The 57,671-nt window shown below is 59.2% G+C and carries 50 protein-coding genes and 1 riboswitch (2 of these 51 running past the window's edge); of the genes, 28 read left to right on the forward strand and 22 right to left on the reverse strand.

The features are described 5' to 3' along the window. Both gbdR and HU754_RS27985 read right to left on the reverse strand, forming a co-directional pair. On the reverse strand, positions 1–143 hold the beginning of the coding sequence (gene gbdR, locus HU754_RS27980) for a choline metabolism transcriptional regulator GbdR (RefSeq protein WP_007949927.1). Its footprint begins 961 nt before the window's first position; 143 of the gene's 1,104 nt are visible here — the first part of the coding sequence; its start codon is at positions 141–143; its stop codon lies beyond the left edge, outside the window. Positions 144–658: 515 nt separating this feature from the next. Continuing rightward, positions 659–2,035 (reverse strand): L-serine ammonia-lyase, encoded by a 1,377-nt coding sequence (locus HU754_RS27985; RefSeq protein WP_034153599.1) that lies wholly within the window; start codon positions 2,033–2,035, stop codon positions 659–661. A 436-nt stretch (positions 2,036–2,471) separates the two neighbouring features. Between HU754_RS27985 and HU754_RS27990 the strand changes: the two genes are divergently transcribed. The 3 genes from HU754_RS27990 to choV all read left to right on the forward strand — a co-directional run bounded on the left by HU754_RS27990 (position 2,472) and on the right by choV (position 5,503). Then, the gene (locus tag HU754_RS27990; RefSeq protein WP_007918300.1) at positions 2,472–3,416 is read left to right on the forward strand and encodes a choline ABC transporter substrate-binding protein; all 945 of its coding nucleotides are present in this window, start codon (positions 2,472–2,474) and stop codon (positions 3,414–3,416) included. 66 nt (positions 3,417–3,482) lie between these two features. After that, entirely contained in the window at positions 3,483–4,328 is an 846-nt protein-coding gene (choW, locus tag HU754_RS27995; RefSeq protein WP_093429887.1) for a choline ABC transporter permease subunit, read from the forward strand. Next, positions 4,325–5,503 carry a choline ABC transporter ATP-binding protein gene (gene choV, locus HU754_RS28000; RefSeq protein WP_034153601.1) on the forward strand — a complete coding sequence of 393 codons (1,179 nt, stop codon included), beginning with the start codon at positions 4,325–4,327 and terminating at the stop codon, positions 5,501–5,503. The genes choW and choV overlap by 4 nt, the downstream gene beginning before the upstream one ends. A 297-nt stretch (positions 5,504–5,800) precedes the next feature. Here choV and betT read toward each other — a convergent pair whose 3' ends face one another. Beyond that, positions 5,801–7,798 carry a choline BCCT transporter BetT gene (gene betT / locus HU754_RS28005; RefSeq protein WP_038363124.1) on the reverse strand — a complete coding sequence of 666 codons (1,998 nt, stop codon included), beginning with the start codon at positions 7,796–7,798 and terminating at the stop codon, positions 5,801–5,803. A 429-nt stretch (positions 7,799–8,227) separates the two neighbouring features. On the opposite strand from betT, the gene betI reads away from it, so the two are divergent. From betI to yccS, 9 genes are all read left to right on the forward strand, one after another. After that, positions 8,228–8,821, forward strand: a complete 594-nt coding sequence (betI, locus tag HU754_RS28010) for a transcriptional regulator BetI (protein WP_042561476.1) — start codon at positions 8,228–8,230, stop codon at positions 8,819–8,821. 89 nt (positions 8,822–8,910) lie between these two features. After that, the gene (gene betB, locus HU754_RS28015) at positions 8,911–10,383 is read left to right on the forward strand and encodes a betaine-aldehyde dehydrogenase (RefSeq protein WP_007949771.1); all 1,473 of its coding nucleotides are present in this window, start codon (positions 8,911–8,913) and stop codon (positions 10,381–10,383) included. A gap of 153 nt (positions 10,384–10,536) precedes the next feature. After that, the gene (gene betA, locus HU754_RS28020) at positions 10,537–12,240 is read left to right on the forward strand and encodes a choline dehydrogenase (protein WP_186619998.1); all 1,704 of its coding nucleotides are present in this window, start codon (positions 10,537–10,539) and stop codon (positions 12,238–12,240) included. A gap of 262 nt (positions 12,241–12,502) precedes the next feature. Continuing rightward, on the forward strand, positions 12,503–13,945 hold the full coding sequence (locus HU754_RS28025; RefSeq protein WP_186620000.1) for a TldD/PmbA family protein: 1,443 nt from the start codon (positions 12,503–12,505) through the stop codon (positions 13,943–13,945). Next, the gene (locus tag HU754_RS28030) at positions 13,945–15,282 is read left to right on the forward strand and encodes a TldD/PmbA family protein (protein ID WP_186620001.1); all 1,338 of its coding nucleotides are present in this window, start codon (positions 13,945–13,947) and stop codon (positions 15,280–15,282) included. Before HU754_RS28025 ends, HU754_RS28030 begins: the two co-directional genes overlap by 1 nt. A 151-nt stretch (positions 15,283–15,433) precedes the next feature. Further along, on the forward strand, positions 15,434–16,861 hold the full coding sequence (gene mdtD, locus HU754_RS28035) for a multidrug transporter subunit MdtD (protein WP_186620002.1): 1,428 nt from the start codon (positions 15,434–15,436) through the stop codon (positions 16,859–16,861). 80 nt (positions 16,862–16,941) lie between these two features. Next, a complete protein-coding gene (gene dbpA / locus HU754_RS28040; RefSeq protein ID WP_093429879.1) occupies positions 16,942–18,327 on the forward strand; it encodes an ATP-dependent RNA helicase DbpA in 1,386 nt (461 codons plus the stop codon). A 142-nt stretch (positions 18,328–18,469) separates the two neighbouring features. Beyond that, positions 18,470–19,648 carry a BaiN/RdsA family NAD(P)/FAD-dependent oxidoreductase gene (locus HU754_RS28045; protein ID WP_186620003.1) on the forward strand — a complete coding sequence of 393 codons (1,179 nt, stop codon included), beginning with the start codon at positions 18,470–18,472 and terminating at the stop codon, positions 19,646–19,648. Positions 19,649–19,878: 230 nt separating this feature from the next. Continuing rightward, complete coding sequence (yccS, locus tag HU754_RS28050; protein ID WP_186620004.1) at positions 19,879–22,071, forward strand: YccS family putative transporter; 2,193 nt, start codon at positions 19,879–19,881, stop codon at positions 22,069–22,071. A 112-nt stretch (positions 22,072–22,183) separates the two neighbouring features. On the opposite strand, the gene HU754_RS28055 is transcribed toward yccS, so the two are convergent. Continuing rightward, positions 22,184–22,921: a substrate-binding periplasmic protein gene (locus HU754_RS28055; RefSeq protein WP_099757391.1), complete on the reverse strand. Its 738-nt coding sequence runs from the start codon at positions 22,919–22,921 to the stop codon at positions 22,184–22,186. A gap of 255 nt (positions 22,922–23,176) precedes the next feature. Between HU754_RS28055 and HU754_RS28060 the strand changes: the two genes are divergently transcribed. After that, positions 23,177–23,629: a GNAT family N-acetyltransferase gene (locus tag HU754_RS28060; protein WP_099757392.1), complete on the forward strand. Its 453-nt coding sequence runs from the start codon at positions 23,177–23,179 to the stop codon at positions 23,627–23,629. A 186-nt stretch (positions 23,630–23,815) separates the two neighbouring features. Here HU754_RS28060 and HU754_RS28065 read toward each other — a convergent pair whose 3' ends face one another. Genes HU754_RS28065 through HU754_RS28075 form a run of 3 tightly spaced genes read right to left on the reverse strand, consistent with a single transcriptional unit; the run spans position 23,816 to position 26,798 of the window. Continuing rightward, on the reverse strand, positions 23,816–24,112 hold the full coding sequence (locus HU754_RS28065) for a winged helix-turn-helix domain-containing protein (RefSeq protein WP_093429875.1): 297 nt from the start codon (positions 24,110–24,112) through the stop codon (positions 23,816–23,818). Between the two features lie 24 nt (positions 24,113–24,136). Continuing rightward, the gene (locus HU754_RS28070) at positions 24,137–24,631 is read right to left on the reverse strand and encodes a M48 metallopeptidase family protein (protein WP_099757394.1); all 495 of its coding nucleotides are present in this window, start codon (positions 24,629–24,631) and stop codon (positions 24,137–24,139) included. Positions 24,632–24,674: 43 nt separating this feature from the next. Further along, a complete protein-coding gene (locus HU754_RS28075; RefSeq protein ID WP_093429874.1) occupies positions 24,675–26,798 on the reverse strand; it encodes a putative bifunctional diguanylate cyclase/phosphodiesterase in 2,124 nt (707 codons plus the stop codon). A gap of 321 nt (positions 26,799–27,119) precedes the next feature. On the opposite strand from HU754_RS28075, the gene HU754_RS28080 reads away from it, so the two are divergent. Further along, positions 27,120–27,788: a polysaccharide lyase family 7 protein gene (locus HU754_RS28080; protein ID WP_093429873.1), complete on the forward strand. Its 669-nt coding sequence runs from the start codon at positions 27,120–27,122 to the stop codon at positions 27,786–27,788. Between the two features lie 103 nt (positions 27,789–27,891). Here HU754_RS28080 and HU754_RS28085 read toward each other — a convergent pair whose 3' ends face one another. Then, complete coding sequence (locus HU754_RS28085; RefSeq protein WP_186620005.1) at positions 27,892–28,293, reverse strand: hypothetical protein; 402 nt, start codon at positions 28,291–28,293, stop codon at positions 27,892–27,894. Between the two features lie 553 nt (positions 28,294–28,846). On the opposite strand from HU754_RS28085, the gene HU754_RS28090 reads away from it, so the two are divergent. The 3 genes from HU754_RS28090 (at position 28,847) to HU754_RS28100 (ending at position 30,758) form a co-directional block, all read left to right on the forward strand. Further along, positions 28,847–29,209, forward strand: a complete 363-nt coding sequence (locus HU754_RS28090) for a DUF6124 family protein (RefSeq protein ID WP_095050239.1) — start codon at positions 28,847–28,849, stop codon at positions 29,207–29,209. 101 nt (positions 29,210–29,310) lie between these two features. After that, the gene (locus tag HU754_RS28095; RefSeq protein WP_007913766.1) at positions 29,311–29,562 is read left to right on the forward strand and encodes a helix-turn-helix domain-containing protein; all 252 of its coding nucleotides are present in this window, start codon (positions 29,311–29,313) and stop codon (positions 29,560–29,562) included. After that, positions 29,559–30,758: a type II toxin-antitoxin system HipA family toxin gene (locus HU754_RS28100; protein ID WP_186620006.1), complete on the forward strand. Its 1,200-nt coding sequence runs from the start codon at positions 29,559–29,561 to the stop codon at positions 30,756–30,758. Before HU754_RS28095 ends, HU754_RS28100 begins: the two co-directional genes overlap by 4 nt. Positions 30,759–30,833: 75 nt before the next feature. Here the strand turns inward: HU754_RS28100 and fba are convergent, their stop codons facing one another. The 6 genes from fba to tkt form a co-directional block, all read right to left on the reverse strand. Then, on the reverse strand, positions 30,834–31,898 hold the full coding sequence (gene fba, locus HU754_RS28105) for a class II fructose-bisphosphate aldolase (RefSeq protein ID WP_008081027.1): 1,065 nt from the start codon (positions 31,896–31,898) through the stop codon (positions 30,834–30,836). 251 nt (positions 31,899–32,149) lie between these two features. Then, a complete protein-coding gene (locus HU754_RS28110) occupies positions 32,150–32,482 on the reverse strand; it encodes an MliC family protein (RefSeq protein WP_186620007.1) in 333 nt (110 codons plus the stop codon). A 57-nt stretch (positions 32,483–32,539) separates the two neighbouring features. Then, positions 32,540–32,761, reverse strand: coding sequence for a hypothetical protein (locus HU754_RS28115; protein ID WP_007913756.1), 222 nt, complete (start codon positions 32,759–32,761; stop codon positions 32,540–32,542). 34 nt (positions 32,762–32,795) lie between these two features. Continuing rightward, positions 32,796–33,959, reverse strand: a complete 1,164-nt coding sequence (locus HU754_RS28120; protein ID WP_007913753.1) for a phosphoglycerate kinase — start codon at positions 33,957–33,959, stop codon at positions 32,796–32,798. 12 nt (positions 33,960–33,971) lie between these two features. Continuing rightward, a complete protein-coding gene (gene epd / locus HU754_RS28125) occupies positions 33,972–35,024 on the reverse strand; it encodes an erythrose-4-phosphate dehydrogenase (protein WP_064388120.1) in 1,053 nt (350 codons plus the stop codon). 150 nt (positions 35,025–35,174) lie between these two features. Further along, positions 35,175–37,172, reverse strand: a complete 1,998-nt coding sequence (gene tkt / locus HU754_RS28130; RefSeq protein WP_093429867.1) for a transketolase — start codon at positions 37,170–37,172, stop codon at positions 35,175–35,177. 259 nt (positions 37,173–37,431) lie between these two features. Here tkt and HU754_RS28135 point away from each other — a divergent pair, with 259 nt between their 5' ends. The 4 genes from HU754_RS28135 to HU754_RS28150 all read left to right on the forward strand — a co-directional run bounded on the left by HU754_RS28135 (position 37,432) and on the right by HU754_RS28150 (position 42,022). Beyond that, positions 37,432–38,427, forward strand: a complete 996-nt coding sequence (locus HU754_RS28135; RefSeq protein WP_099757399.1) for an ArsR/SmtB family transcription factor — start codon at positions 37,432–37,434, stop codon at positions 38,425–38,427. Positions 38,428–38,445: 18 nt separating this feature from the next. Beyond that, positions 38,446–39,636, forward strand: coding sequence for a methionine adenosyltransferase (gene metK, locus HU754_RS28140; RefSeq protein WP_093429865.1), 1,191 nt, complete (start codon positions 38,446–38,448; stop codon positions 39,634–39,636). 216 nt (positions 39,637–39,852) lie between these two features. Next, positions 39,853–41,529 (forward strand): NAD-dependent DNA ligase LigB, encoded by a 1,677-nt coding sequence (gene ligB, locus HU754_RS28145; protein ID WP_099757400.1) that lies wholly within the window; start codon positions 39,853–39,855, stop codon positions 41,527–41,529. Positions 41,530–41,626: 97 nt separating this feature from the next. Next, positions 41,627–42,022 carry a DUF1090 domain-containing protein gene (locus HU754_RS28150; RefSeq protein ID WP_093429863.1) on the forward strand — a complete coding sequence of 132 codons (396 nt, stop codon included), beginning with the start codon at positions 41,627–41,629 and terminating at the stop codon, positions 42,020–42,022. Between the two features lie 78 nt (positions 42,023–42,100). Here HU754_RS28150 and HU754_RS28155 read toward each other — a convergent pair whose 3' ends face one another. After that, positions 42,101–42,550: a c-type cytochrome gene (locus HU754_RS28155; RefSeq protein WP_093429862.1), complete on the reverse strand. Its 450-nt coding sequence runs from the start codon at positions 42,548–42,550 to the stop codon at positions 42,101–42,103. A gap of 128 nt (positions 42,551–42,678) precedes the next feature. On the opposite strand from HU754_RS28155, the gene mltA reads away from it, so the two are divergent. Then, complete coding sequence (gene mltA / locus HU754_RS28160) at positions 42,679–43,857, forward strand: murein transglycosylase A (protein ID WP_186620008.1); 1,179 nt, start codon at positions 42,679–42,681, stop codon at positions 43,855–43,857. A gap of 120 nt (positions 43,858–43,977) precedes the next feature. On the opposite strand, the gene HU754_RS28165 is transcribed toward mltA, so the two are convergent. After that, positions 43,978–44,361, reverse strand: a complete 384-nt coding sequence (locus tag HU754_RS28165) for an MAPEG family protein (protein ID WP_008081053.1) — start codon at positions 44,359–44,361, stop codon at positions 43,978–43,980. A gap of 38 nt (positions 44,362–44,399) precedes the next feature. Next, complete coding sequence (locus tag HU754_RS28170; RefSeq protein ID WP_093429860.1) at positions 44,400–45,233, reverse strand: EamA family transporter; 834 nt, start codon at positions 45,231–45,233, stop codon at positions 44,400–44,402. A 212-nt stretch (positions 45,234–45,445) separates the two neighbouring features. Here HU754_RS28170 and HU754_RS28175 point away from each other — a divergent pair, with 212 nt between their 5' ends. Beyond that, positions 45,446–46,615 carry an MFS transporter gene (locus tag HU754_RS28175; RefSeq protein WP_093429859.1) on the forward strand — a complete coding sequence of 390 codons (1,170 nt, stop codon included), beginning with the start codon at positions 45,446–45,448 and terminating at the stop codon, positions 46,613–46,615. 267 nt (positions 46,616–46,882) lie between these two features. Next, the gene (locus HU754_RS28180; RefSeq protein ID WP_186620009.1) at positions 46,883–48,148 is read left to right on the forward strand and encodes a cation:proton antiporter; all 1,266 of its coding nucleotides are present in this window, start codon (positions 46,883–46,885) and stop codon (positions 48,146–48,148) included. Here HU754_RS28180 and HU754_RS28185 read toward each other — a convergent pair whose 3' ends face one another. After that, entirely contained in the window at positions 48,149–49,036 is an 888-nt protein-coding gene (locus HU754_RS28185; protein ID WP_099757402.1) for a formate/nitrite transporter family protein, read from the reverse strand. It lies immediately after the preceding gene. Positions 49,037–49,210: 174 nt separating this feature from the next. Then, positions 49,211–49,618, reverse strand: coding sequence for an acyl-CoA thioesterase (locus HU754_RS28190; RefSeq protein ID WP_016984776.1), 408 nt, complete (start codon positions 49,616–49,618; stop codon positions 49,211–49,213). A gap of 198 nt (positions 49,619–49,816) precedes the next feature. Beyond that, a riboswitch (S-adenosyl-L-homocysteine riboswitch) is annotated at positions 49,817–49,915 on the forward strand. Positions 49,916–49,938: 23 nt separating this feature from the next. Here HU754_RS28190 and ahcY point away from each other — a divergent pair. The 4 genes from ahcY to rhlE2 all read left to right on the forward strand — a co-directional run bounded on the left by ahcY (position 49,939) and on the right by rhlE2 (position 55,417). Next, the gene (ahcY, locus tag HU754_RS28195) at positions 49,939–51,348 is read left to right on the forward strand and encodes an adenosylhomocysteinase (RefSeq protein ID WP_064388105.1); all 1,410 of its coding nucleotides are present in this window, start codon (positions 49,939–49,941) and stop codon (positions 51,346–51,348) included. A gap of 156 nt (positions 51,349–51,504) precedes the next feature. Continuing rightward, the gene (gene metF / locus HU754_RS28200; RefSeq protein ID WP_093429977.1) at positions 51,505–52,350 is read left to right on the forward strand and encodes a methylenetetrahydrofolate reductase [NAD(P)H]; all 846 of its coding nucleotides are present in this window, start codon (positions 51,505–51,507) and stop codon (positions 52,348–52,350) included. A 145-nt stretch (positions 52,351–52,495) separates the two neighbouring features. After that, on the forward strand, positions 52,496–53,308 hold the full coding sequence (locus HU754_RS28205) for a substrate-binding periplasmic protein (RefSeq protein WP_186620010.1): 813 nt from the start codon (positions 52,496–52,498) through the stop codon (positions 53,306–53,308). A gap of 222 nt (positions 53,309–53,530) precedes the next feature. Beyond that, positions 53,531–55,417: an RNA helicase RhlE2 gene (gene rhlE2, locus HU754_RS28210; RefSeq protein WP_186620012.1), complete on the forward strand. Its 1,887-nt coding sequence runs from the start codon at positions 53,531–53,533 to the stop codon at positions 55,415–55,417. Between the two features lie 259 nt (positions 55,418–55,676). Here rhlE2 and HU754_RS28215 read toward each other — a convergent pair whose 3' ends face one another. From HU754_RS28215 to HU754_RS28225, 3 genes are all read right to left on the reverse strand, one after another. Continuing rightward, on the reverse strand, positions 55,677–56,255 hold the full coding sequence (locus HU754_RS28215) for a YceI family protein (protein ID WP_038358767.1): 579 nt from the start codon (positions 56,253–56,255) through the stop codon (positions 55,677–55,679). Positions 56,256–56,286: 31 nt separating this feature from the next. Further along, complete coding sequence (locus tag HU754_RS28220; protein ID WP_077574882.1) at positions 56,287–56,838, reverse strand: cytochrome b; 552 nt, start codon at positions 56,836–56,838, stop codon at positions 56,287–56,289. 610 nt (positions 56,839–57,448) lie between these two features. Further along, positions 57,449–57,671: the end of a flavin monoamine oxidase family protein gene (locus HU754_RS28225; RefSeq protein ID WP_186620013.1), read on the reverse strand. 1,547 nt of this gene lie beyond the right edge of the window; only the last 223 of its 1,770 coding nucleotides appear in the window; its start codon lies off the right edge, out of view; the stop codon is at positions 57,449–57,451.

A 57,671-nucleotide genomic window follows, 5' to 3' on the forward strand; every position in this document is an offset into this window, starting at 1 on the left:
TCGCGACCGGACAATTGGTTGGCCATGCGCAGGGGTTCTACTGCGGACGCCAGAGAAATCAGCGTGAAATTGTCCAGCAGCAGAAAGCCGATGGATTGAGGCGCACGGTTCTGGGGTTGGGCCCCGGAGTTGAACGACGTCATCGCGGTATCTCCTCACACAAAGCGGGTGATGGCCTCAGGCGGAGGCTCTTGTTATTGCCAGCGTTCTCGCGTGGGAGACGGGCTTTGTTATGACAGAGCAATTGCCATGCCTAAAATTGGATGGCCGTTCAATAACTCCTGAAAACGACGTCGCGACGTGTCTATACGAGCCGTCCGACGAAAGGTGTTTCGAAGTGCCATCAGCGTTGCTGAGCGCCCTGCCCCCAAGGGTGTGAGCAAATCGGTAGCACTTGTGGGAACTGGCCTGCGCGCAGTTTGAGGGGAGTGTCACCGCAAGCACGGGTGACGGACGGTAGGGGGTGCTGAATGCATGTAACAGCTGGGAAAGACTCTTATCTGTTTGCGACGCGCTAAAAGGTGGCGTGATTTATTGTCTGTGTTCACTTGATGAGCAATTTTGACTGGTCTGGCCCCTTCGCGAGCAGGCTCGCTCCCACAATTGAACGCATTCCAAATGTGGGAGCGAGCTTGCTCGCGAAGAATTCACCTCGGTATCAGCACTCCACAGCACTAACCGCCAATCCACCACGCGATGTCTCTTTATATTTGTCATGCATATCAGCGCCGGTATCACGCATGGTGCGGATCACCCGATCCAGCGAGATAAAGTGCTGACCATCGCCACGCAATGCCATTTGCGCCGCGTTGATCGCCTTGACCGCGGCAATCGCATTACGCTCGATGCACGGCACCTGCACCAGGCCACCGACCGGATCGCAAGTCAGCCCAAGGTTGTGTTCAAGACCAATCTCCGCTGCGTTGCACAACTGCTCCGGCGTGGCACCAAGAATCTCCGCCAGCCCCGCCGCCGCCATCGCACACGCCGAACCGACTTCGCCCTGGCAACCCACTTCGGCGCCCGAGATCGAAGCATTCTTCTTGCACAGAATCCCCACCGCCGCTGCACCGAGGAAGTAATCGACCACGTTGGCGTCAGTCACCGCTTCACTGAACTTCATAAAGTAGTGCAACACCGCCGGAATGATGCCCGCCGCGCCATTGGTCGGCGCCGTGACCATGCGCCCGCCCGCCGCGTTTTCTTCATTAACCGCCAGAGCGAACAGGTTGACCCACTCCATCGCGCTCAGCGTCGAGCCGATCACATTGGGCTTGCCCAGTTCCTGCAGACTGCGATGCAACTTCGCCGCGCGCCGACGCACATTCAGTCCGCCGGGCAGAATGCCTTCGTGTTTCAGGCCCTGCTCGACGCAATCCTGCATCGCCCGCCACAGTTTCATCAGCCCGGCGCGGATCTCTTCTTCACTGCGCCAGACCTTTTCGTTGGCCATCATCAATTCGGCAACGCGCAGGTTGTTTTTCTTGCACAACTCCAACAGCTCAACCGCGCTGGAAAAGTCGTAGGGCAACTCAGTGCGATCCAGATCGACCACGCCGCTGGACGCCTGCGCTTGATCCACGACAAAACCGCCGCCCACCGAATAGTAGGTGTCGCGATGCAGTTCGCCGTGATCACCCTCGGCAACGATAGTCATGGCATTGGGGTGGAATGGCAGGTTCTCGTCGATCAGGCGCATGTCCCGTGCCCAGACAAACGGCACCGACAAGCGACCATCCAATAGCAGGGTGTGCGTTTCGCGCAGCGCCTGGATACGTGGGCCGATCTGCGACGGGTCGATTGCGTCCGGCCACTCGCCCATCAACCCCATGATCACCGCGTTGTCGCTGCCGTGGCCAATGCCCGTGGCCGACAGCGATCCGAACAATTGCACTTCTATACGACGCACCTGTTCCAACTGGTGCTTGTCCCGAAGCGACTCGACGAACAACGCCGCGGCGCGCATGGGCCCGACGGTGTGGGAACTGGAAGGGCCGATGCCGATTTTGAACAGGTCGAAAACGCTGATAGCCATTGCTGCAGAGCTCCTGAGGATGCCGGTCCGGGGCGTGAAGCGCCCGCTGGCGGAGCTGCTACGCTCAAGCTGCGATCCGCCGGAATGCCCGCATCATCAGGCTTTTGTCGGAGCGCACGGCGTCTGACACCGACGCACTCATGTCCACCAGCGCCGCGCCGTTTTCGCCCCGGTTTTTCGCCGTTTTTGTGCGGTTCAGATGGCCATTCGGGGCTGAAAAAAGCTGTAAACGACGTCACTGACACTGGATGCGACCATCCCTGTACTGGATACGACCCCCCCTGTAGGCGTCAGATTTTCACTGGTACATGATCGTTATGACTCGATTGCAAGGCGCCGTGGTAGAGCTGTCTCCAGAACGCCATCCAACCGCAACCTATAAGTGCGGTGGTCCACAGTCGGAACACTGCCAAAAAAAACACCAAGGAGTCCATCCATGAAAGGTTCCCCGTCGTTGTTGTTGGCCGCCATGCTGAGTCTGCCGTTACTGGCGCAAGCTGCAGAACCGGCACAGTGCAGTACCGTTAACTTCTCCGATGTCGGCTGGACCGACATCACCGCTACCACCGCTACCACCTCCGTTGTCCTCAACGCCCTCGGCTACAAGACCAAGACCACCATGATCTCCGTGCCCGTGACCTACAAGTCGCTGGCCGACGGCAAGAACATGGACGTGTTCCTCGGTAACTGGATGCCGACCATGGAAAACGACATCAAGGCCTACCGCGACGCCGGCACCGTAGAAACCGTGCGCACCAACCTCAAGGGCGCCAAGTACACCCTCGCCGTGCCGCAAGCCCTGTATGACAAAGGTCTGCATGACTTCGCCGACATCGCCAAATTCAAGAAAGAACTCGACGGCAAGATCTACGGCATCGAGCCTGGCAATGACGGCAACCGTCTGATCCAGAGCATGATCGACAAGGACGCTTTCGGCCTGAAAACCGCCGGTTTCAAAGTCGTCGAATCGTCGGAAGCGGGCATGCTCTCGCAGGTGGATCGCGCGCAAAAACGCGACACCGCCGTGGTCTTCCTCGGCTGGGCGCCACACCCGATGAACAAGCGCTTCAAGATTCAATACCTGACCGGTGGCGATGATTTCTTCGGCCCCGATTTCGGTGCTGCGACCGTAGCGACCAACACCCGCAAGGGTTACGCCGAGGAATGCAGCAACGTCGGTCAGTTGCTGAAGAACCTGGAGTTCACCGTCGACATGGAAAGCGAACTGATGGGCAACATCCTCGACGACAAGATGAAGCCTGACGCGGCCGCGAAGGCCTGGCTGAAAAAGAATCCACAAGTGCTCGATACCTGGCTCGCTGGCGTGACCACCATTGACGGTAAACCTGGCCTGGAGGCCGTGAAAGCCAAGCTTCAGTAATCGCTTATGCCGGGTGGGTTCGCCCGCCCGGGCTGTTTATTTCCTTGCATGCGGACGTTCACTACCATGCTGATTGATCAGAAAATACCTTTAGGCCAGTACATCGCGGGCTTCGTTGAATGGTTGACGCAACACGGCGCCAACACCTTCGACGCAATCGCCGTGACACTGGAAACGATGATCCACGGCGTGACGTTTGCGCTGACCTGGTTCAACCCACTGGTCTTGATTGGCCTGATCGCACTACTCGCTCACTTCATTCAGCGTAAATGGGGCCTGACTGCGTTCGTCATTGCCTCCTTTCTGCTGATCCTCAATCTGGGGTACTGGCAGGAGACCATGGAAACCCTCGCCCAGGTCATGTTCGCAACCCTGGTCTGCGTGGTCATCGGCGTGCCGTTGGGCATCGTCGCCGCGCACAAACCGATGTTCTACACGGTCATGCGTCCGGTACTCGATCTGATGCAGACCGTACCGACCTTCGTTTACCTCATTCCTACCCTGACCCTCTTCGGGCTGGGTGTGGTGCCAGGCCTGATCTCCACAGTGGTGTTCGCCATCGCTGCGCCGATCCGCCTGACCTACCTGGGCATCCGCGATGTCCCGCAAGAACTGATGGACGCCGGCAAGGCCTTCGGCTGCTCGCGTCGCCAATTGCTCTCACGGATCGAACTGCCTCACGCCATGCCGAGCATCGCGGCCGGCATCACCCAGTGCATCATGCTGTCGTTGTCGATGGTGGTGATCGCGGCACTGGTAGGCGCCGATGGACTCGGCAAACCGGTGGTCAACGCACTGAACACTGCTGATATCGCCCTGGGCTTCGAAGCGGGCCTGGCGATCGTACTGCTGGCGATCATGCTCGACCGTATCTGCAAACAACCCGACGCTAAAGCAGGGGGTGACGCATGAGCATAATTCGCTTCGAAGACGTCGACGTAATCTTCTCCAAAGACCCGCGCGAGGCACTCAAACTGCTCGATCAGGGCATGACCCGCAACGAGATCCTGAAAAAGACCGGACAGATTGTCGGCGTGGAAAAAGCCACGCTGGACATCAACAAAGGCGAGATCTGCGTGCTGATGGGCTTGTCCGGTTCGGGCAAGTCGAGCCTGCTGCGCTGCATCAACGGCCTCAACACCGTGAGCCGCGGCAAGCTGTTCGTCGAGCATGAAAACCGCCAGATCGACATCGCTTCCTGCACCCCGGCCGAGCTGAAAATGATGCGCACCAAACGCATCGCCATGGTGTTCCAGAAGTTCGCCCTGATGCCGTGGCTGACGGTGCGCGAGAACATCAGTTTCGGCCTGGAAATGCAGGGTCGCCCGGAGAAGGAACGCAAGAAGCTCGTCGACGAGAAACTCGAACTGGTCGGCCTGACCCAGTGGCGCAACAAGAAGCCCGACGAACTCTCCGGCGGCATGCAGCAGCGTGTCGGTCTGGCGCGGGCACTGGCGATGGACGCCGACATTCTGCTGATGGACGAACCGTTCTCGGCCCTCGACCCGCTGATCCGCCAGGGCCTGCAGGATGAACTGCTGGAACTGCAACGCAAGCTGAGCAAGACCATTGTCTTCGTGAGCCACGACCTCGACGAGGCGCTCAAATTGGGTAGCCGCATCGCGATCATGAAAGACGGCCGGATCATCCAGTACAGCGTGCCGGAAGAGATCGTGCTGAACCCGGCGGACGACTACGTGCGCACTTTCGTTGCGCACACCAATCCGCTCAACGTGCTCTGCGGCCGCAGCCTGATGCGCACCCTGGACAAGTGCAAACGCATCAATGGTTCGGTGTGCCTCGATCCGGGCGGCGATTCGTGGCTGGACCTGGCCGAAGGCAACACCATCAAAGGTGCGCGGCAGAATGGTTCGGTGCTGAACCTGCAGAACTGGGCACCGGGGCAAGCGGTAGAGGGGCTGGAGCGCAAGCCGACGCTGGTGGACTCGAACATCGGTATGCGCGATGCACTGCAGATTCGTTATCAGACCGGCAACAAGCTGGTGCTGCACGATGACAATCATGTGGTGGGGATCTTGGGCGACAGCGAGTTGTATCACGCGTTGCTGGGCAAGAATCTCGGTTAAGGCGGGATAAAAAAAGGGATCGCGGTGAGCGATCCCTTTTTTATTGGGTCAGGAAAAAAGCCCCTCATCGGAACGCCGCCCGCCTAGCCCTCTCCCAGAGGGAGAGGGAACTGACCGAGTTGTATTTTCGAACTACGCCGACCTGAATGACCGAGTGGAACTCAGATTTGGAGAAGCTCGCAACCTGCTGCAGCCAATCCATAATCGACTCGTTCTTTCAAGTCGGCGTATAGCGCAAGACACTTCGGTCAGCTCCCTCTCCCTCCGGGAGAGGGTTGGGGTGAGGGGGCTTTTGACTTAGCTATACACCCGGCCAAGGAGCTGCCGATGGCTTTCAAACTGATCGAGCACATCCCGCGTGATCTGATCCTGCGTGAAGCCCATCAGGTCGTAATCCTGGCTGCCGTTGTGCAGGTACACCTCGGCGCGGTAGTAACGCTGGCGCGCTTCATCGGACTGCGCCGATTCGGTCGGGGTCGCCAGATAGCCGTCCAGGCTCACTTCGTAAACGAAAGGGTTGCCCTCTTCCATCTCCACGCGCACACCCATGCAGCGCTTGGATTTACCCAACAGCGTCTGCACTTCCAGACCCTGCGCACGCATCTGCGCGGTGGCGTCTTCCAACGCCGGGCTGACCTGCTTGTCCATGAAGCGCTGCACCACCGATTGGCTCGGTTGCAGATCCAGTTGCGTCAGACGCTCGCTGAAACCACGACGACCGCGCTCCGCCAGCTGCGCCTGCTCCTGTTCGATCTGCACGTCCTGACGCATGGCCTTGTGCAAGCCGAACATGAAGAACACCAGCACCACCGAGAACGGCAGACCGGCCAGCACCACCATGGTTTGCATGGCTTCGAAGTTACCGGCAAACAGCAGACCGATGGTCACCAGGGTGATCACCACCGACCAGAAGATCCGCAGCCAGTGCGGCGCATCTTCATCGACGTTACCGCCCTTGCAGGACAGATTCGCCATCATCACCGCGCCGGAGTCGGCCGGGGTCAGGAACAGCACGAAGCCAACAAAGATCGACACACCGATAACGACTTTCGACGCCGGGTAGTGCTCAAGCAATTGATAGATCGCCATCGACGGCTGTTCCAGCGCCGTCTTGCCGAGCTCCACCGCGCCATGGTTCATCACCAGGTCCAGTGCCGAGTTACCGAAGATCGACAGCCAGGCCAGGGTGAAGCCCAGCGGAATCAGCAGTACACCCGCCACCAGCTCACGCACGGTACGACCACGGGAAATACGCGCGATGAACATGCCTACGAATGGCGCCCAGGAAATCCACCACGCCCAGTAGAACAGGGTCCACAGGCCCATCCAGCGCTCGGACTTGGCGTTGTCGCCTTCGTACACATAAAGGTCGAAGGTTTTCAGCACGATGCCATTGAGGTAGTCACCGATGTTCTGCACGAAGCCGTTGAGCAGGTGCAGGGTCGGGCCGAACAGCAATACGAAAATCAGCAGACCACTGAACAGCACGATGTTCAGGTTGGACAGACGACGGATACCGTTTTCCACGCCGGACACGGCAGCGATGGTCGCCACGGTGCTCATCACGATGATCACGATCAAAAGGTTAGTGTTGCTGTGTTCCATGCCGAACAGGTTTTCCAGCCCCGACGACACTTGCAGCGAACCAATCCCCAGGTTGGTCACCAGACCCAGCAGGGTCACGAACATGCCGAAGCCGTCCACCGCGTGACCGGCCGCACCCTTGACCCAACGCTCGCCGACCAGCGGATACAGCGCCGAACGCAGGGCCAGCGGCTGGTTATGCCGGTAAGCAAAGTACGCCACGGCCAGACCGACCAGTGCGTAGATCGCCCAGCCGTGCAGACCCCAATGCAGGAACGTCAGCTGTACTGCCTGACGCGCGGCCAGGTTGCTGGCCGAAGCGCCTTCCGGCGGATTGAAATAGTGATCCAGCGGCTCGGACGCGCCGAAGTACAGCAGCGAAATACCGATACCCGACGAGAACAGCATCCCCGCCCAGGCGCCGTAACTGAAATCCGGGGTGTCGTCCTTGCTGCCCAGTTTGAGTTTGCCGTACGAAGAAAACGCCAGGCCCACCACAAACACCAGGTAGGCGGCGATGACCACCATGTAGTACCAGCCGAAGCTGCGCGACAACCAGGCCTGAGCGATACCCAACAGTCTGCCGGCCTCTTGCGGGGCGATAATCAGAATGGCGGTCAACAACAGAATCAGCGCGGTAGAGGTGTAAAACACCCAACCGTTGACCGTCACCTTCTCGGGCGGGGTCTTTATAAGCGAGGCAGAACTCATGGCACAAATGCTCCAGGCAGTGCGAGAGAAGAACACAAGGCAACACGGAACCCGACCAATCGGTTAGTTGGCAGCCGACCGGCGGGTGATATAAAGACACCCCGAAAAAAGCCCGAACCTGCCGAAATGGCGCTGCGAATCGCTTTCGTGGCCGAAGGTGGACGGACGGTCATCCGAAACCTGGCCCTGAGCGTCTTGCCCTTTCAACACGTCCATCGAATCGCGAACCGCGCCATGCCCCACGCAGGTTTCGAGCATTTTTGGATGTCGGTTTTATCGCCACTTACACGTAGGAAAAAGCTGTAGGCAGCGACGATTTGTCGCAGATCTTATTCTTTGTTGATTGAACGTTCAATCAAAACAAAATAGACTGGCCCTCAATCCGATCGGCGTGATTCGCCGCTCGGAAGGCCTAAGGAGATGTGCAAGATGCCCAAGGTCGGTATGCAACCCATCCGCCGCCAACAACTGATCGAAGCCACATTGCAGGCGGTCGATCAGGTCGGAATGGGGGACGCCAGCATTGCGCTGATCGCCCGTTTGGCCGGTGTCTCGAATGGCATCATCAGTCATTACTTTCAGGACAAGAACGGCCTGATTGCCGCCACGATGCGGTATCTGATGACCGCCCTCAGCGAGAGCGTCACCGCGCGCCGTCAGGCGCTGGCAGATGACAGCCCACGGGCACATCTGCAGGTGATCATCGAAGGCAACTTCGACGCCAGCCAGGTCAATGGCCCGGCAATGAAAACCTGGCTGGCCTTTTGGGCCACCAGCATGCACCAGCCGTCTTTGCACAGGTTGCAGCGGATCAACGATCACCGTCTGTATTCCAACCTGTGCTGTCAGTTCCGCCGTGTGCTGCCGCTCGAAGATGCGCGCAGCGCAGCGCGGGGGCTGGCAGCGTTGATTGACGGCTTGTGGTTGCGCGGCGCGCTGTCGGGAGACGCTTTCGACACGGCGCAGGCGCAACAGATCGCTTACGAATACATGGATTTCCAATTGGCCAAGCAGGTGAGCTAGAGCACACAGAAAACGCTCGGCCCCTGAACCGCCACCGCAGCCTCACCGCGGTGGTCAACGCCAACCACCAATGCACTTGCGAGGACACTATGGCCCGTTTCGAACTGCAAAAACTTTACATCGATGGCGCGTACTCCGACGCCGGCAGCGATGCCACCTTCGAAGCCATCAACCCGGCTAACGGTGAAGTCCTCGCACTGGTGCAACGTGCGACCAAGGAAGACGTCGAGCGCGCCGTGGTCAGCGCTGAAAAGGGCCAGAAAATCTGGGCCGCGATGACCGCCATGGAGCGTTCGCGCATCCTGCGTCGCGCCGTCGACATCCTGCGCGAGCGCAACGATGAACTGGCCGCGCTGGAAACCCTGGACACCGGTAAAGCCTTCTCCGAAACCAAATACGTCGACATCGTTACCGGTGCTGACGTGCTGGAATACTACGCAGGCCTGGTGCCAGCGATCGAAGGCGAGCAGATCCCGCTGCGTGACACTTCTTTCGTCTACACCCGTCGCGAGCCGCTGGGCGTTGTCGCCGGTATCGGCGCGTGGAACTACCCGATCCAGATCGCGCTGTGGAAATCCGCGCCAGCCTTGGCTGCCGGTAACGCGATGATCTTCAAGCCAAGCGAAGTCACCTCGCTGACCACCCTGAAACTGGCCGAGATCTACACCGAAGCCGGCGTTCCAAATGGCGTTTTCAACGTACTGACCGGCAGCGGCCGTGAAGTCGGCACCTGGCTGACCGAGCACCCGCGCATCGAAAAAATCTCCTTCACCGGCGGCACCGACACCGGCAAGAAGGTGATGGCCAGCGCTTCGGCTTCGTCGCTGAAAGACGTGACCATGGAACTGGGCGGCAAGTCTCCGCTGATCATCTGCGACGACGCCGATCTCGATCGTGCTGCCGACACCGCGATGATGGCCAACTTCTACAGCTCCGGCCAGGTCTGCACCAACGGCACTCGCGTGTTCGTTCCGGCGCACCTGAAAGCCGCTTTCGAAGCCAAGATCGTTGAGCGCGTTGCACGCATCCGCGTCGGCAACCCGGAAGACGAAAACACCAACTTCGGCCCGCTGGTCAGCTTCGCGCACATGGAAAGCGTGCTGGGCTACATCGCCAAAGGTAAAGAACAAGGCGCCCGCGTCCTGTGCGGCGGCGACCGTCTGACCGACGGCGAATTCGCCAAAGGCGCATTCGTCGCGCCGACCGTGTTCACCGACTGCACCGACGACATGACCATCGTTCGTGAAGAAATCTTTGGCCCAGTGATGGCGATCCTCTCCTACGAGACCGAAGAAGAAGTGATCCGCCGCGCCAACGACACCGACTTCGGTTTGGCCGCCGGTATCGTCACCAAAGACCTGAACCGCGCACACCGCGTGATTCATCAACTGGAAGCCGGTATCTGCTGGATCAACGCCTGGGGCGAGTCCGACGCAAAAATGCCGGTCGGCGGTTACAAGCAGTCGGGTGTTGGCCGTGAGAACGGCATCAGCTCGCTGAACAACTTCACCCGCATCAAATCGGTACAGGTCGAGCTGGGCGATTACGTCTCGGTGTTCTAAGACCCGAGTCTTGTATTGCTCGTGAGGCCGTCTTCGCGAGCAGGCTCGCTCCCACATTGGAACAGTGTCTCCTATGGGAGTGAGCCCGCTCGCGATTCGAGTGCAAAGCACTCGTCAGGCCCGACCTGACCACATCTAAAGAGGGTGCATTCAATGTCCCAAGAATTCGATTACATCATCATCGGTGCCGGCTCGGCCGGTAACACCCTGGCGACCCGTCTGACTGAAGACGAAGGCGTCACCGTTCTGCTGCTCGAAGCTGGCGGTCCGGACTACCGTTTCGACTTCCGCACGCAAATGCCCGCTGCCCTGGCATTCCCGCTGCAAGGTCGTCGCTACAACTGGGCCTACGAAACCGATCCAGAGCCACACATGGACGGTCGCCGCATGGAATGCGGTCGCGGCAAAGGCCTCGGCGGTTCCTCGCTGATCAACGGCATGTGCTACATCCGTGGCAACGCGATGGACTACGACGGCTGGGCGAAACTGCCGGGCCTGGAAAACTGGTCGTACCTCGACTGCCTGCCGTACTTCCGCAAAGCGGAAACCCGCGACATCGGCCCGAACGACTACCACGGTGGCGAAGGCCCGGTCAGCGTGACCACGCCGAAGGCGGGCAACAACCCGTTGTTCCACGCCATGGTCGAAGCCGGTGTGCAGGCCGGTTACCCGCGCACCGAAGACCTCAACGGTTACCAGCAGGAAGGCTTCGGCCCGATGGACCGCACCGTGACGCCGAACGGCCGTCGTGCATCCACCGCCCGTGGCTACCTCGACGTCGCCAAGAAGCGTTCGACCCTGACCATCGTCACCCACGCCCTGACCGACAAGATTCTGTTTGAAGGCAAGCGTGCCGTCGGTGTGCGTTACCTGGTCGGCGATGCGGAAGAACGCGTTGAAGCCAAAGCGCGCAAAGAAGTGCTGCTGTGCTCCGGCGCCATCGCTTCGCCGCAGATTCTGCAGCGCTCCGGTGTCGGCCCTGCCGAACTGCTGAAATCCCTCGACATCCCGGTCGTTCACGACCTGCCGGGCGTCGGTGAAAACCTGCAGGATCACCTTGAGCTGTACCTGCAATACGCTTGCACTCAGCCGGTTTCGCTGTACCCGTCGCTGCTCTGGTACAACCAGCCAGCCATCGGTGCCGAGTGGCTGTTCAACGGCACCGGCATCGGCGCCAGCAACCAGTTCGAAGCCGGCGGTTTCATCCGTTCGCGTCCGGAATTCGAATGGCCGAACATCCAGTACCACTTCCTGCCGGTGGCGATTAACTACAACGGCAGCAACGGTGTGAAAGAGCACGGCTTCCAGGCACACATGGGTTCCATGCGTTCGCCAAGCCGTGGTCGCATCCAGGCCAAGTCGAAAGACCCGCGCCAGCACCCGAGCATCTTGTTCAACTACATGGCCACTGAGCAGGACTGGCAGGAATTCCGCGACGGCATCCGCCTGACCCGTGAAATCATGCAACAGCCGGCGCTGGACGCTTTCCGTGGCCGCGAAATCAGCCCGGGCATCGAAGTGCAAACCGATGAGCAACTGGACAAGTTCATCCGCGAGCACGCCGAAACTGCGTTCCACCCGTCCTGCTCGTGCAAGATGGGCACCGACGAGATGGCTGTAGTGGATGGCGAAGGTCGCGTGCACGGCATGCAGAGCCTGCGTGTGGTCGATGCCTCGATCATGCCGATCATCACCACTGGCAACCTCAACGCGCCAACGATCATGATCGCCGAGAAAATCGCCGACAAGATCCGTGGCCGCCAGCCGCTGCCACGCAGCACCGCGCCGTACTACGTGGCGGGCGATGCGCCGGTCAAAGGCAAGCCAATGCGTGATATCACCCCGGTTGCTCAGTAAGACGTAATACCGAGGCGCGGCCTTCGCGAGCAGGCTCGCTCCCACACTGGATCTGTGTCGTTCACAAATCAAATGTGGGAGCGAGCCTGCTCGCGAAGGGGCCCTCACAGTCAGCACAAATTCCTCTGCTTCAAGTAAATCCCCCTACACCCCCTCTTCACTTGATCCTACCCCCACGCAGGCCTACTCTAGACCTCGCGCAACCGTTTCACCCCCTCCCCGCCGCTGCTCTACCGCTTCCCCCTGACAAGGAGGTTCCCGAATGTTCGATTTCCACCCCCAGCTCAAGCAGCGCTTCGCTGCCTTGCGCACGGGCGCTGAGTTTTTTTCCCTGCGGTATGTACGCGAGTCCGGGCAATATCTGTCGGTGCGCAAGAATGTCGCCGAGCCGCCGAGCCTGAGACGCGACGAAGGCGCGATGCTCACCGTGCGCGTCAATGGCGTTGAGGCCTACGCGGCGACCAACGACCTGTCGCAACAAGGTCTGCAAGCCGCCCTCGAACGCGCCGAGCAGCAAGCCCGCCGCCTCAAGCCGCACGCCTTGCTCGACCTGCGCGATCAGCCGGTGTCCAGCGATCGTGCTGATTACTTTTCACCCAATCTCGACCAAGCCTTCCCGTCCCTGAGCGAATGTTTTGAGCTGCTCGGCGCGGAATCCGCCTCAGTGCCAAAGGATGAGCGCCTGGTGAATTGGGAAGTGAGCATTGGCATTACCCACGTCGAACAGATCTACCTGAGCAGCGCCGGGGCAGAATTGCGCCAAGCGCAGCGCTTCGTCTATCCGGGCCTCGACGTCACCGCTTACGATGGCAACGACAGCCAGACCCGTAGCCTCGGCCGCGAGAATTTCGGCCAACAGGGCGGCGCTGATGTGATCAGCCGCTGCGGTCTGATCGGCGCCGGCCCGCAAGTCGCCGATCAGGCACTGCAACTGCTACTCGCGCCGAACACCCCGCAAGGCCCGCGCGATCTGCTGCTGATGCCCGATCAAATGATGCTGCAGATCCACGAATCCATCGGCCACCCGCTGGAACTCGACCGCATCCTCGGTGATGAACGCAATTACGCCGGCACCAGTTTCGTCAAAGCCAGCGACTTCGGCAGCCTGCAATACGGCTCGAAACTGCTCAACGTGACGTTCGATCCGGGCATTCCCGAAGAACTCGCCAGCTATGGCCACGATGACGATGGCAGCAAGGCCAGCAAACAATTCCTGATTCGCGATGGTTTGCTGCTGCGCCCACTGGGTGGTGCGCTGTCGCAGTTCCGCGCCGGTCTCGATGGCGTTGCCAACAGCCGCGCCTGCGGCTGGAACCGCCCGCCGATCGACCGCATGGCCAACCTCAATATCGAACCTGGCGATCAGCCTCTGAACAAACTGATCGAAGGCATCGAGAACGGCATTTTGATGAGCACCAACCGTTCCTGGTCGATTGACGATGCGCGCAACAAATTCCAGTTCGGCTGTGAATGGGGCCAGTTGATCGAAAACGGCGAACTCAAAGGCGTGGTAAAAAACCCGAACTACCGGGCGATTTCCGCGCACTTCTGGAAAAGCCTGCGCGCCGTCGGCGACGCCAACACCGTCAAGGTGCTGGGCACGCCGAACTGCGGCAAGGGCGAACCGAACCAGGTGATCCGCGTCGGCCACGCTTCGCCGGCCTGCGTATTCAGCAACGTTGATGTGTTTGGGGGAGACGCCTGATGAGCATTTCGAAGAGTCAGTCCGACGCCTTCAAGGTCATGGTCGAGTGGCTGCGTGACAGCGTGCGCGAGCCAGAACAGTTCACCCTCAGCTTTGCCGCCGAATCCTCGGCGTTCGTGCGTTTCAATCACGCCAAGGTGCGTCAGGCCGGACAAGTGCAGCAGGCCAATATCGTCCTGAAACTGATCAACGACGGTCGCCACGCCGACCTGCAAGTCACCCTGTCCGGTGATCAGGAAGGCGATCTGCAACGCCTCGCCGAAGGCCTGCAACAACTGCGCGAAACCCTGCCGCTGCTGCCGCAGGATCCGTACCTGTTGCTCAACCACAACGGCTGGCAGAGCAAAAATGTGCAGGAGCATCCGCTGCCGGACACCGAACAGGTTGTCGATGAAATCTGCGCTGCCGCTGAAGGTCTGGATCTGGTGGGTTTCTATGCCGCCGGCCCGATCAGCCGTGGTTTCGCCAGTTCTTCAGGCGCATTTGGCTGGCATCAGGCCAACAGCTTCAACTTCGATTTCAGCCTGTTCCACCAGAACGGTGAAGCAGTGAAAGCCAGCTACGCCGGGCATGACTGGAGCAGCGAAGGCTTCGCCAAGCGCTTCGGCCAGGCCCGCGAGCAACTGGAATTTCTCGGCCGACCGCTGCGCACCTTGGCGCCGGGGCAGTACCGCGCGTATCTGGCACCGGCGGCGCTGGAAGAAATCATGGGCATGCTGAGCTGGGGCGGTTTCTCGGCGCAGTCGATCGCCAGTAAGAGCAGCCCGTTGCAAAAGCTGTATGTCGGCGATCAGGCGTTCAGTCCACTGCTGTCGCTGGATGAGAAAGTCAGCGAATCGCTGAGCCCGGCGTTTTCCGGCGAGGGTTATCCGCGCAGTGATTTGCGCCTGATCGTCGAAGGCAAGGCTGGCGATCAACTGGTCGGCTCGCGCAGTGCAGCGGAATATGGCCTGACCGCCAACGGCGCCGGCGGCGGGGAAATGCCGAGTGCGTTGAACATGGCGGCGGGAGATCTGGCGCAAGCAGAGATCCTCAAACAGTTGGGCACCGGGCTGTACATCAGCAACCTGTGGTACCTGAACTTCTCGGATCAACCGGCGGCGCGCATGACCGGCATGACTCGGTTTGCGACCTTCTGGGTCGAGAACGGCGAGATCCAGGCGCCGGTCAGCACCATGCGCTTCGACGACAGCGCTTACAGCCTGCTGGGTTCACAGCTGGAAGCGTTGACCGCCGAGCGTGAGTTGTTGCTGTCGGCGAGTACGTACAGCCAGCGCAATACCTCGTCGGCATTGCTGCCGGGAGCGCTGGTCAGCCGGCTGACCTTGACCCTGTAAACGCAAAACCTGTGGGAGCGAGCCTGCTCGCGAAAGCGGTAGATCAATCGACATCGATGTTGAATGAAATGGCCTCTTCGCGAGCAAGCTCGCTCCCACACTGACCGCGCTCGACAATGGATATGCATTAACTTCAACGACAAGAGGTTCCATGCCCAACCGCCCGCCTCTCGACGCCATCACCGCACGCTGGTTGCCGTGGGTCGTCGCCATTGCGTTCTTCATGCAGTCCCTCGACGGGACCATCCTCAACACCGCCCTGCCGGCCATGGCTCGGGATCTGGCCGAAGACCCGTTGCGCATGCAAGGCGTGATCATCGCCTACATGCTCACCGTGGCCTTGCTGATACCGGCCTCAGGCTGGATCGCCGACCGTTTCGGCACCAAGAAAATCTTCTTCGGCGCGATCTTGTTGTTCAGCTTCGGCTCGCTGCTCTGCGCCTTGTCGAGCAGTCTGAGCATGCTGGTCGGCGCCCGGGTGATTCAGGGCCTGGGCGGTGCGCTGATGCTACCGGTCGGGCGACTCGTCGTACTGCGCGCCTATCCGCGATCCGAACTGGTGCGGATCATGGGCTTCATCACCATCCCCGGCCTGCTCGGTCCGCTGATCGGCCCGACCATGGGCGGCTGGATGGTCGAGTACCTGACGTGGCACTGGATCTTCCTGATCAACCTGCCGGTCGGCGTGATCGGTTGCTACGCCGTGTGGAAATTCATTCCCGACCTGCGCGGCACCGAGCGCACGCGTTTCGATAGCCTGGGTTTCCTGCTGTTCGGCGCGGCGATGATCCTGATCACCATCGCCATGGAAGGCCTTGGCGAACTGCACTTGCCGCATCTGCGGGTGATGTTGCTGCTGTTCGCCGGTCTGGCGTGTCTGGCGGCGTACTGGTTGCGCGCCGGGCACATCGAAAACCCGCTGTTCGCGCCATCGCTGTTCAAGACCCGCACGTTTGCCGTCGGCATTCTCGGCAACCTGTTCGCCCGCCTGGGCAGCGGCGCATTGCCATTTCTGGTGCCGTTGCTACTGCAAGTGGCGCTGGGCTATTCACCGTCGCAAGCGGGGATGAGCATGCTGCCACTGGCGGCGGCGGCGATGTTTGCCAAGTGGATGGCACGGCCGCTGATTGAGCGGCTCGGTTATCGCATCGTGCTCACCGGCAACACCCTGGCATTGGGGATCATGCTGGCGAGCATGGGTCTGGTCAGCGAGCAGACGCCGTACTGGCTGCTGCTGTGCCTGCTGGCGATTCTCGGCGCGATCAACTCGCTGCAATTCACCGCGATGAACACGGTGACGCTGATCGACCTCGACGACGCCAGCGCCAGCAGCGGCAACAGCTTGCTCTCGGTGGTGGCGCAGTTGTCATTGAGTCTGGGCGTTGCCTGCGCCGGTGCATTGCTCGGTGGGTTTACAGCGGAGGTCGGTAACGATGGCGTGGAAACCGTACTCGGCGCGTTCCAGCTGACCTTCGTCACCGTCGGCATCATGGCGATGCTCGCCGCGACGATCTTCTCGCAACTGTCGAAGGAAGACGGCCGCCGCGCCAAACGTCCGGAAGAACACATCGAACATTAACCACTGTTCGTCCAGAACTTTCGAAGAAAGTGGCACGGGGCTGCTACACTGCGCGACATTTTGTTTTGCAGGCCAGTCCCGTGACCACCATCGCCACCGCTTTTAATACTCTGCCGCTGTCCGCCGCCATGCTGGCTAACCTCGAATCCCTCGGTTATGCCCAGATGACGCCGATCCAGGCGCAGAGCTTGCCGGTGATCCTCAAGGGGATGGACCTGATCGCTCAGGCCAAGACCGGCAGCGGCAAGACCGCCGCGTTCGGCATCGGCCTGCTCAACCCGATCAACCCGCGCTACTTCGGTTGCCAGGCACTGGTGATCTGCCCGACGCGCGAGCTGGCCGACCAGGTTGCCAAGGAAGTCCGTCGTCTGGCCCGTGCCGAAGACAACATCAAAGTCCTGACCCTGTGCGGCGGCGTGTCGTTCGGCCCGCAGATCGCTTCGCTGGAACACGGCGCGCACATCATCGTCGGCACCCCGGGGCGTATTCAGCAGCACCTGCGCAAGGGTTCGCTGGTCCTCGACGGCCTGAACACTTTGATCCTCGACGAAGCCGACCGCATGCTCGACATGGGTTTCTACGACGCCATCGAAGACATCATCGTCAAGACCCCGGAGCGCCGTCAGACCCTGTTGTTCTCTGCGACTTACCCGGTGGGCATCAAGCAACTGGCGTCGAAGTTCATGCGTGATCCGCAAACGGTGAAAGCCGAAGCGTTCCACGATGACACGCAGATCGAGCAGCGTTTCTACGAGATTTCCCCGGAAGATCGTATGAGCGTGGTGACCAAAGTCCTGCACCACTTCCGCCCGGCGTCCTGCGTGGCGTTCTGCTTCACCAAGCAGCAAGTGCAGGAAACCGTCGATCACCTGACCGCCAAAGGCATTTCCGCCGTCGGCCTGCATGGCGATCTGGAACAGCGTGACCGCGATCAGGTGCTGGCGATGTTCGCCAACCGCAGTACCTCGGTACTGGTTGCCACCGACGTCGCCGCCCGTGGCCTGGACATCGATGCGCTGGACATGGTGATCAACGTCGAACTGGCGCGCGATTCGGAAATCCACATTCACCGCGTTGGCCGTACCGGTCGTGCTGGCGAGAAAGGCATCGCGATCAGTCTGGTTGCACCGGGTGAAGCGCACCGCGCGCAAGCCATCGAACAACTGCAGAAATCACCGCTGAACTGGGATCAGGTCGATAACCTCAAGTCCCAGGGCCTCGCCCCGCTGCAACCGCCGATGACCACCCTGTGCATCGGTGCTGGCCGTAAAGACAAGGTTCGTCCGGGCGACATTCTGGGTGCACTGACTGGCGATGCCGGCATTCCCGGTGCACAGGTTGGCAAGATCGCGATTTTCGACTTCCAGGCTTATGTAGCCGTGGACCGCACCGTGGCCATGCAGGCCTTGCAGCGTTTGAACGACGGCAAGATCAAAGGCCGTTCGCTGCGCGTACGTATCCTGTAAGAACAACGTAACTCCCCTGTAGGAGTGAGCCTGCTCGCGATAGCTATCTGTCAGCCAACCTCTATGTTGAATGACACACCGCCATCGCGAGCAGGCTCACTCCTACAGTTCGTTTTGTGGTGATATTTCAGAGGACACCGTTTTGCGCTCTACCGAAGTCGTGATCATTGGCGCAGGCGCCGCTGGGTTGATGTGTGCACTGACCGCCGCCGGGCGTGGGCGTCAGGTGTTGCTGCTCGACCACGCGAACAAGGCCGGCAAGAAAATCCTGATGTCGGGCGGTGGCCGCTGCAATTTCACCAACATGTACACCGAGCCGAGCAATTTCCTCTCGCAGAACCCACACTTCTGCAAATCCGCGCTGGCGCGCTATACCCAGTGGGATTTCATCGGCATGGTCGGCAAACACGCCGTGCCGTACCACGAGAAGAAACTCGGCCAGTTGTTCTGCGATAACAAATCCAGCGACATCCTCGAAATGCTCCTGACCGAGTGCGATCAGGTCGGTGTCGAGCTGCATCTGGACACCTCGATCCAGACCATCGAGAAGATCGAAAGCGGTTACCTGCTCGACACCACACTGGGCCAGATCCAGTGCCAGTCGCTGGTGATCGCCACCGGCGGTCTGTCGATCCCGACGCTGGGCGCCACCGGTTTCGGTTATCAAGTGGCCAAACAGTTCGGCCATGAACTGCTGCCGACCCGCGCCGGTCTGGTGCCGTTCACCATCACCGATCAACTCAAGGAACTGTGCACCGAGCTGTCCGGCACTTCGGTGGATTGTCTGGTCAGCTGCAACGATCAGAGCTTTCGCGAGAACATCCTCTTCACTCACCGTGGCCTCAGCGGCCCGGCGATTTTGCAGATTTCCTCGTTCTGGGAATCCGGCGACACGGTTGAGATCAACCTGCTGCCGGATTACGACGCGGCGAGCTGGTTGCAGCAGCAAGTGGCCGAGCGTCCGAACAGTGAATTGAAAACCCTGCTCGGTGAAATCTTCACCAAGAAGATGGCCAATCTGTTGGCGGATAACTGGTTCGTGTCCAAACCGATGAAGCAGTACACCCACGCCGAACTGGCGGAAATCGCCGACAAGCTCGGCAGCTGGAAAGTCGTGCCAGCGGGGACTGAGGGTTATCGCACGGCCGAAGTGACCCTCGGCGGTGTCGACACTCGCGAAGTCTCCTCCAAGACCATGGAATCGCTGAAAAGCCCCGGCCTGTACTTCATCGGCGAAGTGCTCGACGTCACCGGGCATCTGGGCGGTTTCAACTTCCAATGGGCCTGGGCCTCCGGTTACGCCGCCGCGCAGTACGCTTAACTCAAGGCCAAATACAAAACCCTGTAGGAGTGAGCCTGCTCGCGATAGCGGTGAATCAGTCGATGAATGCATTGGCTGACACACCGCTATCGCGAGCAGGCTCACTCCTACAGTTGTTATGTGTGATGCAGTAAGGAACACTTTTTGCTGTCGGATGTGATCGGCGCCATTGCGTCGGCGTCATTACTGGCTCAATTTAGCGGCATCGCCTCGGAAGGCCCTCGCACTTCATGTCCTCGACCTCGTTTCGTCAGTCTTTGCGGCGCCTATGGGCGCTGGATAAATTCAGCTACAGCGTGCGGGTGTTCATCGCCCTGACCGGCAGCATGGCGCTGTGTTGGTATCAGGATGAAATGGGCCTGCTGATCCCGTTATTCCTGGGGATTATCGCCAGCGCCCTGGCCGAAACCGACGACAGTTGGCAGGGCCGCCTCAACGCCCTCGCCGTGACGCTGGTGTGTTTCAGCATCGCCGCGCTGTCGGTCGAATTACTCTTCCCCTACCCCATCGTGTTTGCCATTGCTTTGGCGCTGGCCAGTTTCGGCCTGACCATGCTCGGTGCGCTCGGCGAGCGCTATGGCGCGATTGCTTCGGCGACGCTGATTCTGTCGGTATACACGATGATCGGCGTTGATCAGCGCGGCGGTGCGGTCACCGATTTCTGGCACGAGCCGATGCTGCTGGTCGCCGGCGCCGCGTGGTACGGCTTGCTCTCGGTGTTGTGGCAGGCGCTGTTTTCCAACCAGCCGGTGCAGCAGAGTCTGGCGCGCTTGTTCCGTGAGCTGGGCTTTTACCTGAAGCTGAAATCGTCGCTGTTCGAGCCGATCCGGCAGATGGACGTCGAAGCCCGGCGGCTGGAACTGGCCCAGCAAAACGGTCGCGTGGTGGCGGCGCTGAACAGTGCCAAGGAAATCATCCTGCACCGCGTCGGCAACGGCCGCCCCGGCTCGAAAGTCAGCCGTTACCTGAAGCTGTACTTCCTCGCTCAGGACATCCACGAACGCGCGAGTTCTTCGCACTATCCGTACAACGCACTGGCCGAAGCGTTCTTCCACAGCGACGTGCTGTTCCGCTGCCAACGCCTGTTGCGCCAGCAAGGCAAGGCCTGCCGCGCTCTGGCCGAATCGATCCAGATGCGCCAGCCATTTATTTATGACGCGAGTTTCGCCGAAGCGCTGGGCGACCTCGACGCCTCCCTTGAACACCTGCGCATCCAGAGCAATCCGGCCTGGCGCGGATTGCTGCGCTCACTGCGCGCCCTGGCGGCCAACCTCGGCACCCTCGACCGTTTGCTCAGCGACGCGAGCAACCCCGACGCCTTGGCCGATGCAACTGACAGCAGCCTGCTCGACCGCTCGCCGCGCAACCTCAAAGACGTCTGGGTGCGCCTGCGCACGCAACTGACGCCGACGTCTCTGCTGTTCCGGCATGCCCTGCGCCTGCCATTGGCGCTGAGTATCGGTTACGGCATGGTGCATTTGATTCACCCGTCGCAAGGTTATTGGATCATCCTCACCACGCTGTTCGTCTGCCAGCCGAACTACGGCGCGACGCGGCGCAAACTCGGTCAGCGGATTTTCGGTACCGCCATCGGCCTGACCGTGGCGTGGGCGCTGTTCGATCTGTTCCCGAGTCCGTTGGTGCAGTCGTGTTTCGCCATCGCTGCCGGCGTGGTGTTCTTTACCAACCGCACCACCCGCTACACCCTGGCGACAGCGGCGATCACCATCATGGTGCTGTTCTGCTTCAATCAGGTCGGTGACGGTTACGGACTGTTCCTGCCACGGTTGTTCGATACCTTGCTTGGCAGCCTGATTGCCGGTCTGACGGTGTTCCTGTTCCTGCCGGACTGGCAGGGCCGACGCCTGAACAAAGTGCTGGCCAACACCCTGACCTGTAACAGCATCTACCTGCGCCAGATCATGCAGCAATACGCCGCCGGCAAGAGTGATGACCTCGCCTATCGGCTGGCCCGCCGCAACGCCCACAACGCCGATGCGGCGCTGTCGACAACGCTGGCGAACATGCTCATGGAGCCGGGGCATTTCCGTAAGGAAGCCGATGTCGGTTTCCGCTTTCTGGTGCTGTCGCACACGTTGTTGAGTTATCTGTCAGGTCTGGGTGCACACCGCGAGACGCAGTTGCCGGCGGATGTGCGCGAGCATTTGATCGATGGCGCCGGAGTGAAACTGGCGACGAGCATTGATGAAATCGCCCAAGGGCTGGCCAACAAGCAGCCGGTGGCGATTCAGAGTGATGAAGAAGAAGCGCTGGCCAATGAGCTGGAGCAGATGGCCGATGAGATCGATGAGGGGCAGCGGTTGGTGCAGACGCAACTGGCGTTGATCTGTCGGCAGTTGGGGCCGTTGCGGACGTTGGCGGCGCATTTGATCAAGGACACCTCAGAAATCAGCGGCGGTTGACAGGGCGTCATCGCGAGCAGGCTCACTCCTACAGGGGAACGCATTCCAAATTGTAGGAGTGAGCCCGCTCGCGATAGCGACATCTGCCACACAGAGGATTCTGGATCGACCCTCACATCCCATGCTGTCTCAACAACTTGTCATAACTCCCATCCGCCTTCATTGCCGCAATCGCCTTATCAAACCCCGCGACAATCTGCTCATGCTGCGGATTCTTCAGGCTCACCAATATATGCAGGCTGTTCTCACTCAACGGCTTGGGTAAAAACTCCACCGAATTGCGCACCTTGGCGGATTCCCGCGCCAGGTAATACTTCGCCACATACTCATCTTCCAGCGTCAGCTTGACCCGATCCGCCGCGAGCATGCGCACGGCCATGGCGAAGTTATGCACAGGGACTTTCTGCAACGCCGTGTCGGCATCGAACGGCGCCGAATAGGCGTAGCCGCGCACCACCGCAATCGGATAGGTGTGCAGTTGCTGCAGATTGGAATAGTCGAGTGGCGTGTCTTTGCGCTTGAGAAAGCGGATGCGGTTGAGCAGGTATTCCCCGGAAAATTGCCCGAGCTTGGTCCGCTCGTCGTTGTACCAGGCGTTGACCAGCACATCGTAACGGCCCTCCCCCACGCCAAGCAGCGCCCGTGCCCACGGCACCTGCTCGTAACCGCTGGCGTAACCGGCTCTGGACAGCGCGGTGCTGACAATGTCGGTGGCCAGGCCGCCGTTGACCAGCGTGTCGTCGGTAAAGGGTGGCCAGATATCAAACACCAGCCGCAGCTTATCCGCTGCAGCGGTCTGAGCCAGCAAGAGCAATCCGATCAAAGCAAAGGCTCGATGCAAACGCGGCATGCTTGAAAATCCTTAGCGGGCAAGTTGCCCAGCATGTTTTCAGCCAAAACCCCAAGGCCCCTTACCGGCAAAACCCAGGCCCTAACATTAGCTCATTGCAGCCAATGCACAGGGCTCTCCAGCAGATTACACAAAGTCACCGAGGCTGCGAGAAAGGAATGATGGCATTTTGACCTTTGTCACAGACTCTTACGCCATACAGACATCTTTGCCACAGGCGCTTAGTATCGGGCGACACGTTCAAGGAATCGGCAAATGACAATCGAATGGGTCTGCAAACATCACAGTGATCTGGGCAAGGAACAACTGTACGCGCTGTTGAAGCTGCGCTCGGACGTGTTCGTCGTCGAGCAGAAATGCGCCTATCCGGACCTCGATGGCCAGGATCTGGAAGGCGACACCTACCATCTGATGGGGTGGGAGGATGACCAGTTAATGGCGTACCTGCGCCTGCTGGATCCGGAATCCCAGGGGGGTGACGTGGTGATCGGCCGCGTGATTACCGCACCGCAGGGGCGCGGCAAAGGGCTGGGGCACGAAATGATGGAGCAAGCACTGAAACAGGCCGAGAAGCATTGGCCGCAGGTGCCGATCTATCTGTCGGCGCAGGCGCATTTGCAGGGGTATTACGGCAAGTACGGGTTTGTTGTGGCGGGTGAGGAATATCTGGAGGATGACATTCCGCATATCGGGATGCGTCGTTCCTGAAGAGCCCCTCACCCTAGCCCTCTCCCGGAGGGAGAGGGGACTGACCTTATTGTCTTGCGGCAGACATCGACCTGAAAAACCGAGTCGATTATGGATTCAGAGAAATTCGCTCAAGTCGGCGTACTTCTCCAATATCCCCCAATCGGCTCCCTCTCCCTCTGGGAGAGGGCTGGGGTGAGGGGCTTTTCAGGGATATCCCAGAACTGCCTTGATCTGCCGCAAATTACGCTCGATCCACCCACGATCAATCGCTCCCCACTCGCGAATCCGATAGCGCCCGGCGTGATTACGCGCGCCCTCTTCCTGCTCGAACTCACAAACGATATCCAGATCGGCCAACGCGGCAATCGTGTCCTGCGCCGTGCGCCGGGGCATACCGGTCACTTCGGTCAGCGTCGGCACGCTCGGCGCCAGACCGCTGTCGATCAGGTACGCCACATACAAGCGGCGGTAGAAACTGCTTTTGGTCTTGCTGACGTCCATCCCCACCTTCCTGGTTGCGTACGGTTAAGCCTGCATATCGCGCCACGTCAGGTACACACGCAGATCAAACTCGACCTGGTGATACCCCGGCAGCATGTGCTCGCACAATTTATAGAACGCCTTGTTGTGATCCGACTCTTTGAAGTGCGCCAGTTCATGCACCACGATCATTTTCAGAAAGTCCGGCGCGGCGTCTTTGAACAACGAGGCGATACGAATCTCTTTCTTGGCCTTGAGCTTGCCGCCCTGCACCCGTGAAACCGTGGTGTGCAGACCCAGAGCGCGGTGGGTCAGGTCGAGGCGGTTGTCGAACAGCACCTTGTCGATGGCCGGGGCGTTGCGCAGGTACTCCTGCTTCAGGTCCAGCGCGTAGCTGTACAAAGCCTTGTCGCTCTGCACGTCGTGTCGCCCTGAATAGCGTTGATTCAGGTAATCACCCAGACGCCCTTCGGCAATCAGTTGGCGCACCTGATCCTGTAATTGCGCGGGATAGGCCTGGAGGTACTTCAACACAGTCATGGACGAGCGACACGGTTCGAAAAGGTGCGCCAGTGTAGCGAATTCAACCGGGCAGCGCGCTCCAGTCAAACGGCTCGGCGAAGCTGACCGCGTCCTCGGCCATCAGCGGCCGCGCGACGAGGAAACCCTGCACGTATTCGCAGCCATGGGCTTGCAGCCATTGGTATTGCTCGATGGTTTCCACCCCCTCGGCAATCACCAGCAAACCGTATTGTTTGCACAGACTGATCACCGTACTGACCAGCGAGGCGTCGCGTTTGGAGTCCGGCAACCGCGCAATAAGATGGCGATCAAGCTTGAGGGTATCCAGCTCCAGATCACGCAAATGCGCCAGCGAACACGGCCCGGAACCGAAGTCATCCAGCGCCACCCGCACGCCCAGATTGCGCAGCAACCGCAGTTGTTTGCGGGTTTCGTCGGGATTCTGCATCAGCGCTTCTTCGGTGACCTCGACCTCCAGTTGCCGAGGCTGCAAGGCATGTCGTTCCATCACCTGACGCAACTCGGTGACCAGATTCGGCAGGCTGAACTGGGTGTTGCTCAAACTCACACCGAGCACCAGATCTTCGGCAAACAGGGTTTCCCAGGCTTTGCGCTGACCGGCACCACGATGATAAATCCAGCTGCCGAGGCGGCTGATCAGCCGCGCCTCTTCCAGCAACGGCAAGAACAACCCCGGCGGCACATCGCCAACGCTCGGGTGCTGCCAGCGCAACAAGGCTTCGAAGCCACGAATCTGGCCCGTGTCGATGGCCACCTGCGGCTGATACACCAAGTTGAAATCGCGGTTCTCGATGGCGGCACGCACACTTTCTTCAAGCATCAATCGCGAACGCGCCCGGCCGTTCATTTCATGATCGTAGAAACGATATTGTTGGCGCCCGGCGCGCTTGGCTTCGTACATGGCGATGTCGGAGGCACGCAGCAACCCGTCAAGGTCCGAGCCGCAGTCCGGGTAAGTGGCGATGCCGATGCTGGCGCCTAGAGCGATGTCCAACCCTTCAATCTGCTGACAGATCGACACCCGTTCGATGAGTTTTTCGGCAATCTTCGCCGCTTGCTCGGGAAACTCCAGATCCAGCAGCGCGGTAAATTCATCGCCGCCCATGCGCGCAAGAATGTCGAACGGCCGCAGACATGCCTTCAATTGCTCGGAAACCCAGCGCAACACCCGATCGCCGGCATCGTGGCCTAGCGAATCGTTGACCCGTTTGAAGCCATCGAGGTCCAGATACAGCAACACCCAACTGCTGTCGCTGCGCTCGCCACGCAGCAGCAGGTTTTCAACGGTCTGGTAAAACCCGCGTCGGTTGAGCAACCCGGTCAGTGGATCGGTCACCGCTTGAAATTCCAGTTGCTGGTGCAAGTGCCGGACCACCGACATATCGAGCACGGTCACCACCATCGCGTGTTGCTCGCTGGGCAGCGCGGCGCAGGACAGCGCCACCGGCACTTGCTGGCCGGGCGCGGTGCGCAGCAAGGCGTCGTGAAGTCTTAGCGTCTCGCCACGCCTGTAGCTGGCATAAAACTCGGAATCGGCCCACAGCGGAATGTGCGGTTTCTGCAGGTAGTCGAGAAATTCCTTACCTTCCAGTTCCTTCACCGGGGCATTGAGCAGTCGTGAAATCGCCGGGTTGGCGAAGCGGATCAAACCGTCCTCGCCCACCACCAATATCCCTTCGGCAGCGTTATCCAGCACCGAAGCATTGAAGGCGCGCGCCAACTCCAGATCATGACTCAAGCGCTGCAACGCGCGGCGATTGCGCTGATGTTCCAGCAACGCCTGAACTTTGGGCTTGAGGATCTGCGGGTCGAACGGCTTGAACAGGTAATCCACCGCGCCACTGGCATAGCCTTTGATCACGGCGTCCTGGGATTGCTCGTTGGCAGTCAGAAAGATAATCGGGGTCAGGCGCGTGCGCTGGCTGCCACGCATCAATCGCGCAACTTCAAAGCCATCCATGCCCGGCATCTGCACATCCAGCAGCACCAGATCGACGTCGTGGGAGAGCAGAATATTGAGCGCTTCGAAACCGGAGGCTGCGGTGAGGACGTGCCAATCCTGGCGCTGCAGCAACGCACGCATGCTGATCAGATTTTCAGGGTAATCATCAACGATCAAAAGGACAGAGCTGCCTTCACCTGGCGGGGGTTGCGCGCATTCCATGCTGCTTCTCTTGTCGGGACTTTCGGTCGGTTTCCGATAAAAACCGCACACATACTGAGCCTTCACTCTAGTACTGGATCCAGGAAAGCAGAAGCTGTCATCAGGCCATCATTTAACCAAAGCGTGAGTTTGCCGACTAACGGTCACCGCTGAAGCCCCCGGAAACCGGCAGAGATGGCATTTCGACAGGATGTTGACGTCAATCATCTGCCAAACGGGCATTAACAAAAAATCCCTCTACGCTTATAAAGGCCGCCCGAAAAGGCGCGGGCTAGAGCTTCTGGCACCCGCGTTCAGGATGAACTGAGTGGAAGAACCGACATGATCGACCTCGCAACCTGGAACCTCAGCGTTCCCGTTGGCAGCCCGCCATACACCGTCGAAACCTCCAAACTGGTGAACGGCTTCAAAGATCAGTACTTCCATTCCGACACCGGCACCTTGTTCTTCTGGTCACCGGTTACCGGGTCAAAAACCGAAAACGCCATCTACCCGCGCACCGAACTGCGTGAAACCTACAGCAACGGCACCCTGCGCAACTGGTATTACCCGGATGCCGACAATTCATTGCGCGCGACCGTCACGGTGAACAAAGTGCCGAGCTCCGGCAAGATCGTCATCGGCCAGATTCATGCTTATGAAAGCCAGAAGCCGATGGTCAAACTTGAATATCAGTACAAGACAAAAACCGAGACCGGCAACCTGGTGATCAAGGTGCGCATGCATCCGGACGAGGATGAGAGTCGCGTCATCACGCTGGCGACCGGGATCAAACTGGATCGCGAATTCAACTACCTCATTCACTTGAGTCCTGGCGGTGCGTTGGGTGTGAGTGCGGCGGGGTATCAGTGGGATTCACAGATCAGTGCGACGTGGCGGAATAAGCCGCTGTATTTCAAGGCCGGGGTTTATGTGCAGGACAACACCGGGTATACGAGTGAGGGTGGACAGGTGACTTTCAGCAAGCTTGATATTGATCATGACAAATAACAGGGCACTTAACTGAGCATCAATGATCGATGATCATAGAATAAAAATCGGCAGACTTTTGGAAGTCTGCCGCATGACACTGATATCGCATCAAAGACTAAGATCAACCACTTTTAAAATCAAACATCGCAATCAAAGAGAAAGCTTTTTCTTCAGCACAATAGATCACACCCTTCGGATAATCTCCGCCTCGCTCCAAACAAACAAAGCCTTTGGCACTCCTTGAATTATCAATCCCGTCCAACTCCAGCTGCACGTGGGCAACTGTGCCGGGGCCACCCAGACTGTGCGGCACGTTAAGCGAAAGTTTTTTGTCGAAGCCGGAACCAATATAGAACTCATTCCTGCCTAAATACTGAAAAAATTTAAATCTAAAATATTCTCCACTGTGTTCCAAAAACTCTCTACCACGAATTGAGACGGTAAAGCTTTCCCCCCCGGGAATTGCCAGAAACATTTGTACGTCACCAACACCAACACTGGTAACTCTTTTGTCCTTTTGCATTTTTTCCATCCTGAAAGATAACTGAGCGCCCACGATAGATCGCCAATGAACTTTCCACACCTGTAAGATCTGACAGGTTTTTATACCTAAAAAATATAGTCAGAGTCTTTTTTAGGAACTTATTCAACAAACCTGACCAGTTATCCAGCCAAAAGCTGGATACTTGGACGAACGCTCTCAAATTCGGATTACACCCAGGCAGACGCTTTATTTAAACGACACGTTTAATTTCCTCGACCGTTACTTCCGGATGCCTACAACACCTTGCGTCGTTGCCTACCACTACGCCAGAATCCGCCGGCTTGTGCGCCTGGCGGGCCATCGGTAACTTGATTCGCGTCACTGATTTCCAGTGATCGGGTTTAGTAGCCCGTGGTTACGCGATGCGCATTGGCACCATTCAGTCGGGCATAACCCGCGCTTGATGGTAGCTGTACGCAGGGCGCCTTCGGGTGCGCCGGTCGCGTCTCCCCGGTCTACTAACCTGCGTTCAGCTGCCACCCTCTTCGTTTAGTAGCGATCCGGTGTCGGCTCCATTTACCGGAGACGAAACATGATCAGATCAACGCCACACCCGCCAGAAACAGATCTCGCATCCCCTTACGAATCCCTCGATTCCAAAAAACTCAACGACGCCGCCGAGCGCGCCCTCGACCATTACCTCAAACCGTCCGCCTTCATCATGGCCAGCACGCACAAACCCGAGCCCATGTACCTCGCCAACCCGAAGTACAACACCGAATCCCTGCTGGCCAACGCCAGCGAAACCCTGGGTTCAGCCAGCGAAATGCTCAACAACTTCGCCGCCATGCTCGACACCTCACACCGCAAGACCGCGCTGGGCATCGCGCAAGTGGTCATGCTCGGTGAACTGGCGGTGAATCAGGCACTGGATCACGTTGAACTGAAGGAATAGTCGTCCACAAAAAAGCCCGTCTCACGACGGGCTTCTTGAGCCAAATGGATTAAATGTTCCGCATACGCTACATTGACATAAAAATGTGACGGTAGCGCAACATGGATTACTCTCTTTTGATTACCCGTCTCGGCATTCAATTACGTGAAAAACGTATAAATCGTGGCCTGACGCAGGCGCAGCTCGCCGATCTAGCGGGACTGACGCGATACAAAGTCATCGCGGTGGAGAAAGGCACCCTTTCTGTCGGCATGATCGCTTACGCGCGGGTTTTGGCTGCGTTGGACTGCGAGCTCTCGGTGGTTCCAGCAACGATGCCAACCCTTGAAGAGCTTGGAGATTTATTCGAATGAAAATGTCCTCTCTTCAAGTCAGTACCCCTGAAGGTAATAGCGGCAGACTGTTCAGCGATGCCGAGGATTTCACTTTCCGTTATCACGAAGATGCATCGCCACAAATGGCGATCAGCCTCTCGATGCCTGTGCGACATGACGAATTTCGTCGGCGCGAGCTGCACCCTGTTTTTCAGATGAACCTGCCAGAAGGCTATGTACTGGAGCAGTTGCGCAACCGCTTGGCCAAGACTGTGAACGTCGACCCGATGCTGCTACTGGCGCTTTCCGGCAGTACATCGCCGATTGGCAGGGTTCATGTACGCTCTGAAACCGTTGATGCATTGTTGCAGGCGCAAGAATTTCCGGGAGAAAAACTCGAAGAGATTCTCACATGGGACGGTACGGAAGATATCTTCGCCGACATGCTTGATCGCTACATCCTGCGGGCAGGCATTTCAGGTGTTCAACCCAAATTGCTGGTGCCGGAGCGGCAAGAAATAGAGTTGCCGAGAGTGACATCCAAAACCTCGGATCTGATCATCAAGAGTGGAAGAGACGAATTCCCGGGCTTGGCGATCAACGAATTCCTTTGCATGTCCATGGCGAAAGACGCGGGGATTCCCGTTCCACAGTTTTACCTTTCCGATAATGCCAAGCTGTTTGTCATGCGTCGATTTGATCGCGACGACCAGCTCAACCCCATTGGGTTTGAAGACATGGCCGTGCTGATGGGGCTGTCGGCTAATCAGAAGTACAGCAAAAGTTATGCGGCAATCGCCAAGGCTGTCCGAGTGTTTTGCCCGGTGAGACACTGGCGTACGTCGCTTGATCAACTCTTCGATAGCGTCGCCCTGAGCTGCATCGTTGGAAATGGCGACGCTCACTTGAAAAATTTCGGTTTGCTCTATTCCGAACCGACACAACGCGATGCGCATCTGGCGCCGGCTTACGACATCGTCAACACCACGGCTTATATTCCGGAAGACGTTTTGGCTCTGGAGCTGGCAGGCAACAAATCAATGTTTGCCTCGCGACAAGGGCTTCTGGAATTTGCGCAGACCTTTGAGATTGAGCAACCGAAGGAGCGTATTCAGCGATTGCTTGCTTCGGTTGAGACAATACTCGAACGTTTTTCTCACATTCGGGAACAGGCGCCTCATGTGGTCAAAGCCATTGAGCAATCGGCAGCGCCGTTTGCCATGACCTTTAGATAACTTGGTCACGCGAAAAAATCGTCAAAAAAACCCGCCTCACGGCGGGTTTCTTTTAAAGCAGTCTAACGCTCAGGCTTAGTTAACCTTGGCGTTCAACTCACCCTTCAGATAACGCTGATACATCGCTTCCAGCGAGATCGGTTTGATCTTCGAAGCATTACCGGCAGTACCAAACGCTTCATAGCGAGCGATACACACGTCACGCATTGCGGTCACGGTGGCGCCGAAGAATTTACGCGGGTCGAATTCGCTCGGGTTGGTGGCCATCAGGCGACGCATCGCACCGGTGGATGCCAGACGCAGGTCGGTGTCGATGTTGACCTTGCGCACGCCGTGTTTGATGCCTTCGACGATTTCTTCAACCGGTACGCCGTAGGTTTCTTTGATGTCGCCGCCGTACTGGTTGATGATCGCCAGCCATTCTTGTGGCACCGACGAGGAACCGTGCATCACCAGGTGGGTGTTCGGGATGCGTTTGTGGATTTCCTTGATGCGGTCGATCGCCAACACGTCACCGGTAGGTGGCTTGGTGAACTTGTAGGCGCCGTGGCTGGTGCCGATGGCGATGGCCAGAGCATCGACCTGGGTGCGTTTTACGAAGTCAGCGGCTTCTTCCGGGTCGGTCAGCATTTGGCTGTGATCCAGAACGCCTTCGGCGCCGATGCCGTCTTCTTCACCGGCCATGCCGGTTTCCAGCGAACCCAGGCAGCCCAGCTCGCCTTCTACCGAAACGCCGCAGGCGTGCGCCATGGCCACGGTTTGTTGGGTAACGCGGACGTTGTAGTCGTAGTCGGTCGGGGTCTTGCCGTCTTCGCCCAGCGAGCCGTCCATCATCACCGAGCTGAAGCCCAGTTGAATCGAACGCTGGCAGACGTCAGGGCTGGTGCCGTGGTCCTGGTGCATGCACACCGGGATGTGCGGGAATTCTTCGATCGCGGCCAGGATCAGGTGACGCAGGAATGGCGCGCCGGCGTATTTGCGAGCGCCGGCCGAAGCCTGAACGATCACCGGGGAGTCAGTCTTGTCAGCGGCTTCCATGATGGCGCGCATCTGCTCAAGGTTGTTGACGTTGAAGGCTGGAACGCCGTAGCCGAATTCGGCTGCGTGGTCCAACATCTGGCGCATGCTGATAAGTGCCATTGTGTGTGTCTCTCCCGGTTGAGGGTCGTTAATCGTGCCAGCCTGCCGGAGCGGCGGCGGCTATTCAAGTGATTGCAGATCGGGGGTTGAGGCCCGGTCTGGTGATTCGATAAAGCAAAATCCTGAGAACTACACAGAACCCTGTGGGAGCGAGCCTGCTCGCGAAAGCAATCTTGCAGTCGCTGATGCAGTGCCTGTCAGACCGCTTTCGCGAGCAGGCTCGCTCCCACATTAGAACTGTGGTGTTTCAATTACTGCGCTTTGCAGCCGCGGCCGATCAGATCATTGGTGGCGACCCAGTACACCAGGCCTTCCTCACCCTTGACGTGAAACGCCAGCATGCCGTCGCTGTACAGCGTGCCCGAGGCGCCCGGTTCTTCTTTCAGGCGATAGACCTGATCACCGCCACCCAGTCGCACGTCGACTTCCTTCTGGCCGGCATCGGCGTAGCGCCACAGCACTTTGGCCTGGCTGTCGCAGGTCCAGGTGGTCCAGTTGTCCGCCGGGGCAGAAGTCTGAAACAGGTTCAGCTGCGCGCAACCGCCCAACAATGCCAACGCCGCAATGGCGATCAAGCCTTTCATCCGTGTTCCTCGACTGACGGCGCACGCCGCCAGCCCTGAGTTAAAGAGTCAGACCCGTCAAGGACAACCATGTTCCTTGGCCGGGGTTTGCGTCTCGTATTTGTCCAGGCCGTCCGGTCCCGAGCGCTTGTTCAGCACCGGGTTGGTTTCGGCCTGCCAGTCGGCCTGATAACAGCCCTTCTGCGACTCGCTCGGCGCCGGCGTGGCTTCGGCCTTCGGGTTACTCCCGCAGGCCGCCAGCGTACCGGTCAGCAGCAACAGTGCTAACGACTTGACCATGTAAACACTCCTTTGCCTGGCCAAACGGGCGGCCTCAGGCCTTGGCCCGGCTTTCCAGGACTTCTACGGCTGGCAGCACCTTGCCCTCGACGAATTCGAGGAACGCGCCACCACCGGTGGAAATGTAGGAGATTTGCTCAGCCACGCCATATTTATCGATCGCGGCCAGGGTGTCGCCGCCGCCGGCGATGGAGAACGCCGAGCTTTCAGCGATGGCCTGAGCCAGCACTTTGGTGCCGTTGCCGAACTGGTCGAATTCAAACACGCCGACCGGACCGTTCCACAGAATGGTTTTCGACGATTTCAGCAGTTCGGCGAAGTTGGCTGCGGTTTGCGGGCCGATGTCCAGAATCATGTCGTCTGCCGCGACGTCAGCAATCAGCTTGACGGTGGCTTCTGCGGTTTCGGCGAATTCCTTGGCAACCACTACGTCAACCGGCAGTGGCACGCTGACTTTGGCAGCGATGGCGCGTGCGGTGTCGAGCAGATCCGGTTCGTACAGCGACTTGCCAACCGGGTGACCGGCCGCCGCGAGGAAGGTGTTGGCGATGCCGCCGCCGACGATCAGTTGATCGCAGATCTGGCTCAGGCTGTTCAGCACGTCGAGTTTGGTCGAGACCTTGGAGCCGGCAACGATGGCCGCCATTGGCTGAGCCGGTGCGCCAAGGGCTTTGCCCAGTGCATCCAGTTCAGCGGCCAACAGCGGACCTGCGGCAGCGACTTTGGCGAACTTGGCCACACCGTGGGTCGAACCCTCGGCACGGTGAGCGGTGCCGAAAGCGTCCATCACAAACACGTCGCACAGGGCGGCGTATTGCTGGGCCAGTTCGTCAGCGTTCTTTTTCTCGCCCTTGTTGAAGCGCACGTTTTCGAACAGCACGATGTCGCCGGCCTTGACGTCAACACCGCCCAGGTAATCGGCCACCAGCGGCACTTCGCGGCCCAGGGCCTTGCTCAGGTAGTCAGCGACAGGCTTGAGGCTGTTCTCGGCGGAGAACTCGCCTTCGGTCGGACGGCCAAGGTGCGAGCAGACCATCACGGCCGCGCCTTTTTCCAGGGCCAGCTTGATGGTCGGCAGCGAAGCCAGGATTCGCGCATCGCTGGTGACAACACCGTCCTTGACTGGGACGTTGAGGTCTTCGCGGATCAATACGCGCTTACCTTGCAGATCGAGGTCGGACATCTTCAACACGGTCATGGGTCGCACTTCCTACGGTTTTTTTGAAGTTGCTGTTTGCAGATAGTGTTCTGCTACGTCCAGCATTCGGTTGGCAAAACCCCATTCGTTGTCGAACCAGGCCAGGATGTTCACCAGCTTAGGGCCGGAAACACGGGTCTGACTGGCATCGACGATGGCCGAATGTGGGTCATGGTTGAAATCACAACTGGCGTGCGGCAGCTCGGTATAGGCGAGCAGACCTTTGAGCGGGCCACTGGTGGCGGCTTCGCGCAGGATCCGGTTGACCTCATTGGCGTCGGTCGCGGTGGCGGTCTGCATCGTGATGTCGAGGCAGGACACGTTGACCGTCGGCACGCGTACGGCTTTGGCCTGAATTCGCCCGGCAAGTTCCGGCAGCAGGCGCTCGATGCCACGCGCCAGACCGGTGGACACCGGGATCACCGACTGGAATGCCGAACGGGTGCGGCGCAGGTCTTCGTGGTGATAGGCGTCGATCACCGGCTGGTCGTTCATTGCCGAGTGAATCGTGGTGATCGACACGTAATCGAGGCCGATCGCCTTGTCGAGCAAGCGCAACAGTGGCACGCCGCAATTGGTCGTACAGGAGGCGTTGGACACCAGCAGTTCGTCGCCGGTCAGGCAATCCTGATTGACGCCGTAAACGATGGTGGCGTCGACATCCGCCTCGCTGGCCATCGGCTGCGAGAACAACACACGCGGCGCGCCAGCGTCGAGAAAACGCTGGCCGTCTTCACGGGTGTTGTAGGCACCGGAACACTCAAGCACCAGATCGACGCCCAGTGACGCCCAATCGATGCCTTCGGGGGTGGCACTGCGCAGAACCTTCACGCAGTCGCCATTAATATGCAGACAATCGCCTTCTACTCGCACTTCGCCCGGAAAGCGGCCGTGAGTGGAGTCGAAGCGTGTCAGGTATTCGATGCTGGCCATGTCCGCCAGATCGTTGATCGCGACAATTTCAAACCCGGCTTTCTCGCCTCGCTCAAACAACGCACGCAAGACGCAACGACCAATGCGGCCGTAGCCGTTGAGTGCAACTTTGAAGGGACGCGGTTGAGGCATGGGGTTCTCGATTACCGTGGTGAATCGGGTAGTGCGATATTGCCCGAACCAACGCTTTCGCGAGCAGGCTCGCTCCCACAGGGAAACGCGTTCCAATGTGGGAGCGAGCCTGCTCGCGAAGGCGTCAGCTCAGACGACATCTTTTCTGGATCAGTCTTCCAGCAGCTCTTCAGCCTGACCCAGGATGTTTTCCAGGGTGAAGCCGAACTCTTCGAACAGTGCCGAAGCCGGAGCCGATTCGCCGTAAGTAGTCATGCCAATCACGCGACCTTCCAGACCCACGTACTTGAACCAGAAGTCGGCGTGTGCCGCTTCGATCGCGATACGCGCGCTGACCTGCAACGGCAGCACGGCTTGTTTGTAGCCGGCGTCCTGAGCATCGAAAACGCTGGTGCACGGCATGGAAACCACACGCACCTTGCGACCTTGTTCGGTCAGCTTGTCGAACGCCTGAACAGCCAGACCGACTTCCGAACCGGTGGCGATCAGGATCAGCTCAGGCTCGCCTGCGCAGTCCTTCAGCACGTAACCGCCACGGCTGATGTCGGCAATCTGGCCGGCATCGCGTTCCTGGTGCTGCAGGTTCTGACGCGAGAAGATCAGCGCCGATGGGCCGTCCTTGCGCTCCAGCGCATTTTTCCAGGCCACTGCCGATTCAACGGCATCGGCTGGACGCCAGGTGTCGAGGTTCGGTGTGGTACGCAGGCTGGTCAGTTGCTCGATCGGCTGGTGCGTCGGGCCGTCTTCGCCCAGACCGATGGAGTCGTGGGTGTAGACGTGGATGACTTGTTTCTTCATCAGCGCGGACATGCGCACGGCGTTGCGGGCGTATTCCATGAACATCAGGAAGGTCGCGCCGTAAGGCACCAGGCCGCCGTGCAGGGTGACGCCGTTCATGATCGCGGTCATGCCGAACTCGCGCACGCCGTAGTACATGTAGTTGCCGCTGGCATCTTCAGCGCTGACGCCCTTGCAGCCTTTCCACAGGGTCAGGTTGGAACCGGCCAGGTCAGCGGAGCCGCCGAGCAGTTCCGGGAGCAATGGGCCGAACGCGTTCAGGGTGTTCTGGCTGGCTTTACGGCTGGCGATGGTTTCGCCTTTGGCCGCCACTTCAGCAATGTAAGCCGAAGCTTTTTCCGAGAAGTCAGCTGGCAGCTCACCGCTCAGACGACGTACCAACTCGTTGGCTTCGGTCGGGAATGCAGCGGAGTAGGCAGCGAAACGCTGATCCCACTCGGCTTCGGCCGCGCGACCTTTTTCCTTGGCATCCCACTCGGCATAGATGTCGGCCGGGATTTCGAACGGGCCGTGGTTCCAGTTCAGCGCCTGACGGGTCAGCGCGATTTCCGCATCACCCAGTGGAGCGCCGTGGCAGTCTTCTTTGCCTTGCTTGTTCGGCGAACCGAAACCGATGGTGGTCTTGCAGCAGATCAGGGTCGGCAGCGGGCTCTTGCGCGCGGTTTCGATGGCGGTCTTGATCTCTTCAGGATCATGACCGTCAACGTTGCGGATCACCTGCCAGTTGTAGGCTTCGAAACGCTTAGGGGTGTCATCGGTGAACCAGCCTTCGACTTCGCCGTCGATGGAGATGCCGTTGTCATCATAGAAAGCGATCAGCTTGCCCAGACCCAGCGTACCGGCCAGGGAAGCGACTTCGTGGGAAATGCCTTCCATCATGCAGCCATCACCCAGGAACACGTAGGTGTGGTGGTCAACGATGTTGTGGTTTGGGCGGTTGAACTGCGCTGCCAGGACTTTTTCTGCCAGAGCGAAACCGACGGCGTTGGCCAGACCCTGACCCAATGGGCCGGTGGTGGTTTCAACGCCCGGGGTGTAGCCGAATTCCGGGTGGCCCGGGGTGCGGCTGTGCAGCTGACGGAACTGCTTGAGGTCTTCGATCGACAGGTCGTAACCGGTCAGGTGCAGCAGCGAGTAGATCAACATCGAGCCGTGGCCGTTGGACAGCACGAAGCGGTCACGGTCGGCGAACGATGGATTGCTCGGGTTGTGCTTGAGGTAGTCGCGCCAAAGCACTTCGGCGATATCTGCCATACCCATAGGGGCACCGGGATGGCCGCTGTTGGCTTTTTGCACGGCATCCATGCTGAGGGCACGAATGGCGTTGGCACGCTCACGACGGCTAGGCATCGCTGATCTCCTGGGTGTGAATAGATTGAAACGGAAAAAAGGAGGGCATTTTCCCTCACCGGAGCGCCTCGGGGCAATGACAGATAGTCATCCGGAGGCGTTTTTCCAATGGATAGCAGTGGTTTCGGTAGGTGAAACCTTTCCGCTGTTCGTTTGTAGAGTTAACCGTTTCGGGAGAAGTGCCATTTATCGAGCAATATCAAAACTTTTTGATATTGGCCTTGCGATGATTTGCCCCCCTCTCTAGACTGCCAGCCCTATGAACTTACGCGTGCCTTCCATTCGCCATGACGATTGCGACGAGCTGGCGGCCCTGTGCAAGGCCGGCGGCGATCCGCTGCGCCTGAATGTATTGCGCGCGCTGGCCAACGATTCGTTCGGCGTGCTGGAGCTGGCGCAGATTTTCGGCATTGGCCAGTCCGGCATGAGTCACCACCTCAAGGTGCTGGCTCAGGCTGATCTGGTGGCGACGCGCCGCGAAGGCAACGCGATCTTTTATCGCCGCGCCCTGCCCCACACCGAATTGCTCGGCGGCAAGCTGCACGCTGCATTGTTAGAAGAAGTCGACAACCTGGCACTGCCTGACGACGTGCAAGCGCGCATCGAACAGGTTCACGGCCAACGTGCCGCCGCCAGTCAGGACTTTTTCACCCGGGTGGCGGAAAAATTCCGTGCCCAGCAAGACTTGATCGCAGGCCTGCCGCAATACCGTGACAGCGTGCTGGCCCTGCTCGACAAACTGAACTTCGATGGTGCAGCCACGGCCATTGAAGTCGGCCCCGGCGATGGTGCTTTTTTGCCGGAACTGGCCCGTCGCTTCGGCATCGTAACCGCGCTGGACAACAGCCCGGCGATGCTCGAACTGGCGCGCCAGGTATGTGAACGTGAACAGCTGGCTAACGTCAGCCTGCAATTGGCCGATGCATTGAATGGCACAAGCCTTACGGCCGATTGCGTGGTGTTGAACATGGTGTTGCACCATTTCGCCGCGCCGGCCGACGCACTCAAGCATATGGCCAACCTGCTGCAACCGGGCGGTAGCCTGCTCGTGACAGAGTTATGTAGCCACAACCAGAGTTGGGCCAGGGAGGCCTGCGGTGATCTGTGGTTGGGGTTTGAACAGGACGATTTGGCCCGTTGGGCCACCGCTGCGGGACTCGTTCCCGGGGAAAGCCTCTATGTAGGCTTACGTAATGGTTTCCAGATCCAGGTCCGCCATTTTCAGCGACCGGCTGGCGACACTCACCATCGGTAAATTCAGGAAAACATCGAGATGAGCGAATACTCCCTCTTCACCTCCGAGTCCGTGTCCGAAGGACATCCGGACAAAATCGCCGACCAGATTTCCGATGCGGTGCTGGACGCCATTATTGCCCAGGACAAACACGCACGCGTTGCCGTGGAAACCCTGGTCAAGACCGGCGTGGCCATCGTTGCCGGTGAAGTGACCACCAGCGCCTGGGTCGACCTGGAGCAGATCGTTCGTGACGTCATCTGCGACATCGGCTACACCAGTTCCGAAGTCGGCTTCGACGGCGCGACGTGCGGCGTGATGAACATCATCGGCAAGCAGTCCCCAGACATCAACCAGGGTGTTGACCGTGCCAAGCCTGAAGATCAGGGCGCCGGCGACCAGGGCCTGATGTTCGGCTACGCCAGCAACGAAACCGACGTGCTGATGCCAGCGCCGATCACCTTCTCGCACCAGTTGGTGCAGCGCCAGGCCGAAGCCCGTAAATCGGGTCTGCTGCCTTGGCTGCGCCCGGACGCCAAGTCGCAAGTGACTTGCCGTTACGAAGGCGGCAAGGTTGTCGGTATCGACGCGGTTGTTCTGTCGACCCAGCACAACCCTGAAGTGTCGTACAAAGACCTGCGCGAAGGCGTGATGGAGCTGATCGTCAAGCACGTGCTGCCTGCCGAACTGCTGAGCAAAGACACCCAGTTCCACATCAACCCGACCGGCCAGTTCATCATTGGCGGCCCGGTAGGTGACTGCGGTCTGACCGGTCGCAAGATCATCGTCGACAGCTACGGCGGCATGGCCCGTCACGGCGGCGGCGCGTTCTCTGGTAAAGATCCATCGAAGGTTGACCGTTCGGCGGCCTACGCTGGCCGTTACGTGGCCAAGAACATCGTCGCGGCCGGCCTGGCCGAGCGTTGCGAGATTCAGGTTTCCTACGCGATCGGTGTGGCTCAGCCTACCTCGATCTCGCTGAACACCTTCGGCACCGGCAAGATCAGCGATGACAAGATCGTCAAACTGGTCCGCGAAGTGTTCGACCTGCGTCCATACGCAATCACCACTATGCTCGACCTGCTGCACCCGATGTACCAGGAAACTGCAGCGTACGGCCACTTCGGTCGCGCGTCAGAGACCAAGACCGTTGGCGAAGACACCTTCACCACGTTCACCTGGGAAAAAACCGACCGCGCCGACGCCCTGCGTTCTGCTGCTGGTCTGTAAGACTCCCTGGCGGTACAAAAAAGCCCCGCACGGTTCGCCCCGTGCGGGGCTTTTTCATGCCTGAAATACATCCCTGTGGGAGCGAGCCTGCTCGCGAAGAGGCCGGCGTGACCGACAAGTGATTCTGAGCAGAAACACCCCGCAAAACACCCCACCGACCGGGCCTCATATTTTCTTCTAACCTTCAAGCATTCCCCCTGAGCAAGGACGCTCACCATGCTTGTCACGCTGCGCCTGCTGTTTGTTTTCCTCGTGGCCTGTACGGCCCTCAACGCCCACGCCGATTGCCCGAAATGGCCAGCTACTCAAGCAAAAAGCGAAATCACCGCCCTGCAAAAACAGATCAACCAATGGGACGACGCCTATCACCGCGAAGGCCGCTCGCTGATTGCCGACGAACTCTACGATCAGTCACGTCTGCGCTTAAGTGAGTGGCAGCGCTGCTTCGATCTGCCACCCGCACCTGTGCCACTGCGCACCGCCTCAGGTTCAATCACACACCCCATCGCCCATACCGGCCTGGATAAATTACACGAAGCAGCCGCCGTGGAAGCGTGGCTACGCGACCGCCGGGATGTCTGGGTACAACCCAAGATCGACGGCGTCGCGGTGACGCTGATTTACCGCGCAGGCGTTCTGCATCAGGCCATCAGTCGTGGTGACGGGATTCGGGGCCAGGACTGGACGCCATCAGCGCAAAAGATCGCCGCCATTCCGCAACGCCTGACGCAACCGCTGGACCTGCTGGTACAAGGCGAACTTTATTGGCGCTTGAACGAACACGTGCAAGCCAAATCCGGCAGCGTCAACGCTCGCGCCACCGTCGCCGGATTGATGGGGCGTAAATTCCTGAATACAGAACAAGCCGCCGGAATCGGATTCTTCGCCTGGGACTGGCCGCAAAGCCCCCTGGACTTGCCCAAGCGAATAACCGGATTGGCGACGCTGGGTTTCGCCACGACGGAACCTTACAGCCAACCGGTCAGCGAACTCGCAGAGGCGCAAAAATGGCGCGATCACTGGTATCGCTCACCCCTTCCCTTCGCAACCGACGGCGTGGTTCTGCGTCAGGGTCAGCGCCCACCCGCCGAACGCTGGCAGGCACGTGCTCCCTACTGGGCCATCGCTTGGAAATACCCATTCGCGCAGGTACTGGCCGAAGTCCGCAAGGTCAATTTCAAGATCGGGCGCACCGGGCGCATCACCCCGGTGATCGAGCTGAACCCGGTCAGGCTCGATGACCGAGAGATAAAACGGGTCAGCGCCAGTTCGCTAAAACGCTGGCAGGCACTGGATATTCGTCCTGGTGATCAGGTCGCCATCAGCCTCGCCGGCCTGACCATTCCCCGGCTCGACGGCGTCGTGCTGCGAACCGCCGAGCGGGCAGAGATCAACCTCCCCAACGCCGACGACTTCCATACCTTGAGTTGCTGGCAACCTACCCCTGGTTGCGAAAGCCAGTTTCTCGCCCGCTTGACCTGGCTCAGTGGCAAGCAGGGACTGGCGATGCAGCATGTCGGTCGCGGCACCTGGGAGAAACTTTTCGAAACAGGCCGCCTGAATAACCTGCTGGATTGGTTGACCCTTGATGAGCCGGAGCTTGCTAACATTGCCGGCTTTGGCGAACGCAGCAGCGCCCGTCTGATGCACAGTTTTCACAGCGCCCGCCAACGGCCCTTCGCTCAGTGGCTCAAGGCTTTGGGCTTGCCGCCAAGCGGTGAGGCACAACTCCCCGATTCATGGCAGGCGCTGGCACAACGAGACACCGAACAATGGCAGGCAGAACCCGGTATCGGCCCCGGTCGCGCAGCGCAATTGAGCGCCTTCTTCCGCGACCCGCAGGTGTTAGCCTTGAGCGATACCTTGCGGAACGCCGGCATCGACGGTTTCTGAGCACGCAATCCCGGTACCCCGGGAACCCAACCACCACCGAGGCGCTCCAACAGCGCAGTGCCGCCCCGACCCGATTGCCTTTGCACATGGAGCTTTTATGAAATTTCTCGCACCGCTCGCCATGCTGACCCTTTGTGGCGTGATGGCCGCCCCTGTCATGGCCGACGAAGACGCCCCGGGCCTGACCGGTTGCGCGGCCAAGAAGCAAGGCATCATGAACCAGATCGAACAGGCCAAGTCGCGCGGCAACGCTGATCAGCAGGCAGGCCTGGAAACTGCCCTGCGTGAGGTGACCGAACACTGCACCGACGCGGGCCTGAAGAAAGAACGCGAAAACAAGGTGCTCGACGCCAAGCACGAAGTGAGCAAGCGCCAGGCTGATCTCGACAAGGCGATGAAGAAAGGCGATCCAGAGAAGATCAACAAGCGCAAAGACAAACTCGCCGAATCGCGCAAAGAACTTCAGGACGCGCTGGACGAAATCGATAAGTAAAAATCAAAAGATCGCAGCCTGCGGCAGCTCCTACATTGATCAGGGTAGGAGCTGCCGCAGGCTGCGATCTTTTAAATATCAATGATCGCGAAACTGTTTATGACAAGCGCTGCAGGCATCTTCAACTTTCTGCACCGCAGGCCCGAGATTGCTGGCCTTGTACGGCTGCACCTGGCTGGCAATCACCAATTCACCGGTGGCGGCTTCAAGGTTGCGGGCCATTTCCTGAAAACGTGCCTGTTGTTTCCAGACATCGTCCTTGGCGCTGGTGTGATCTTCTTCGCGAACCTGCGGGAAGTGCTTCCACGGCTCATGGGACAACGCATCAAGCTTGACCGCGCCCTCGGCGAATTTCGGCCCGTCGAACGGAATGCGCCCACGCAACATGCCTCCCAGATCTTCACCGGTCTTGAGCATCTGTTTGAAGATCGCCTTGCGTTGGCCCAGTGGAGAATTCGGATCGACACCGCCACAGGCGGACAAGGTCAGACAGGCCAGCAATACAACAGAAATGCTTTTAAGAGTCATGGTGGCTTCAGGTCACGGAATTCGGCGGCCAGTATCCTCGCGTCACCGCCAAACACCAATAGCCCTATTAAAAATACGGGTTGTTCGAGCGCATGGAGCACTCGGTCAACCGGCACAGGAATTACTCCATGAACAGCCCTTTCAAGGCCTGGCGTCACCCGCTGATCGCATCCCTGCCTCTAGTGGCAATTCTCGCTGGCTGCACCGGCGGTGATAGCGCCAAACCAAAAACCCACGCACTGGCCACTTATTCCAGCGCCACCTGGGAAGCACTGCCGGCAGTATCCGATAGCGATCTGGTCGCCGGTTTCGGTTCGTGGCGTAGCGCCTGCACCCGACTCAAAGCTGATGCCGTATGGGGCTCCACCTGCGCCGCTGCGGCCAACGTGCCGCAAAGTGCTGGCGAGATTCGCGCCTTCCTTAAGCAAAACCTCGACGTTTACGGCCTGCGCGCTGAAAACGACAACCCGAACGGGTTGATCACCGGTTACTACGAACCGGTCTACCCCGGCAGCCTGACGCCCACCGACACGGCCAATGTGCCGGTGTACGGCGTACCCGAAGACATGATCATTGTCTCGCTGGACAGCATTTACCCGGAGCTGAAAGGCAAACGCCTGCGCGGCCGCCTCGAAGGTCGCGTGCTCAAGCCTTACGACGATGCCGCCACCATTGAATCCAAAGGTGTAAAAGCTCCGGTGGTTGCCTACCTGACCGACCCGATGAACCTGCAATTTCTACAGATCCAGGGCTCCGGGCGAATTCAGACCGAGGACGGCAAACAGTTGCGCATCGCCTACGCCGATCAGAACGGCCATCCTTATCGCCCAATCGGGCGCTGGCTGGTCGAGCAAGGCGAGCTGAAGAAAGAAGACGTGACCATGAGCGCGATCAGCAACTGGGCCAAGGCCAATCCTTCGCGCATTCCGGAACTGCTGGGCAGCAACCCGAGCTACGTGTTCTTCACGCGCAACCCGGACAGCAACGAAGGCCCGCGCGGTTCGCTGAACGTGCCGTTGACTGCCGGTTATAGCGCTGCAGTGGATCGCAAGGTGATTCCGTTGGGCAGCCTGCTGTGGCTGTCGACGACAAAACCGGATGGCACGACACTGGTTCGCCCGGTGGCGGCACAAGATACCGGCGGCGCGATTGCCGGCGAGGTGCGTGCGGATCTGTTCTGGGGCACCGGTGATGCGGCCGGGCAACTGGCCGGGGACATGAAACAGCAGGGGCAGATCTGGATGCTCTGGCCCAAAGGCGCAGCACTGCCGCAAGTGCCGCAGGTGGCTGATACAGAGAAGAAGTAACCCTTGGAATCTGCTGAGGTAATCAGATAGCTATCGCGAGCAGGCTCACTCCTACAGGGGAACGCATTCCTAATTTAGGAGTGAGTCTGCTCGCGATGAGGCCATCAGCAACACCGATAATCAAACAGACACAAAGAAGAACGAAGCAATCAACCCCATCCCCACAAACCACACCAGCGAGCGCAGGATCGCCCAGTCCGCCAGGTAGCAAATGATGTAGAGCAGGCGACTGGTGATAAACAGCACCGCCAGCACATTGACCGTCACCAGCTCCGCCGTCCCCACCAGGTGCGCAACAATCACTGCCGCCGCAAATGCCGGCGTCACTTCAAAGCTGTTCATCTGCGCGGCATGGGCACGCCTCGCTACACCGTTGAGACTTTCGAGAAAGTCGCGCGGGTCGTGGTTGTCACTCAGCCGGTAGCCGCCCACGGCTTTCGCTACGCCAGTGCAGATATACGGCAGGAAAATCGCAATCAACACACACCACAGAGCCACCGTCATAACGCCGTCCTTTTTCGAGTTTTAGAGTTCGCGAGCGGTCAGAACTTCATTACCAGCATGCCGATCAGTACCAGCCCACAGGCTAAGAGCCGCGGCCGGCCAAAAGGTTCTTTGAGGTAACGCATACCGAACAGCACTACCAGAATCACGCTGATCTCGCGCAATGCCGCCGCCTCCGCAATCGAACCCAGCTGCATCGCCCACAGCACCAGAGCGTAGCTGGCCAATACGCAGAAGCCCACCGCCAACCCCAGCTTCCATTGCTCACGCCAGAACAACATGAACGCCGGACGCTTGGCGACCCATGCTAATAGCGGAAACGGCCAGGCGCTGAGCAGCGTGACCCAGACCAGATAATCCAAAGGATGGGACCAGCGCCGCAACGCCTGGCCATCAATGTAGGTGTAGCAGCCGATGCACAGGCCGATCAGCGCCACCACCGGCAACATCGACCATGGCAAATGCTTGCCACCGCCACCCTGCCATAGCAGACAAACCATGCCGAACGGGATCAGCATGATGCCGAAGATTTGCTGCGTGGTGAGCACCTCTCCCGCGAAGATCAGGGTCAGCGCGAGCACCACCAAAGGCGATAATCCGCGCATCAGCGGATACACCAGCCCGAGATCGCCGACCCGGTAGGCTTGAATCAGCAGATAGCGATACAGCAGCTCAAAGGCTGCCGAAGCGAGAATCCATGGCCAGATTTCCATGGGCGGCAAGCTCACGAATGGAAACGCGATGGCAACGACCAGCAGCGCCACGGTGTCCATGCACGCCACTACCAACAGTCGCTCGGCGCTGAACTTGATTAACGTATTCCACGTCGCATGCAACAGCGCCGCCATCAATACCAAAGCTGTCGCCAGCACGTTCCACTCCTTATTGTTGTTAGCGAGCCAATTAGTCAGATTATTGATTCGCGATGTGTCAGCAGCTGTTTATACTGCAAGCGACCACGCCGCACTCAGTTGCGCACAGAAAAATACCAATAATCCCTGCCTGCACCGCCCTCCATCGAGATCGGTCGTCGGCCTGCGTATGCCTGATCAAAGCGTCAAGACTATCGACAGAGACCTTGCGCATGCCACTCGCCTTGCTTGCACTCGCTGTTGCCGCGTTCGGCATCGGCACCACTGAATTCGTCATCATGGGCCTGCTGCCCGATGTCGCCCGCGACCTCTCCGTGAGCATTCCCCATGCGGGCCTGCTGATTACCGGCTACGCCCTGGGCGTGGTGTTCGGCGCCCCGATCCTGGCGATCGGCACCGCGAACATGCCGCGCAAAGCAACGTTGCTGGGCATGACGCTGATGTTCATCCTCGGCAACATCCTCTGCGCACTGGCGCCGAACTACGCGACGCTGATGGCCGCTCGTGTGGTCACCGCGCTTTGCCACGGCGCGTTCTTCGGCATTGGCTCGGTGGTTGCCGCCGGGCTGGTCGCACCGAACAAACGCGCGCAGGCGATTGCAATGATGTTCACCGGCCTGACCTTGGCCAACGTTCTCGGCGTGCCGCTGGGCACGGCGCTCGGGCAGTACGCCGGCTGGCGCTCGACGTTCTGGGCGGTGTCGGTGATTGGTGTGATTGCGGCGCTCGCGCAATGGTTGTGGCTGCCAAAACACATCCCCATGGACAAGGCCAACCTCGCCAGCGAATTCAAGGTACTGGGCAAGGTCAACGTGTTGCTGGCGCTGGGCATGAGTGTGCTCGCGTCGACCAGTCTGTTCAGTGTGTTCACTTACATCGCGCCGATCCTCCAGGACATCACCGGCGTCAGCCCGCATGGCGTGACGGTGATGTTGCTGTTGTTCGGCGTCGGTTTGACCGGTGGCAGCATGCTCGGCGGGCGTCTGGCTGATAGCCGTTTGTTGCCGTCGCTGGTCGGTGTGGCCTTGGCGGTGGTGGTGATTCTGGCGGCGTTCAGTCAGACCAGTCGCTCGGTGGTGCCAGCGGCAATCACGCTGGTGCTGTGGGGGATTTTCGCTTTTGCGCTGTGCCCGATTCTGCAACTGCTGATCATCGATCAGGCGCATGAAGCACCGAACCTGGGCTCGACGTTGAACCAGAGCGCATTCAACCTTGGCAACGCAGCGGGTGCGTGGATCGGCGGACTGGTGGTGGCCAGTGGCGCGGATCTGGCGGACTTGCCATGGACGGGTGCGCTGGTCGGTGTATTGACGGTGCTGACGGCGCTGTTTTTCATCTATCTGCAACGTCGCGAAGCGGCTGCGGTCAATGTGTCCGGCTAGCCCTCACCCTAACCCTCTCCCAGAGGGCGAGGGGACTGAATGGGGGATGCTTCAGAAGTACGCCGACCTGAACGCGCATTGCCGAATCCATAATCGACTCGGTTATTCAGGTCGATGCATGCCACAAGACAATAAGGTCGGCTCCCTCTCCCTCCGGGAGAGGGCTGGGGTGAGGGAAGCTTGTGCCCTCTGTCGCTCTCAGCCCATCAAACCCTTGCGCCCAAACATCGGGCGCGCTCCACTCACCCATCATCCAAAGGACCCCGGATGCTTGAACTTGTCGCCGCTTTCATCTGCCTCACCACCCTCCTCACCTTCGTCAATTTCCGCTTCATCGGCCTGCCGCCGACCATCGGCGTGATGGTCACCGCGCTACTGTTCTCGCTGATCCTGCAAGGCCTGAGCGTGCTCGGTTACCCCGGTCTCGAAGAACGCGTGCAGCAACTGATTGGCCAGATCGACTTCGGCGATCTGCTGATGAACTGGATGCTCTCGTTCCTGCTGTTCGCCGGCGCCCTGCACGTCAACCTCAACGACCTGCGCAGCTACCGCTGGCCCATCGGTCTGTTGGCGACTTTCGGTGTGTTGATTGCCACCACGGTGATCGGCAGCCTCGCCTATTACATTTTCGCCCTGTTCGGCTGGCACGTGAGTTTCCTGTACTGCCTGTTGTTCGGCGCGCTGATTTCGCCGACCGACCCGATTGCGGTGCTCGGCGTGCTGCGTACCGCCAATGCCTCGAAACCGCTGAAAACCACCATCGTCGGCGAGTCGCTGTTCAACGACGGCACCGCTGTAGTGGTGTTCACCGTGTTACTGGGCATCGCCCAACTCGGCGAAACCCCGACCATCAGCGCCACCGCGATGTTGTTCGTTCACGAAGCGATTGGCGGCGTGCTGTTTGGCGGCCTGATCGGTTATCTGGTTTATCGAATGATCAAGAGTGTCGAGCAGCATCAAATCACCGTGATGCTGACGCTGGCGCTGGTCATTGGTGGTTCGGCGATGTCTACCGAGATTCACGTTTCCGCACCGATTGCGATGGTGGTCGCCGGTCTGATCATCGGTAACGTCGGGCGCAATCTGGCGATGAATGACATGACCCGTCGTTATCTGGACGGTTTCTGGGAATTGCTCGATGACATGCTCAACGCGCTGCTGTTCGCGCTGATCGGCATGGAGCTGTTGCTGCTGCCATTCAACTGGCTGCACATGGCTGCAGCGGGTTTGCTGGCGGTGGCGATTCTGCTGTCGCGCCTGCTCACTGTGGCCCCGGCGATTCTGCTGCTGCGCCGCTGGCGGACAGTGCCGGCCGGCACCATCCGGATTCTGACCTGGGGCGGTTTGCGCGGCGGTGTTTCGGTGGCACTGGCGCTGGCCCTGCCGTTGGGCCCGGAGCGCGATCTGCTGCTGAGCATCACTTACATCGTGGTGCTGTCATCGATCCTGTTGCAGGGCCTGACCATCGGCAAACTGGTCAAGTACGCGACTCGCCATGAGCCCGTGACCATCAGCGAAGCCGCTCACCACTGATCATTTTTTGATCTCCTGCGGATCAGGTTTCCCGGCCTGATCCGCAGGCTCCTTAGGCGCACCGCTCTCGCTGCGAATCTGCGCATGGCTGATCAGCGCAAAGATAAAGCTGCCACCAATGATATTCCCCGCCAACGTGGGACCTGCGAAGACCATCCAGAAATCGCTCCACGGCAACTCGCCGGCAAACACCAGATACGACACTTCCGCTGAACCCACCACAATATGGGTGAAATCGCCGAGCGCCATCAGGTAGGTGATGAGGATGATGATCCACATCTTCGCGCTCTCCATGGACGGAATCATCCAGACCATGGTGGCGATCATCCAGCCGGAAACGATGCCCTTGGCGAACATCTGGCTGGCGTGGTTCTCCATCACCTTGCGGCCAATTTCGAGGAAGGCGTGGTCAGTCTTGGTGTCGAAGATCGGCAGTTCGAGCATCACGTACGCGACCAGAATCGTCCCGCACAGATTACCGACCAAAACCACTGTCCACAGGCGGATCAGCCGGCCGAAGTTTTTCAGGGTCGGTTTGGTCATGACCGGCAATACGGCGGTCAAGGTGTTTTCGGTAAACAGTTGCTGGCGGGCGAGGATTACTGCGAGAAAACCCGCGCAGTAGCCGAAACTGGCGATCACCTTGAACTCGTCACCTTCGGGCAGACGCGAATTGAGCAGGCCCATGCCCATCAATGACAGGCCCATGGTCAACCCCGCCGCCAACGCCGACCACCAGAGCGCGGCGATGCTGCGTTCCAGTTCCTGATCGCCTTGGGTGCGGATGATTTCATGCAGAACGGCCGCGCGGGGCGGCTGGCTTTTCTCGACTTCGTGTTGCTCATCGGCCGAGAGATCGGGGGTCTTGCCGTCGGTGGGGGTGGTCATGGCGTGGGAACCGTGGGGGTGGTGTTTACCTACGACCCCGGCGGTTCATGGCTGTTCAGTGGCCTGATCAATCTTCGGTGACAGGACAACCGCTTTCGCGAGCAAGCTCGCTCCCACAGGTACAGCGTGATCCTTGTGGGAGCGAGCTTGCTCGCGAAGAAAGCACCGCCGATGTTATTTGGTGACTAACTCATCTTCCTGGAACTGATCTTTCACATATTTGATTTCAGTGCGTCCGTGCGGTGCCGGCAAACCGTCTTCACCGAGGTTCACAAACACCATCTTCTCAACCGTCAGAATGCTCTTGCGGGTGATCTTGTTGCGCACTTCGCAGGTCAGGGTGATCGAGGTGCGGCCGAACTCGGTGGCAGTGATGCCCAGTTCGATGATGTCGCCCTGGCGCGAGGCGCTGACGAAGTTGATTTCGGAAATGTACTTGGTCACCACGCGCTGATTGCCCAACTGGACGATCGCGTAAATCGCCGCTTCTTCGTCGATCCAGCGCAACAGGCTGCCACCGAACAGGGTGCCGTTGGGGTTGAGGTCTTCGGGTTTTACCCATTTGCGGGTGTGGAAATTCATCTTCACTCCTGAGTGTCTTGCCGAACGATGGACGGTATCTTGGCAGACTGAGCGGTCATGCTCCATGCGGCTTCGACTATGGTCGTCATTAACGATCTTCATCTGGCCGACAGAAACCCTTTGGAAGATCAGTCTAGACGGCTATAATCGCCCCCGTTTCAAAACGGTAACGTTCACTTGCTACCGTTTTCCCGCCACCTGTCCGAGGGGCGCTGCAGCAGGTTCAACCTGTCAGGCTCGGATGGGGCGTTGACTGGCTCAGGCCGGACACTAAACGCACAACGGCGCCCATTCGCATACATTACGAATGGAGGCTCTTCATGAGCGCTGTTATCACGCCTGCAGATTTTAACGATTACAAAGTTGCCGACATGTCCCTGGCTGCCTGGGGCCGTCGCGAAACCATCATCGCCGAATCGGAAATGCCGGCCCTGATGGGTCTGCGTCGCAAGTACTCCGGCGAACAGCCGTTGAAAGGCGCCAAGATCCTCGGCTGCATCCACATGACCATTCAGACTGCCGTGCTGATCGAAACCCTGGTTGCCCTGGGTGCCGAAGTACGCTGGTCGTCCTGCAACATTTTCTCGACTCAGGATCAGGCTGCTGCCGCTATCGCTGCTGCCGGTATCCCGGTTTTCGCCTGGAAAGGCGAAACTGAAGAAGAGTACGAGTGGTGCCTGGAGCAGACCATCCTGAAGGATGGCCAGCCATGGGACGCCAACATGATCCTCGACGACGGCGGCGACCTGACTCAGCTGCTGCACGACAAGTACCCACAAGTACTGGATCGCGTTCACGGCGTGACCGAAGAAACCACCACCGGCGTACACCGTCTGCTGGACATGCTGGCCAAAGGCGAGCTGAAAATCCCGGCCATCAACGTCAACGACTCGGTGACCAAGTCCAAGAACGACAACAAGTACGGCTGCCGTCACAGCCTGAACGACGCGATCAAGCGTGGTACCGACCACCTGCTGTCCGGCAAGCAAGCGCTGGTCATCGGTTACGGTGACGTGGGCAAGGGTTCGGCTCAGTCGCTGCGTCAGGAAGGCATGATCGTTAAAGTCTCCGAAGTTGACCCGATCTGCGCCATGCAAGCATGCATGGACGGTTTCGAACTGGTTTCGCCGTTCATCGACGGTATCAACGACGGTTCCGAAGCGAGCATCGACAAAGCGCTGCTGGGCAAGATCGACCTGATCGTGACCACCACCGGTAACGTCAATGTTTGCGACGCGAACATGCTCAAAGCCCTGAAGAAGCGCGCTGTTGTCTGCAACATCGGTCACTTCGACAACGAAATCGACACCGCTTTCATGCGCAAGAACTGGGCATGGGAAGAAGTGAAGCCACAGGTACACAAGATCCACCGTACCGGCCCGGGCGCGTTCGACGCGCAGAACGACGACTACCTGATCCTGCTGGCCGAAGGCCGTCTGGTTAACCTGGGTAACGCCACTGGCCACCCAAGCCGCATCATGGACGGTTCGTTCGCCAACCAGGTTCTGGCACAGATCTTCCTGTTCGGCCAGAAGTACGCCGACTTGTCGCCAGCCCAGAAAGCCGAGCGTCTGACCGTTGAAGTACTGCCGAAGAAACTCGACGAAGAAGTGGCTCTGGAAATGGTTCGCGGCTTCGGCGGCGTGGTCACCCAACTGACCAAGCAACAGGCTGACTACATCGGCGTGACCGTCGAAGGCCCGTTCAAGCCGCACGCTTACCGCTACTAACAGGTGCTTGCTCGCTCTCCCTGTGGGAGCGAGCCTGCTCGCGAAGGCGGTTTATCATTCAGCATCCGTGTTGTCTGACCCGGCGCTTTCGCGAGCAGGCTCGCTCCCACACGGGATTGCAGCGCCTCGAAGGTTCTTGTTTCCAAGGGTATGACCATGTCCCAAGACCGTCGCTACAGCTTCGAGTTCTTCCCGACCAAGACCGATGCTGGGCATGAAAAGCTGCTCAACGTTGCCCGTCAGTTGGCAACGTACAATCCCGATTTCTTCTCCTGCACCTATGGCGCTGGTGGTTCGACCCGTGATCGCACCCTCAACACCGTTCTGCAACTGGAAAGCGAAGTCAAAGTACCGGCCGCACCGCACCTGTCGTGCGTCGGCGACAGCAAGGACGACCTGCGCGGCCTGCTGAACGAGTACAAGGCTGCCGGCATCAAGCGTATCGTCGCCCTGCGTGGCGACCTGCCATCCGGCATGGGCATGACCAGCGGTGAGCTGCGTCACGCCAATGAACTGGTTGAATTCATTCGTGAAGAAACCGGTGATCATTTCCATATCGAAGTTGCCGCTTACCCGGAGATGCATCCGCAAGCACGCAACTACGAAGACGATCTGGCCAATTTCATCCGCAAGGCCCGTGCCGGCGCCGACAGCGCAATCACCCAGTACTTCTTCAACGCCGACAGCTACTTCTATTTCGTCGAGCGTTTGCAGGCGCAGGGTGTGGATCTGCCGATCGTTCCGGGGATCATGCCGATCACCAACTACAGCAAACTCGCGCGCTTCTCTGATGCCTGCGGTGCGGAAATCCCGCGCTGGATCCGCAAGCAACTGGAAGCCTACGGCGATGACACGCAAAGCATTCAGCGCTTTGGTGAGCAAGTCGTCAGCGAGATGTGCGAACGCCTGCTGCAAGGTGGCGCGCCGGGTCTGCACTTCTATTCCATGAACCAGGCTGAGCCTAGCCTGGCGATCTGGAATAACCTGAAGTTGCCGCGTTAAGCCTCATAGAAAGATCAAAAGATCGCAACCTTCGGCAGCTCCTACTGGGGTGTCGCAGCTGCGATCTTTTGCTTTTAAAGGCCCGAAACAGAGCTTGTGCAGGCACTTTCTGGCTCTTTCGCGTTTCTCGTCGTAATCTCAAGCCATGCCTTTGATCACGCAGTTATTCGCCGTGCTGGTTTTTGCTTGCCTGAGCTTCGCCGCTCGAGGCGAAAAGTTGCGTATTGTCACCGAGCCGTGGGCGCCCTATGTCTACGAAGAGAACGGTAAAAACCTCGGGCTGGATTACGAAACCACGGCCATTGTCTTCAAACGTCTGGGCATCGAAGTCGAATGGCAGTTCTTGCCGTGGAAGCGCTGCCTGTCGATGCTTGAGACCGGTCAGGCCGATGGCGCGCTGGACATTTTTCACAGCGACGAGCGCGACGCCACCCTGCTTTACCCGAGCGAGCCGCTGTCGGACGTCGAGTTCGTCCTGTTCTACGCCAACGACCGGCCGCACCCGTTCAGCAAACTCGAAGAGCTCAAAGGCCTGACCATCGGCACCTCGCCGGGTTATCTGTACAGCCCCGATTTCAGCGAATCAACACTGTTTACCCGTGAACCGGCACCGACCCACGAAGCCAACTTCGGCAAACTGGTGCGCGGTCGCATCGACTTGCTGATCACCGATCGCCGTGTCGGTCAGCACTTGCTCGATGAGCTGGATATTCGCGATCAGATCACCGAAAACCCCACTGTCATTAGCCGCCAGAGCCAGTTTCTCGCGGTTAGACGCAATGCCGGCATGGATTTGCTGGTGCAGCGATTTGGCGCCGAGCTCAAGCGATTCAAGCGCGAACCGGCTTACGCCGAGCTGAGCGCACGCTACGGCGCGGCTCCCGTCATGGCTGCACCGCTGGGCAATGCCACGGCCAGCGGCAAAACCGTTGAGCAGCAGGAAAGCAGCGCGCAGTGATTGCTCTGTTATACTCCGGCGTTCCCGCCAGGCTCACGCCCGGACGCCCGGAACCGTAACAGGCCTCTCGACCCGCTACAGCGCAGCTTTGCAGCCCGCGCGAGCACTCCAGACGTGCCTTCGGAACCGCAGCAGGACCGGACGGGATTGCGTCCTCTTAAACGCCATTCGCGCCAGGCAAGACTCCCATTGGGCCAAGCCCTAACTAAAACAGGATTACTCATGTCCTTTGCTTCCCTCGGTCTCTCCGAGGCTTTAGTCCGCGCCATCGAAGATGCGGGCTATACCGAGCCTACTCCGGTGCAACAGCGGGCCATTCCCGCCGTGTTGCAAGGTCGCGACCTGATGGTTGCGGCACAGACAGGTACCGGTAAAACCGGCGGTTTCGCCCTTCCGATCCTGGAGCGGTTGTTCCCCAACGGTCACCCGGACAAATCCCAGCGTCATGGCCCGCGCCAACCGCGCGTACTGGTCCTGACCCCGACCCGCGAACTCGCGGCCCAGGTTCACGAGAGCTTCAAGATCTACGCCCGTGACCTGAAATTCGTCAGCGCCTGCATCTTCGGCGGCGTCGGCATGAACCCACAGGTTCAGGCCATGTCCCGTGGCGTCGACGTGCTCGTCGCCTGCCCGGGTCGATTGCTCGATCTGTGCGGCCAGGGCAGCGTTGACCTGTCCCACGTGGAAATCCTCGTCCTCGACGAAGCCGACCGCATGCTCGACATGGGTTTCGTGCACGACGTGAAGAAAGTCCTCGCGCGCCTGCCGTCCAAGCGTCAGAACCTGCTGTTCTCGGCGACCTTCTCCAAAGACATCACCGACCTCGCCGGCAAGCTGCTGCACAACCCGGAACGCATCGAAGTGACGCCGCCGAACACCACGGTCGAGCGCATCGAACAACGCGTGTTCCGTCTGCCGGCCAGCCACAAGCGTGCGCTGCTGGCGCACCTGATCACCGCCGGCGCGTGGGAACAGGTGCTGGTGTTCACCCGCACCAAGCACGGCGCCAACCGTCTGGCCGAGTACCTGGACAAGCACGGCCTGCCGGCTGTAGCGATCCACGGTAACAAGAGCCAGAACGCGCGCACCAAAGCGCTGGCCGACTTCAAGGCCAACCAGGTACGCATCCTGGTTGCGACCGACATCGCCGCGCGCGGTCTGGACATCGATCAGTTGCCACATGTGGTCAACTTCGAACTGCCGAACGTCGATGAAGACTACGTGCACCGTATCGGCCGTACTGGCCGTGCCGGTCGTTCGGGCGAGGCGATTTCGCTGGTCGCGCCGGACGAAGAAAAACTGCTGAAAAGCATCGAACGCATGACCAAGCAGAAAATCGCCGACGGCGACCTGATGGGCTTCGATTCGAGCACCATTGAAGCCGAGAAGCCGGAAGTGCGTGAACGTCCGGACGTGCGTAACCCGCGCAATCCACGTGGCCCACGCGGCGACGGCCCGAATGGCGGCGGCGGTGGCGGCGGTCGTAAAGACAAAGGCAAAGACAAGGGCAAGGAAAAACCGGCCGGTGAACGTGGCGAGCGCCCTGCCCGTCAGCAAAAGCCGCGCGAAGGCACCCCTGCCCGCGAACAGCGCCCGAGCCAACCGCCACGTGCAGCGGCTGATCGTGCCCCGGACGAGTTCCTCGACGACGATATCGATAACTTCGGTAACCGCGTTGATTACGTACCAAAACCAGCCCCTGCCGGCGGCCGTGGCCGTCGTCCAGGCGCACCGGCTCAAGGTGCAGGCGCAGGTTCGGGCGCACCACGTGGCGGTCAGTCGCAGGGTCGTCAGAACGGTCCGCGCAACAGCAACGGTTCGAGCACCGGCACCCCGCCAGCCAAACGCAGCGGCGGCCCGCGCAACGGCGCACCGCGTGATGGTCAGTCGGGTCGTCGCGACGACTCCGTCTCGTCCTCGCGCAATCGTCGTCCGGCCCGTGACGATCAGCCACGCAGCGAGCCAGCCGTGCAGAACCCGCGCAGCAACGGCCCGAAGATCATGCACAAGGAATCGAAAGCCGACCGCTTCCCGACGCCTGAGCAACTTGATCAACTGCCAAGCCGCCCGCGTGGCGAAAAACCAGCATTGCTGACCCGCAATCGCTGAGTTAACGCCGCCATATAAAATGCCCCGACTCGCAAGAGCCGGGGCATTTTTTTGCCGCCACGAATCCCCCTGAATCACCGCATATACCCTGTGGGAGCGAGCCTGCTCGCGAAAGCGGTCATTCAGCCAACATCATTGCTGACTGACCCGCCGCCTTCGCGAGCAGGCTCGCTCCCACAGGGGATGCGTGTGTGTCGTAGGCAATAAAAAACGCCCCCGATCTTTCGACCGGGGGCGTTTCTGTGTGGCGGGAGGAAAGTTATTTAACTTTCACGCCTTCCAGCGAGATGTCCAGATCCGCAGTTTGCGAGGTAGGACCTGGGCCCTTGATCCCGAAATCGTTCAGGTTGAGGGTGGTCTTGGCATTGAAGCCAGCGCGCTCGCCGCCCCATGGATCCTTGCCTTCGCCGTTGAACGTAGCCTTGAAGGTCACAGGCTTGGTCACACCGTGCAGGGTCAGGTCGCCAGTCACGTCTGCAGTCTTTTCACCGGTCGATTTAACGGCGGTGGAGACGAACTTGGCATCAGCAAACTTGCCAACATCCAGGAAGTCTTTGCTGGCGATGTGCTTGTCACGTTCAGCGTGGTTCGACCACAGGCTGGCGGTTTTCACATCAACCGAGATCTTGCTGGCTTCAGGCTTGGCCGAATCCCACGAGAATGTACCGTCGAAATCCTTGAAAGTACCGTGAATGAAGCTGTAGCCCAGGTGGCTGATTTTCCAGTCAACGAAGGCGTGCTGGCCTTCCTTGTCGATTTTGTAGTCCGCAGCCATGGCCTGACCAGCCGAGAGCAGTGCAGAACCGATTGCCAGAGCGGCCAGAGTCTTTTTCAACATGCTTTCTTTTCCTTTGAGTCGAGGTTGAATTTCAGGCTTTGCGACCGAGCATTCGCGTCAGGGTCGCATCACGATCGATAAAGTGGTGCTTCAATGCTGCCAACGCATGGAGGCCGGAAAAAATTACCAGTGCCCACGCGAGCCAGAGATGAATCACCCCAGCGGTATCTGCCTGATCCGGTAGCCCGGAAACCAGTGCAGGAACTTCAAACAGGCCAAACACCGGAATCCCGACACCGTCTGCGGTGGAAATCAGGTAACCGGCAAGCATCACAGCGAACAGCGCCAGATACAGAAACCCATGGCCGAACTTGGCGCCGATACGGGTCATCCGGCTGTAGCTTTGCAGCGTCGGCGGCGGCGGGCTGATAAAGCGCCACAGCACCCGCAACACCATCACACCCAGCAGCACCAGTCCGATGCTTTTGTGCAGATCCGGCGCCTCTTTGCGCCAGCTGCTGTAGTAATCCAGCCCGACCATCCACAGGCCCAGCGCGAACAGCCCGAAGACCACCAGCGCCACGCCCCAGTGCATGAAGATGCTGACCCAACCATAGCGCGAAGAAGAGTTACGTAGCTGCATTGCCCAAATCCTGTGAGAACTGCGAACCAAGACTAGCGAGTTATCTATCGAATTAAAGCGGAAAATTTTGCTTTGAAATATCGAGAAATACGATCAAGAGTCTGAAAGTGGCGTGTTAAGGAAAGATTAAAGGCGATTACGGCGGGGGACGTCTGGACAAATGATCGTTGCTGAACCCTCGGGCGCCTGCACAAGCGCAAGCAAAGGTGGCCAAGGGAAACTGCCGAACGGGACAGAGTTATTCAAGTAACCGGTCCTTTATTCATGGCTGATTAGTTATGAAGTACCGCCGGTGGTTGCAGGCAATCGGCGCTGTAGGGATCTATCTGGCATTTATGCGCGAGTTCTGAACTATAACCGCCAGGTAAGAAACGCCCGTTGGAGCAACCTGGAAGTGCAATCAGCAAAAGCATGAGCGTGAACGTTTTCATCAAGTGCCTCCTATTTTTCCCAGCATAGAATTGGCGCCGGGACACCCGCTATCACCTCACTCTGAGTACTTTGTGGGAAGGCTCCGGTACACAAGTAAGCTCCGTGACCGGATGGCGAAGGACAAAAATGCAGGAAAAAAAACGCGACCCGAAGGCCGCGTTTTTATTGAAGCAAAGGCTTACTGCGCCTTGGTCTCGGTCGTTGCCGCAGGCTTGGCCGCTGGCTTCTTCGCCGGCTCAGCCTTCTTCGCTGCCGGTTTCGCCGCAGGCTTTTTCGCCTCGGTTTTAGCCGCAGGCTTCTTCGTCGCTGGCTTGGCCGCTGCTTTCTTCGCCGGTGCAGCTTTCACTGGTGCCGCAGGCTTTGGCGCTTCCACCGGAGCTGGCGCAGGTGCCGGAGTCGGC

This window comes from Pseudomonas zeae (assembly GCF_014268485.2).
Lineage (GTDB): Bacteria > Pseudomonadota > Gammaproteobacteria > Pseudomonadales > Pseudomonadaceae > Aquipseudomonas > Aquipseudomonas neuropathica.

Excerpts from the sequence above, each read along its gene's own strand:
- HU754_RS27985 (WP_034153599.1), bottom strand. The coding sequence starts at position 2,035 with ATGGCTATCAGCGTTTTCGACCTGTTCAAAATCGGCATCGGCCCTTCC.
- HU754_RS27990 (WP_007918300.1), top strand. The coding sequence starts at position 2,472 with ATGAAAGGTTCCCCGTCGTTGTTGTTGGCCGCCATGCTGAGTCTGCCG.
- choW (WP_093429887.1), top strand. The coding sequence starts at position 3,483 with ATGCTGATTGATCAGAAAATACCTTTAGGCCAGTACATCGCGGGCTTC.
- choV (WP_034153601.1), top strand. The coding sequence starts at position 4,325 with ATGAGCATAATTCGCTTCGAAGACGTCGACGTAATCTTCTCCAAAGAC.
- betT (WP_038363124.1), bottom strand. The coding sequence starts at position 7,798 with ATGAGTTCTGCCTCGCTTATAAAGACCCCGCCCGAGAAGGTGACGGTC.
- betI (WP_042561476.1), top strand. The coding sequence starts at position 8,228 with ATGCCCAAGGTCGGTATGCAACCCATCCGCCGCCAACAACTGATCGAA.
- betB (WP_007949771.1), top strand. The coding sequence starts at position 8,911 with ATGGCCCGTTTCGAACTGCAAAAACTTTACATCGATGGCGCGTACTCC.
- betA (WP_186619998.1), top strand. The coding sequence starts at position 10,537 with ATGTCCCAAGAATTCGATTACATCATCATCGGTGCCGGCTCGGCCGGT.
- HU754_RS28025 (WP_186620000.1), top strand. The coding sequence starts at position 12,503 with ATGTTCGATTTCCACCCCCAGCTCAAGCAGCGCTTCGCTGCCTTGCGC.
- HU754_RS28030 (WP_186620001.1), top strand. The coding sequence starts at position 13,945 with ATGAGCATTTCGAAGAGTCAGTCCGACGCCTTCAAGGTCATGGTCGAG.
- mdtD (WP_186620002.1), top strand. The coding sequence starts at position 15,434 with ATGCCCAACCGCCCGCCTCTCGACGCCATCACCGCACGCTGGTTGCCG.
- yccS (WP_186620004.1), top strand. The coding sequence starts at position 19,879 with ATGTCCTCGACCTCGTTTCGTCAGTCTTTGCGGCGCCTATGGGCGCTG.
- HU754_RS28055 (WP_099757391.1), bottom strand. The coding sequence starts at position 22,921 with ATGCCGCGTTTGCATCGAGCCTTTGCTTTGATCGGATTGCTCTTGCTG.
- HU754_RS28060 (WP_099757392.1), top strand. The coding sequence starts at position 23,177 with ATGACAATCGAATGGGTCTGCAAACATCACAGTGATCTGGGCAAGGAA.
- HU754_RS28065 (WP_093429875.1), bottom strand. The coding sequence starts at position 24,112 with ATGGACGTCAGCAAGACCAAAAGCAGTTTCTACCGCCGCTTGTATGTG.
- HU754_RS28070 (WP_099757394.1), bottom strand. The coding sequence starts at position 24,631 with ATGACTGTGTTGAAGTACCTCCAGGCCTATCCCGCGCAATTACAGGAT.
- HU754_RS28075 (WP_093429874.1), bottom strand. The coding sequence starts at position 26,798 with ATGGAATGCGCGCAACCCCCGCCAGGTGAAGGCAGCTCTGTCCTTTTG.
- HU754_RS28080 (WP_093429873.1), top strand. The coding sequence starts at position 27,120 with ATGATCGACCTCGCAACCTGGAACCTCAGCGTTCCCGTTGGCAGCCCG.
- HU754_RS28085 (WP_186620005.1), bottom strand. The coding sequence starts at position 28,293 with ATGCAAAAGGACAAAAGAGTTACCAGTGTTGGTGTTGGTGACGTACAA.
- HU754_RS28090 (WP_095050239.1), top strand. The coding sequence starts at position 28,847 with ATGATCAGATCAACGCCACACCCGCCAGAAACAGATCTCGCATCCCCT.
- HU754_RS28095 (WP_007913766.1), top strand. The coding sequence starts at position 29,311 with ATGGATTACTCTCTTTTGATTACCCGTCTCGGCATTCAATTACGTGAA.
- HU754_RS28100 (WP_186620006.1), top strand. The coding sequence starts at position 29,559 with ATGAAAATGTCCTCTCTTCAAGTCAGTACCCCTGAAGGTAATAGCGGC.
- fba (WP_008081027.1), bottom strand. The coding sequence starts at position 31,898 with ATGGCACTTATCAGCATGCGCCAGATGTTGGACCACGCAGCCGAATTC.
- HU754_RS28110 (WP_186620007.1), bottom strand. The coding sequence starts at position 32,482 with ATGAAAGGCTTGATCGCCATTGCGGCGTTGGCATTGTTGGGCGGTTGC.
- HU754_RS28115 (WP_007913756.1), bottom strand. The coding sequence starts at position 32,761 with ATGGTCAAGTCGTTAGCACTGTTGCTGCTGACCGGTACGCTGGCGGCC.
- HU754_RS28120 (WP_007913753.1), bottom strand. The coding sequence starts at position 33,959 with ATGACCGTGTTGAAGATGTCCGACCTCGATCTGCAAGGTAAGCGCGTA.
- epd (WP_064388120.1), bottom strand. The coding sequence starts at position 35,024 with ATGCCTCAACCGCGTCCCTTCAAAGTTGCACTCAACGGCTACGGCCGC.
- tkt (WP_093429867.1), bottom strand. The coding sequence starts at position 37,172 with ATGCCTAGCCGTCGTGAGCGTGCCAACGCCATTCGTGCCCTCAGCATG.
- HU754_RS28135 (WP_099757399.1), top strand. The coding sequence starts at position 37,432 with ATGAACTTACGCGTGCCTTCCATTCGCCATGACGATTGCGACGAGCTG.
- metK (WP_093429865.1), top strand. The coding sequence starts at position 38,446 with ATGAGCGAATACTCCCTCTTCACCTCCGAGTCCGTGTCCGAAGGACAT.
- ligB (WP_099757400.1), top strand. The coding sequence starts at position 39,853 with ATGCTTGTCACGCTGCGCCTGCTGTTTGTTTTCCTCGTGGCCTGTACG.
- HU754_RS28150 (WP_093429863.1), top strand. The coding sequence starts at position 41,627 with ATGAAATTTCTCGCACCGCTCGCCATGCTGACCCTTTGTGGCGTGATG.
- HU754_RS28155 (WP_093429862.1), bottom strand. The coding sequence starts at position 42,550 with ATGACTCTTAAAAGCATTTCTGTTGTATTGCTGGCCTGTCTGACCTTG.
- mltA (WP_186620008.1), top strand. The coding sequence starts at position 42,679 with ATGAACAGCCCTTTCAAGGCCTGGCGTCACCCGCTGATCGCATCCCTG.
- HU754_RS28165 (WP_008081053.1), bottom strand. The coding sequence starts at position 44,361 with ATGACGGTGGCTCTGTGGTGTGTGTTGATTGCGATTTTCCTGCCGTAT.
- HU754_RS28175 (WP_093429859.1), top strand. The coding sequence starts at position 45,446 with ATGCCACTCGCCTTGCTTGCACTCGCTGTTGCCGCGTTCGGCATCGGC.
- HU754_RS28180 (WP_186620009.1), top strand. The coding sequence starts at position 46,883 with ATGCTTGAACTTGTCGCCGCTTTCATCTGCCTCACCACCCTCCTCACC.
- HU754_RS28185 (WP_099757402.1), bottom strand. The coding sequence starts at position 49,036 with ATGACCACCCCCACCGACGGCAAGACCCCCGATCTCTCGGCCGATGAG.
- HU754_RS28190 (WP_016984776.1), bottom strand. The coding sequence starts at position 49,618 with ATGAATTTCCACACCCGCAAATGGGTAAAACCCGAAGACCTCAACCCC.
- ahcY (WP_064388105.1), top strand. The coding sequence starts at position 49,939 with ATGAGCGCTGTTATCACGCCTGCAGATTTTAACGATTACAAAGTTGCC.
- metF (WP_093429977.1), top strand. The coding sequence starts at position 51,505 with ATGTCCCAAGACCGTCGCTACAGCTTCGAGTTCTTCCCGACCAAGACC.
- HU754_RS28205 (WP_186620010.1), top strand. The coding sequence starts at position 52,496 with ATGCCTTTGATCACGCAGTTATTCGCCGTGCTGGTTTTTGCTTGCCTG.
- rhlE2 (WP_186620012.1), top strand. The coding sequence starts at position 53,531 with ATGTCCTTTGCTTCCCTCGGTCTCTCCGAGGCTTTAGTCCGCGCCATC.
- HU754_RS28215 (WP_038358767.1), bottom strand. The coding sequence starts at position 56,255 with ATGTTGAAAAAGACTCTGGCCGCTCTGGCAATCGGTTCTGCACTGCTC.
- HU754_RS28220 (WP_077574882.1), bottom strand. The coding sequence starts at position 56,838 with ATGCAGCTACGTAACTCTTCTTCGCGCTATGGTTGGGTCAGCATCTTC.